The following is a 56,003-nucleotide window of genomic DNA, read 5'->3' as shown; positions in this document are numbered from 1 at the left end:
TTTTTAGCCTGGAGAGATGACGGCGGGCACGTGCCACCTCGTCCGTCCGCTGTTTGTGGGCCAACGTCATTTTCGTGCGCTGCCAGCTCGCCCCCAGGTCCGCCAGATAGCGCCGCACCTGCCGGGCTCCCAGCCGCACGCCATGCTCGCGCAAGGCGAGCGCCAGCTGACCCGACGTCCACGTGCGTGGCTGAGCCAAGAGGGCGGCGAGAGCGGCGTGGACATGTTGGCGTTGGGCCAGGTCAGGTGGCGGCCCTCTGACTTGCCGCTCCAGGGCCTCTACCCCTTTGGCCTCAAAAGCGCGCAGCACACGCCGCACGGTCTTGTCGCTACATCCCAGGTGCTGGGCGATGAGCGGCGCGCTCCAGCCCTTGGCGGCCAGCAGCACCATGTCGACCCGCTCACGCACCCACCAGCCTGCATCAGGTGCGCGGCTCAGCTTTCGCAGCTGAGCGCGCATCTTCTCGTCTACCCCTCGCGGTCTCATCCCGGGGGTGGACAATATCTATGTCCAGGGGCTTAGGCCCGCCATCGTCCGCGTGTGCGCCTCCGACAGCAGCCTCAGGCCAGGCCCTACCCTGGCCTCCTTGAATTCTCCCTCCAGCGCCTCCACCACCTTCCTCGCCTCTTCCACCCTCCACCGCGCCAGCTCCGGATTGGGCGCCAACCTCTTGAAGGTCAGCCGCAGCCCCTGTCCCGCCTCCCCTTGGTACCCACTCACTCCCACCGGCTCCAGTACCGGCGGCCCCGCTTCGGCTCCCGCCGGCCCCGCCTGGAGTACCAGCGCCACCAGCATCCACACGCAGAGGACGCGCGTGACTCTCGGCTTCATGTCCGGCTCCTCCAGCCCTTGCACATGGCGGCCAGTGTCCCGCACTTCGAAGACAGGCTGCCAGACCAGCCCGGGCCCGCTCCCGGATCTCACCGCCGCGACACCCGGGCTGCACTCACCGCGAAGCTCCGGCTTGGGAGCCTTCTCTCATGCTAGACACCCCGGCACTCCGGTCATCCATGACCGCACCTGTTGGGGAGCCCCATGGCGGGGCAGTGAGGCGCGGCATGTCCACCCATCGTGTTGGCCCTTACCCGGCAGACGTGCGGCCAGGCCTCAATGCGCCCCTGGTTGTCCTGACGCTGGCCATGTTGGCGTTGCTCGCTGGCTGCGGCACGGGCCACCCGCGAGGGAGTCTGACGGGCGGCTTCGGCCTCCACTCCCGCTCCGCTTCCCGGCGGCCCGCCACCACTCCGGTACTGGCCGAGGCCGCGGGTGGCGCGGGCGGCTTCCCCCGGCACAGCGGAGACGACGCTCCATGGGAGAAAACCTCCTGGGAAGACTTCGCACCGGCCCCGCTCTCTTGCGCGGGCGTGGCCTTTCCACCGGGCTGGCCCGACCTGTCCTCCAGCGACGAGGAGTTGCTGGCGCCCTTGTGGGGGTGCTCCCCCGCGGAATTCCTCCAGCTACAGCAACGGGTGGACATGCCCCGACTGGTGGAGGCGTTGGAGGATTGGGGCGCTGTCAGGCTCGGCGCCTTGGGGCCCGTGCGAGATGATGCCGTGCCCCTCCTGCAGCGCAAACGCGTCGCCTTCCTCCTCACCACCACCGAGCTGCACGGCCTCGCGTACGCCGAGGTGTTCGCCCTGTTCGTCCTGCATTCGGCCCACGACGACGAAGTGAGGGAGATGCTGCGGCTGTTGGCCGAGGACAAGCAGTTGGGACAGACGCTGGGCCTCATGCCCGCGGTGCGCGAGGAGTTGGAGGCCCGGGGCCTGCCGCTCCCCCACTTCCCGGACCGGGCCGAACAGGCCAGCGACATCCTACGGGGCCTCGGCCGCGCTGCCCGGGACGCACTCTCCAGTAGCCAGATCAGTGACGGCGCCAGGTACACAGCGCTGCACGCGATGAGGGGGCAGCTACCGCCGCCCTACCAGCGGGCCTTCGACGAAGTGAAGCAGGCCCTGGCACAGCGACACTTCGCCCCGGGCCACATGGTGGTGGGCATCTTCGACTCGCTGACCTTCGGCGTGCCGCTGGGCTTCTTCCACCTGGTGGCCGGCACGGGCCACGGCGCCTACACACTCTCCCAGGGCCAGTACGAGCAGGCCACACGGGAGCTGGCACCCGCGACGCTGCTGGTGGCCCTGTATGCGGGAGGCAAGGGCCTGAGTGCCCTGTCCCAGGCTCGCGGTGGCTCGGGACTTCCGCGAGGACTCCCGCCGCCCGAGCAGCGCATGCGCGCGCTCCAGGAGATGGCGCGGCAGTTGGAAGAGAAACTGGGCGTGGACGGCCTGCGGGAATTGGCCAGGGACATCCGCTCCAGCCGCGAGGCGGGTCAACTCGTGGCAGTGGGAGGCGTGGACGCCGCCCTGGCCCTGCGCGAGGCGCGGGGGAATGCCGCCAGGGCACAAGCCTGGTTGTCCCAACGCAGACCCGAGCGCGCGGCTCCCACCGCGGCGAGGGGTGGTGCGGGCAAGGGTCCCGGGGAAGTGACTTCCCTGGCGGACGACACAGTACGTTCCACCCCGAAGACAACCCCTGCCCCCAGGCACCAGACCAGCCTGTCCTCACTGGTGGACGAGCAGGCGGGTCTCACCCCAGAAGTGGTGGAAGCCAAGTGGCTGCGGGTGGAGCTCGAATCGTCGAGCCCACGCCTCCCCGGAAACGTCGGGTTGCTGGAGAAGCAGCGCCCTGTCCTCGATGCCCCGCCGCCCGGAGCACAGAGCAACCCGCGCTGGAGTGAGTACGTCACCTACTACGAGAAGCGTCTCGGGGAGATGAGACAAGGGACGGCAGCGAAACCGCCCCTGGCCTGGGCCAGCTATGAACGGATGCGGGGATGGTTCGCCCGGGGGCTGGCTTTCGAGCGCATCATGGTGGAAATGCTGCGCATCGACGCACAGCGGCCTCGGGCAGAGCGCCGCTTCCTGGGGAACTTCCTCCAACCCCGCATCGAAACCTATGTGGGTGTGAGGACAGCCGAGAGCGGCCTGCGCTTCGCCGATGTGCTCGTCATCGAAGAAGGTGCGCTCGCTGGCACCCCGCCGCGCGTGGAGACGTTCAGCTTCAAGAGCCGCGACTTCTCCCTGCTAGAGGAAGGAGCCATGAAGACACAGATGAAGGCGGACGCGAGCGAAGCCCTGCGGTACTACGGAGGGGCGCTGAACATCCGTCGGCCTTCCCTTCAACACCTTGTGCACGAGGGTAGCAACGTGTCGGTCCAAAAGGTCCGCCTCATCTACGAAGGCGGTGCACTCAAGCCCAAGGATGTAGCCGACTTGCAGGCAGCCGTGAGCGCCGCCAAGGACGCTGCTCCGGCAGTGGAGGTGCTGTTCCAATGAAGCGTCTGAAGTTCTCGGACTTGAAGGAGGAGGATCGCCTCCGGCTCGATTTCGAAGGCTCCCTCGACCAGCAGGCAGAACTCGAGCACGAGTTGGAGCCATTGCTACAAGCACTCGAGGAAAACGCAGGCGAGTGGATGCCGGATGTCGTTGAGGGCCAGCGGCAACGCAAATACTCCCGCGCCTCCATCTGGAAATCCCTTGAGGAGAAGCGCGACGAGAAGAACACCGACATCGTGTTCGGTCGTACGACGTGGCCCGCGTTGTACATGATGCTCGACCTCCGTTTCCCGCCACTCCCTCCTCAATTACGCCTCTCGCTCAAGGTACAGCCCCTCTCCTTCTTCGCGGAGGCGGAGCGCTGCCTCAAGCTCGTGGAAATGGTGCGTACCTGGGCCTCTCGCTACCCGGTCTCCCATGCCTCAGCCCACAGCCTGGCTGACAGGGGGCTGGCGGACTCGCCCCTCTTCGGCCGCGACATGGAGACCTCCATTCGAGACGGGTTCGACAAAATCTACGAGGTGTTCTGGCTCAACGTCTTCGGCCCCAGGCTGGTGGAATCCGTCGGCCGCGAGCGCATGCTGTCCACGCCAGCTCACCGGGTGGAGGAGTTACCCAACGGCTCCGTCCTCCTCGTTACCTGGCCCACCGCCGCCGACTTCGCCAGTGACGAGGCCCGCATCGCCCAGGCCCGCGCCCACGCCCACCTCCGGCCAGACCTCGACTTCTCCACCCTGCTGCGCACCCTGCGCGAACGCAGCGCCGCGCTCGCTCCCGTCGAGCCCCGCTTCCACCCGGACGTCGCCCCGCTCCTCTCACGCGTGGTGGATGACTGCGCCATCCACGAGCGCCAGCGCCGCATCGCAGAGCTCAACCACTACCAACCCCCCGAGCCCGACGAGTGGCTCCCCGCCTCCGACGCCCTGCCCTCCGACGTGACGGACCCCCAGCGGGCTCTCGGGCATTACGGCGACCTCGCCGAGCACCTCGTCGCGCTGCTTCACTCCCAGGTGCCCTCCGTCTTCGACGAGACTCCCCAGTCCCTCACCGAGGTCGACTACCAGTTCTGGCACCAGGACTTCCCCACCGTCTTCGAGCGCCACCACATCGACGAGCACGCAGTGCCCGCCATCGGCGCCTACCTGGGCCAGGTGCTCGTGCGCCACCTGGGCGGCCAGTGGATTCCTCGCCAGAAGCTCGAGGAGTCCCAGGTCCGCGTGGGCAGCCGCGTCTGGCTTCCCTTCGTCCGCGCCTGGCGCTACATGCGCTCGCGCCAGTCCCTCCTCGACTCCTCCCTCACCCAGCTCTACCGCGTCGCCGAGCGCCACCGCTCCTGACAGTCACTTCACGGCTGGTGGACCGTTCCCACCGTCTCTCCACGCAGGAAGCGCTCCACCGCGTGGAGCACCTCGCGGTCGGACATGAGCGCCACGTGCTCCGCCGGGCTGTCCACGCGCTGGTACACCAGGGGCAACACCGGCGCCGCCCGCGCCGACAACACCGAGCCATCTCCATCCGCTCGCGGCGGGTTCTTCACGTCCAGCTTCCCATCCACCATCCTCATCCCGCTCACCGTCGGCCTCCCCGTCCCCACCACCACCAGCGTCTCGAATGGAGCCGTCGGCAGCCCCGGCCTCGGCCCGAGTGCCTCGTGCAGCTCCCGGTGTGCCTCCAACATCCGCACCAGCTGCGCCCGGTACGCCTCGTCCTCCCGCAGCGTCGCGTCCGCGAACGGCCCCCAGCCCTGCTTCAACCAGACGGCTGCATCAAAGGCATCCAGCTCGACGGGCCTGCCCTCCGCATCCACGAAGAAGTCGCTGCGCGTGGACAGCAATTGAAAGGCGGACGCGAAGGTGAACAGCGCCTCGGGCGCCAGCAGGGCCCGGTTGCGCAGCGTCTCCGTGCCCACCTGCAGGTCATCGAATAGCCCCGGGCCTCCCGTGAATGGCGTGCCGATGATGACCACCCGCTTCACGTGCCCGGCCCCCACCCACGGCCGCTCACCCGCTCGCGCGCCACCGTGCAGCAGGCAGTGCATCGTCACCAGCCCCCCCATGCTGTGCGCCACGATGTTCACCTTCCGCTTCCCTCCCCCTTCCGCCACCAGTTGCTCGATGCGCTCGCACAGCGCCCCCGCGCTCTCCCGGATGTCCTTCCTCCAGTCGTACGAGAACGGCACGAAGCCCGGCAGGTGCTCCTTCCCGAACTCCATGAACGAGCGGTACGCATCCACCGACACGAAGAACGCCGATAGCCGCGTCATCGGACCGTCCGGCCGCAGCGGCCCATAACCCGGCACCAGCCGCTGACCGGGAAACGGCAGCGCGAGCGTGCGCTCTCCCCGCGAGAGCGCCTGCCCCACCGTGAGCCATGCCCGCTCGGGCTCGGGGCCCTCCGTCACGAGGAAGCTGCCCCGGTAGCCGGGGACCAGGATCGTCACCTCGTCCCCGGTGGGCGGAGGCACGTTGACCCGCGCGGCACCGCATCCCGCGAGCACCGCTCCCCACAGCAACAACACCACACACGCGCAGTGGACCGTCTTCATGGCGCGCAGCTTCCGGGGGAAGCGTCACCCTCGCAAGGCTCCTGTCTCCCCGCCCGGCGGCCGGACACACGAGGCCCATGTCTCCCGCCCTGGCCCGCTGAAACCGGCGAGCACCGTTCGCACCTTCGGGCAAAGGAGATTCCAATGGCGAACGATCCCTTGGACAAGATGCACCAGCGCGAGCGGGAGCAGGAGCGCAAGCGGTTGCGCGAGCTGGAGGCGAAGGACCTGGAGGTGGAGTCCAACCGCGGCCCGCGTCCGCTCGAGGGCTATGCCGGTGGCCACACCACCTGGGCGAGCAAGCAGGACGATGAAGCCGCCGCCGAGGTGCATGCCCACGACGCGGATGACTCCTGGTCCGAGAGCCAGCAACAGGTGGCGCGGCTCTCTCCCAGCGACGAGGCTCCCGCGCGCAAGGACGAAGAGCCCCGGGAATGAACCCGCCTCAGGGCACCGTCACCCAGGACTCGCGGGAGTCCTGGGACGAAACAGGTGTCACGGGCCCCTCGGACACCTCCATCGCCCGGGCGCTCCGGCGGGTGCGCTTCAGCCCCTCGCCCACCCACTCGTAGGCCCGGTGGAGGAAGTCGGAAACGGCCGTGAGGGCGAAGATGGACGCGACGAGCCGCGTCTCGCGCGGGCGCACCGCGTGCGCGCAGACGAGTGCCCCCGCTACCCACGGCCCCAGGCAGAAGGTACAGGACACCAGGTCTCCCACTGCCCGGCGCAGGCCGTGGCCCCGCGGAGACTCGCTCACCTCGGCGGCCGGACGCTTTCCCTCGTAACGGACGAAGGGCGCCCGCAGGGGACTCGTCACGAAGTCCCGCGCCAGGATGCGTGCGAGCTTGTGGGTGGCCACGCCCAGCAGCAACGCATCGCGCAGCGTCAGCCGCACCGGCAACGCCCTCCCATGGCGCCAGCCGAGAAATCCCCCCAGCGCGGTGCCATACGCCCCCATCAGGAGCGCATAGGAGCCAAGCGGCGTCTCCTCGTCCCGGTAGCCGGCGAAGAAGCCTCTGTCCTGCAAGGGCGTGAGCATGAAGGTCTCCTCGGGGTCCTCGGCCTGGCAACGTCCCCGGGGACAAGGCTGCGCATCCCTCCCCTCCGCCCCAAGCGAGAAACGGCCTTCCAGACAACGCGCCGCTCCCCCGCCCGGTGCGCCTCGGGACGCACCCAGCGAGGAATTCTGGAGATATCGAAACCTACCGCCTTGCTGGATTCTCAAGGAATGAGATAGCCACGGGGGCAAGCCCTTCGCGCCTGGAGGCGAGCCCATGCTCACCCGCCCGTGGTCCCTGCTGCGTCCCCTCTTGCTGCTCACCCTGCTGCCCACGCTCGCCTGGTCACAGGGCCTGCGCTTCACCACCCTGGATATCGGCCAGGGTGACGCGGCGGTGCTCATCGCACCCGGCGGGTGCGTGGCGCTGTTCGACGGAGGCCCCACCGGCTCGGGCACCACCATCAAGGCCTACCTCAAGTCGCTGGGGGTGACGAACGTCGACATGGCCTTCGTCTCGCACATGCACGCGGACCACATGGGCGGCATCGACGAGGTGGACGTGGGCACCAACGCCGTCTCCATCGACGCGGTGTATGACCACGGCGGCACGTACAACTCGAGCGCCTACGATGAATACGCCAGCCACTTCAGCGGCCGGCGCAACACCGTGTACCGCGGGCAGAGCTTCTCGCTGTGCGGCCAGGTGACGCTCACCGTGGTCGCCGCCAACGGCAACGGCGTCTCCAGCACGGACGAGAACACCAAATCCGTGACGGTGAAGATCTCCTACGGCGCGTTCGACGCGCTCGTGGGCGGAGACCTCACCAGCAGCCCGGACGTCGAGTCCACCATCCTCTCCAGCGTGGGCGAGCTCGAGCTGTACAAGGTGCACCACCACGGCTCGCGCAACTCGTCCGGCAACCCGCTCCTGGACGCGACGAACCCCACCGTGTCCTTCATCTCCGTGGGCCGCGACAACACCTATGGCCATCCCACGCCCGAGTGTCTGCAGCGGCTGACGGCGCACGGCTCGGACATCTGGCAGACGGAGGACCCCGCCACCAACAAGCTGCTGGGCCACATCCAGCTGAGCTCCTCCTCGGGTGACACCTTCATGGTGACGCAGGGCACGCGCAGCGTCTCCTATGCCTCCAAGGGCGTGGGTCCGGACACCCAGGCGCCCTCCGTGCCGGGCGCGCTGGTGGCCAGCGCCCTCTCCTCCACGGAGATCTCCCTGTCGTGGAATGCCTCCACCGACAACAGGGGCGTGATGGGTTACCGGGTGTACCGGAGCATCAACGGTGGCGCCTACACGCTGGCGGGCACGTCCTCCACCACCGGCTTCGCGGACCTGGGCCTGACGGCCGGCGTCACCTACGGCTACCAGGTGACGGCCGTGGACGCCGCGGGCAACGAGTCCTCGCCGGCCAGCGTCTCCAAGCGCACGCCCGCGCCGTTCATCACCATCACCAGCCCCAACGGCGGCGAGAGCCAGGCCGGCGGCGGCGCCATGGCCATCACCTGGACGTCCCAGGACATCTCCAACGTGAAGCTCGAGTACACGCTCAACAACGGCGGCACGTGGCAGGTCATCGCCAGCAGCGCGGCCGCGTCCACCGGCGGCTACACGTGGGTGGTGCCCAACTCGGCCAGCACGGCGGCGCGGGTGCGTGCCACGGATGCCTTCGGCTCCACCTCGGACACGAGCGATGGCACCTTCACCATCACCGCCTCCGCCACGCCCGCCAAGGTCATCCTCAACGAGATGCTCGCCAATGAGCCCGGCAGCGACACCGACGGTGAGTTCGTGGAGCTGGTGAACGTGGGCGGCGCGGCCATCGACATCAGCGGATGGACGATCTCGGATGCCACCTCGGTGCGGCATACCTTCGCCGCGGGGACGGTGCTCGCCGCGGGCAAGGCCATCGTGGTGTTCGGCGGGACCACCGGGATTCCCTCGGGAACGCCCAACGCGGTGGTGGCCTCCACCGGCACGCTCAGCCTCAACAACAGCAGCGACACGGTGCGGGTGAAAACATCCACCGCCCAGGGCGCGGCCACCATCGACTCGTTCAGCTACACGAGCAGCCTGGCCAGCCAGGACGGCGTGTCCATGAACCGCAGCCCCGATGCGAGCGCCACCGGCGGCTTCGTGCTCCACACGAGCCTCTCCACCCGGAGCGCCTCACCGGGCCTGCGCGTGAACGGCACCGCCTTCTGACCCCATCTCCAGCACCGCCGCGCCTCGCACGCGTCCTTCCCGGAGTGCCGCCAGCGCCTCGTTGGCGGCCTCCAGTGGGAACGGCTGCACCTCCGTGTGCACCGGCACCCTCGGGGCCAGCGCGAGGAAGTCCAACCCGTCCTGCCTCGTGAGGTTCGCCACCGAGCGCACGGTGCGCTCTCCCCACAGCAATGAGTAGGGGAACGCGGGGATGTCGCTCATGTGGATGCCCCCGCACACCACCGTGCCGCCCTTCACCACGGCGGCCAGCGCCGCGGGCACCAGGCTCCCCACCGGCGCGAAGAGAATGGCCGCGTCCAATGGCTCGGGCGGCAGCACGTCCGAGTCCCCCGCCCATTCGGCCCCCAGTCGCAACGCGAAGTCCTGCGCGGCCACGTCTCCCGGCCGCGTGAAGCCGAACACCCTCCGCCCCTGGTACCTCGCCACCTGGATGAGCACGTGCGCCGCCGCGCCAAAGCCATACAATCCCAACCGCCCGGCGTCCCCCGCCATGCGCAGGCAGCGGTAGCCGATGAGCCCCGCGCACAACAGCGGCGCCGCCTGCAACGGTGGGTAACCCAGTGGAATGGGGAAACAGAAGCGGTGGTCCGCCACGGTGTAGTCCGCGTAACCGCCGTCGAGCTGATAGCCGGTGAAGCGCGCGTTGTCGCAGAGGTTCTCCCGGCCCGTGAGGCAGTAGCGGCACGTGCCGTCACTCCACCCCAGCCACGGCACCCCCACCCGCGTCCCCGGCGCGATGATGTCCGCCCGCTCGCCCGCCTTCACCACCGTGCCGATGATTTCGTGCCCCAACACCAGCGGCAGCTTCGGCCTCGCCAGCTCCCCGTCCGTCACGTGCAGATCCGTGCGGCACACCGCGCACGCGTGCACCTTCAATAGCAGTTGCTCGGGACCCGGCTCCGGTATCGGCCGCTCCTCCAGTCGCAACGGCTCCCCCGGCGCATGCAGCACCATGGCTCGCATGGAACCTTCTCACCCTGGGCTCTTGGATTGGTCTCTCGAAGAGGAGCGCGTCCGGCACGGTTTCGCCTGCCCCACACCCACCATCCGGTACCCACCCCGTCCCGCACCGGACACCAACTGATCGTCCCGTGCCGGGCACGCATCTGGAACCTGGGCACGCTTCCCTCCGTGGGAACCCCCTTTCCCTGGCGCACGGCTGGGGGGTCGAGGTGCAACCCGGGGCTCGCTTCCTTTCTCACGGTGGGGAGCACCGGGACAGGCACCCTCACCCCGTCCCTCTCCCGGGGGGCGAGGGGATGTCGGCTCAGATCTGGATGCCCGCGATGAGGCCCGGCCACGTCTGGACTCGCACCCGCTCCGAATCGTAGACCGCGCCCAGCCCGAAGCGGTCCACCCCCTGCAACTCCTCATCCACGAAGGACACGAGCGTGTTCGCCGTCAGTCCTCCAAAAATCGCGAAGTGACGGAACGGCTGCCAGCCCGCCACCAGCCGCAGCTGCGCCAGCAGGTGCCCGGTGGGCTCGACGAAACCGCCCGTGTGCAGCGAGTGGGCCAGCGCGTCCACGTCCACGAAGAAGGGACCCACCGGAATGTGGCCTCCCAGCCCCAGGCCCGCCGACCACAGGCGGTGCCGGCCCTCGCGCTCCGGCCGCAGGCCCACCGTGAACAGCGTGTGCATGTGCCGCCCCCCCAGCTTCAACGCCACGTTCGCCATGGCCATCTCGCTGCCCCACGCCTGCACGTGCTGCTGGCCATTGCCCACGAAGCTCAGCAGGCCAATCGAGCTGTCCGCCTCGCCCGCCACGTTGATGAGGCCCAGTTGCAGGCCCTTCACCTTCTGGCCCACGTTGACGAGTCCCACCTGCGCGCCACTCACGTCACCGCCCACGTTCAACAGCGAGAACTGGGCACCGCGCAGGTTGCTCGCGATGTTGAGCCCCGAGGAGAACTGCACGCCCCGCAGCTCCTCGGCGATGTTGAGCCCCGTGGCCGCCTGCATGCCCCAGGACTTCCCCGCCGCCACGTTCACTCCCACGGCGAACTGCGCCCCCACCATCTCCCCCGCCGCCACGTTCACCCCCACCGCCGTCTGCCAGCCCTTCAGCGAGCCCCCCGCCACGTTCACGCCCAGCGCCATCTGCGTGCCCTGCACCTGCCCGGCGTAGTTGGCCCCCATCGCCCACGCCACACCGCGCAGCTCCCGGTCCACCCAGTTGCCCACCATCGCCATGGCGATGCCGTCCACCCGCCCCGCATGCGTCGCCAGCACCCCCACGGAAATGTTGTTCACCACCCGGCCACTCTCGAAACCGTTGGTGCTGATGCCCGGCAGCAGCGAGATGCTGAACGGAATGTGCACGTCCCGCGCGGACACCGGCTGGGAAACCTCCACCGCCGGCGCCTGTGCCACCTCGGCCGCCGGCTGCTCGGCCCCCACCGGGAACGACACCATCGCCGCCATGACTCCCGCGCACACCGAGACCTGGAGCTTCATCGCCTGACCTTTTCTGGAAAATGCAGCCATCGGCGACTGAAACACCGGCCCCCCGCACAACTGTCACCTGCTACCTTTCCCCCATGCTGACGCGCACCATTCCCAAGAGCGGTGAGAAGCTGCCCGTCATCGGGCTCGGCACCTGGCAGACGTTCGACGTGGGGCCCTCCCCCGGCGAGCGGAAGTCCCAGAAGCAGGTGCTCCAGAAGTTCCTCGCGGCCGGCGCCCGCGTCATCGACTCCTCCCCCATGTACGGCCGCGCCGAGCAGGTGGTGGGAGACCTGTTGCGCGAGCTCGGCCAGGAGAGCACCCCCTTCCTCGCCACCAAGGTGTGGACCACGGGCCGTGAGGCCGGCGTGGAGCAGATGCGCGACTCGCTGCGCAAGATGCGGCCCGGACAGATGGACCTGATGCAAGTGCACAACCTCGTGGACTGGCGCACGCACCTGCCCGTCCTGCGCGAGTGGAAGGCCGCCGGGCGCATCCGCTACCTCGGCGTCACCCACTACCAGCGCGGGGCCTTCGACGACCTGGAGAAGCTCATCCGCGAGGAGTCCCTGGACTTCGTGCAGCTGCCCTATTCCATCGCACGGCGCGACGCCGAGCAGCGGCTGCTCCCCGCCGCCGCCGAACACGGCACCGCCGTCCTGGTGATGCAGCCCTTCGAGAGCGGAGAGCTCTTCCGCAAGGTGAAGGGCAAGTCCCTGCCGCCCTGGGCCGCGGACTTCGACTGCAAGAGCTGGGCGGAGTTCTTCCTCAAATACCTGCTCGGGCACCCGGCCGTGACGTGCCCCATCCCCGCCACCAGCAACCCCCGCCACCTCGAGGACAACCTGCGCGCGGGCTCCGGGCGCCTGCCCGACGAGAAGACCCGGGCCCGCATGGTGGAGTACCTCGGCCTGTAGCCGCGCTCAGGCTTCTTCGATTTGCGGCTCGAACACGAGCTCGCCCTTCAGCGTGAAGACGAGGCCGGTGCCCAGCTCACCCTCCTCATCATCCCGGCCGTGCTCGAGCTGCTGCGTCTCCTCGTCCCACTGGCCCACGTAGTACTCGCCGCCGGCCGCCATCCACGCCCTGTCCTCCGCCACGAGCGTCTCCACCGTGTCCCCCTTGTCGCTGGTGGCCAGGTAGACGCTCCACTCCACGCCGTCCTCCTTCATCTGGGACACCACCTCGGCGAGCTCCTCGTCCTTGGGCGTGCCCCCCTCCTGCGCCGGCGTCACCTTCCACTTGCGCTCGTCCGGCTTGGGCTTCTGCGCCATCCAGCCGCGCACCAGCGCCAGCATGGCCTCCTCGGCCTTCTCCTGCAGCCCCTTCATGCTCGCGGGCAGGCCCACCTCGTCCAGCGCCATCAGCGCCGTCTCCAACTGGATGGCCTTCATCGCCCACTCGTTCATCGCCGTACGCAGCATCGCCGTCCATCTCCTCGGGCCAGGTGCGGCCCGCACTCCCACTGCCGGGGCACGTCCCGCGGGCAGGGCGCTGCCCCCTATCACGTTCCCTCCCCACGTGGGGCCCCTCCTCCGCCTCCGACTCCCGTCCAGGTGTCCCGTCCACCCGCCAACGCGAGCCTCCGTCCGCGGACCGCGTCCCAAAGGCGGTCGCCAAGATGGCGAGCACTGCGCACCTTTACGGACATCCGCCGCTGGCGGGCTGAAGGGGGAGAGGCGTATGGGGGCAGGCGAGCGACAGGAATGGAGCCTGGGTGCTCTGACCATGCCCCTGGGAGCGCGGGTGCTGGCGGTGCTGCACCCGGTGTGCGCGGTGTTGGGCGTGGCCCTCCTGGCGATGCTCGTCCAGCGCGCGGGCGCCGAGGAGTTGGGGCGGGAGCTGTCACGTGCGGCGCCGTGGCTGCCCCTGGTGCTGATGCTCGAGGTGACGCGGCTGTTCCTGGACGCGCTGGCCACCCGGGTGGCGTACGGCAGCCGGGCGCGGGAGGTGCCCTGGCGCCGCATGCTCCGGGCGCAGCTCATCGGCACGGCGGTGTCCAGTGTGTCCCCCACGGGACGCGCCTCGGGCGAGGCGGCGAAGGCGGCACTGCTGGGCCAATACACGGGAGGCGCCACGGCCCTGGCGGCGGCGGCCACCTCGCAGGCGGCCTCGCTGGTGTCCGGTGGCCTCATCTGCCTTCTCTGTGCCTTCGCGGCGTACCTGCGCACGGGGGCCTCGTGGCTGACGCTCGTGTTCGGCGTGCACGCGCTGGTGCTGCTGCTCATGGGCCTGGGCATGCACGCGGGGACGAAGGGCCGCGCACTGCCACCGGCCCGGACACTCCTGGCCGCCCTCCTCGGCCGGACGCTGCAGGTGGTGCAATACGGCATCCTGGCCATGGCGGTGGGCATCGACACCACGGTGGTGGAGGCGCTCATCGCCCAGGGGCTCCACCTGGTGTCCCTCGCGGTGGGCGCCCTGGTGCCCGGACAGTTCGGCGTGAGGGAGGGCGCCTTCGCGCTCTCGGCCGGAGCCTTCGGCACCACCCCGGCCCGGGCCATGTCCATCGCGCTGCTCGCCCACGGCACGCAGGGGCTGTTCGTCCTGCTCGGCTCGCTCACCCCGCTGGTGTGGAAGGTGCAACCCCCGGGACGGCCATGACCTCGACGGCCGGGCACGAGGGGGTACACTGCGCCCCCTCGTGACCAGAGCCCTGCTCCTCGGCCTCGTCCTCGTCTGTCTTCCCACCTTCGCGCAGGAGGCACCCGAGCCCCGGGGACTCGAGGCGGTGCGGGCCCGCGGCGAGCTGCTGTGGGGCGCGGACGCGCAAGGAGGCGCCCCCTACGTCTTCCAGGATCCCATGGACCCCAACCGCCTCATCGGCTTCGAGGTGGACCTGGCGGAGGCGCTCGCCGCGAAGCTGGGCGTGCGCGCGCGGCCGGTGCTCGGCCCGTGGGACTCGCTGCTGGAGCTGCTGGCCCGCGGCGACTTCGACGTGGCGCTCAACGGGATTGAAGTGGCCGAGGAGAAGAAGCGCGTCTGCGAGCTCTCGCGCGCCTACTACGCCGCCGCCGAGCGGCTCACGGTGCGCCGGGGAGACACCCAGGCCCCCCACTCGCTCGCCCAGGTGAAGGAGCGCCGGGTGGGGACACTGCCCGGCTCGCTCGCCGAGCGCATCCTCCGCCGCGAGGGCGCCCAGGTGAAGACATACGAGGGCGGCCAGGACGAAATCTACGCGGACCTGCGGCTGGGCCGGACGGACGCGGTGCTGCTGGACGAGCCCATCACCCGGTACTACGGCGCCATCGACCCGGAGTTGGAGGTGGTGCCGGGCGCCTTCGGCGAGGTGCGCTACGCGGTGGCGGTGCGCAAGGGAGAGGACTCGCTGCGCCAGGCCCTGGACACGGCGTTGGAGGAGCTGACGCGCGACGGCACGCTGCGGCGCATCTACGAGCGGTGGGGCCTGTGGAACGCCGAGACGGCGGAGCTGCTGGGAGACCCGGACCCGAACTCCCGGGGCGTGCCGGAGCAGTACGAGTCCTGGCGGGCCGCGGTGGGCCGGGTGCCCCCCTTCCTCGAGCGCGTGACGGAGCGCTACCCCGCCACGCTGTCGCTCTTCGCCCGTGGAGCGCTGATGACGCTGGGCGTGTCCCTGCTGTCCATGGCGCTGGCGGTGGCCGCGGGCGTGGTGCTCGCGCTGGCCCGCGTCTACGGCCCCCTGCCCCTGCGCTGGCTGGCCACCGCCTATATCGAGGTGGTGCGCGGCACGCCGCTGCTGGTGCAGCTCACCCTGGTGTACTTCGGGCTGCCGCAGCTCGGCCTGCGCCTGGAGCCGCTCACGGCGGGCGTGCTGACACTGGGGCTCAACTACGCGGCGGCCGAGGCGGAGAACTACCGGGCCGGGCTCTCCAGCGTGCCCGCGGGCCAGCACGAGGCGGCGCGGGTGCTCGGCCTGTCGCGATGGCAGACGTTGCGGCACGTCGTCATGCCCCAGGCCGTGCGCATCTCCCTGCCCCCCATGACGAATGACTTCATCGCGCTGCTCAAGGACAGCTCCCTCGTGTCCCTGGTGACGCTCACCGAGCTCACGCGCACCTATCTCAACCTCGCCAACGCCATGAGGGACCACCTGGGCCTGGGGCTCCTCGTGGCCGCGCTGTACCTGCTGCTCGGCCTGCCCTTCGCGCGGCTGGCGCGCACGGTGGAAGCGCGGCTCGGCCGTCACCTGAAGGAGGTGCCGCGATGATCCGCGTCGAGGACGTGCGCAAACGCTTTCCTGGCGCGGCCTCGGCCACGCTGGACGGCGTGTCCTTCACGTTGGAGAAGGGCGGACTGGCCGCCATCCTCGGGCCGAGCGGCTCGGGCAAGTCCACGCTGTTGCGCTGCATCATGGGCCTGGAGCGGCCGGACGCGGGCTCCATCCACCTGGGTGGACAAGCCGGGCTCGTGTTCCAGTCCTTCGAGCTCTTCCCCCACCTCACGGTGCTGGACAACTGCACGCTGGCGCAGCGGCTGGTGGCCGGACGCTCGCGAACCGAGGCGGAGGCGCGCGCACGCCAGCTATTGGAAGAGCTGGGATTGGGACACCGGCTGCAGGCGTGGCCGGAGATGCTCTCCGGCGGGCAGCGGCAGCGCGTGGCCATCGCGCGGGCCCTGGCCATGGATCCAGCCGTGCTGCTGTATGACGAGCCGACGAGCGCCCTGGACCCCTCGCTGCGCCGCGAGGTGGTGGAGACGCTGCGCCGCGTGCGCTCGCTGGGAATGACACAGCTCGTCGTGACGCATGACGTGCAGCTCGCGCGCGCCGCCGAGACCGTCCTCGTGCTGGACCACGGCCACCTCGTCGAGCAGGGCCCGCCCGCGCAGGTGCTGGACGCGCCGCGCCACGAAGCCACGCGCCGGCTGCTCGCCCAGGCCAATGACTGACAGCGTCAAACTAGTAACCGCCTAAGTCGAAAATTGCCCCAGAATTGCACTACGAGTAAAACTGGAATTCTCGTGGAGTTCGGGGCACCCTCCCGCCGCCTTTCACGAAGGCACTGACTCGCGGAGGTGCTCGCCCGGGCCTCCCCTCCTCCAGGCCTCGCGTGTTGAGCCCGCCTGGAGGCTCCACCCCCTTCCCAGAATGGGAGCAACCTCATGAACTCGCCGACGCTGTTCCGCGCCGTGGCCGCCGCTGGTCTGTCGCTCGCCGTTGTCGCTTGTGGTCCCCAAGAGGAGCTGTCTTCCACCGAGATGAGCGGGATTGCCGCCGTCGAATCGCCACTCGCCGAGAAGCGGCTGAGCCCGGACGAGGCGCGCGCCGCGGCGGCCGCCGCCATCTCCGGAGTCATCACCACGGACCAGGTGCTCGGCATCACCTACGTCCGTCCCCACGCCGTCCGCCCCGCCCTCGTCGCCGACGAGGTGCCCGCCTACGAGGTGCTCGTGACGTGGACCGACAGCGACGGCGTGCTCATGCGGGAGCTCGTCTACGTGGACATGTACGACGGCTCGGTGCTGCTGCGGATGCCGCTCGACTGAGGGGGCTCCTCCCCCCGACCCTCTTCCAGGGGGAGAGGGAGGGCATGGCGCTCGCTTCCCCGCCTGGAGCCCGGGCACACCGGGACCGGTCGCGCTCCGGTCTCGGTTGCAACGGCTCCCCTCCGTACTCAATGACGAGGGAGGCCGCTCATCCTGGAGCGGCTCCCGGGAGACGGAATGCGGCAGCGGATCGACGACTACGCGTTGTTGGGAGACTGCCATTCCGCTGCCCTGGTGGGCCGGGATGGCTCCATCGACTGGGCATGCTTTCCCCGGTTCGACTCGCCCGCGGCCTTCTGCCGCATCCTGGACGTGGGCCGGGGTGGCTCCTTCCGGGTGTGCCCCGAGGGCCCCTCCCAGTCCACCCGCCGCTACCTCGACGACACCAACGTGCTCGTCACCACCTTCACCACGCCGGGTGGCGTGCTGGAGGTGACGGACTGCATGCCCGTGCGCACCGGCATGTCCCACAGCCCCCGCACGGGGACCCGGCACGCGCTGCTGCGGCGGCTGCGCTGCGTGGGCGGCACGGTGCGGGCGCGCGTGGTGGTGGCCCCGCGCTTCGAGTACGGAGCCTTCGTGCCGCGCATCCGCCTCACCTCGCCCCAGACGGCGGAGCTGGTGGGCGGCGCCGACGCGCTCTGGGTGACGGCCACGCGTCCACTGGTGGCGCACGACAATGCCCTGCGCGCACACTGGTCCATGCGGGCCGGAGACGAGGCCTGGGTGGAGGCGGCCTGGACGCCCTCGCTCGTCGAGCGCGGCCCGGCGGAGATGCCGGACCTGGCGGCGATGCGGCGCCGGCTGGAGCAGACGGTGGCCTTCTGGCGCGAGTGGATTTCCCACTGCGCCTACGAGGGCGAGTACTCCCACGTGGTGCGGCGCTCGGCGCTGGTGCTCAAGGCGCTCACGTACGCGCCCTCGGGCGCCATCGTCGCCGCCCCCACCACGTCCCTGCCCGAGGAGCCGGGCGGCGTGCGCAACTGGGACTACCGCTACACCTGGCTGCGCGACACCACGCTCACGCTCATCTCGCTGATGCTGCTGGGCTACCAGGAGGAGACGATCGCCTTCCAACGCTGGCTGGCGCGCACCAGCGCGGGCCGGGCCGAGGACGTTCAAATCATGTACAGCATCCGCGGCCACCGGCTGCTGCCCGAGGTGGAGCTGGCACACCTGGAGGGACACCGGGGCTCGCGGCCGGTGCGCGCCGGCAACGGGGCGGTGAAGCAGCTCCAGCTCGACGTCTTCGGGGAGATACTGGAGGGAGAGTGGCTCTTCTCGAAGATGGGCCGGCGCATGTCGCAGAGGAACTGGGAGTTCCTGCGCGGGCTGGTGGACAACGTGTGCGAGCGCTGGCGTCAGCCGGACCAGGGCCTCTGGGAGGTGCGCGACGCGCCCCGGCACTTCATCCACTCGAAGCTGCTGTGCTGGGTGGCGCTGGACCGGGCCATCCGCATCGCCCGCTCCCGGAAGCTTCCGGCCCCGGTGGGGCGCTGGGTGCGCGAGCGCGCGGCGGTGCGCGAGTACCTGCTGAAGGAGGGCGCGCGCCACGGGTGGTTCCCCCAGTCGGTGGGCTCCGGCGTACCGGATGCCTCGGTGCTGCAGTTGCCGGCGCTGGGCTTCCTCCCGTCGGCCCACCCGCTGGTGAGCCGCACGGTGGACGTGGTGCGCCAGCGGCTGGAGAAGGGCGGGCTTCTATACCGCTACCACGCGTCGGACGGACTGAGCGGCGGCGAGGGCACCTTCCTGCTGTGCTCCTTCTGGCTTCATGACGTGCTGGTGCACTCGGGCCGGACGCGGGAGGCGGAGGAGCTGCTGCGCTACCTGCTGAGCCTGGCCAACGACGTGGGCCTCTACGCCGAGGAGGCGGTGCCGGGCACGGGCGAGGCCATGGGCAACTTCCCGCAGGCCTTCACGCACATGGCCCTGGTGGCCTCGTGCGCGCAGCTCTCCGCGGGCCGGAGCTTCCAACTGCCCAGGGCGGGCGCGTACGACTACGCGGACTTCGCGCTCACGTACCACCTCGGCCGGCGCTCCATGTTCATGTCCCACTTCTCGTGGGAGGCCGTGCAGTGAGCGCCGTCCGCTAGTACCCGAGGCTCGGGTCGTACCGGGGCGCCAGCAGCGAGGCCACCACCAGCTCCGTCACGTCCTTGCCGCCGTGCAGGTTGGTGGAGAGACACAGCGGCGTGTAGATGAAGCCCCAGGGAATGCCCCACCACCCGAGGAACAACGACAGCAGCGTGTAGCCGAGACTCAGGCCGAATGTCCCCTGCCCGGCCCTGACGAAGTAGACGTCCGAGGAGCGCCGCATCGTCGTGACGAAGAAGGAGACGCAGTACTCGAATACGACGAACCGTCCACCGCGTCGCAGCTCATCCTGCACCTGCGCTGTGGACAGGCCTTCCATTCCCTGGATGCCAGCCATACAGCCCCCCTGTCCGGAATTGCGGCCACGGCCGCGAAGAACAGAAAGACAGCCTACATGCTGCCTACCCGGCTGCACAGCGACACAGAGAGAGGGAGAAGCGCGACCATACGAGAAGAAACAGGCATTCAACAAGCTACGAATCCCAGCCACTGGGAAACACTCTCTCGCGTGAAGCCCATTACTCTCGCAGTCCGATAATCCCCTCCGCGCGGCCGTGGCTGTCTTCATGGCTGTTGTCTGGCAGACAACACGCGGGGGTGTTGCCTGGGGAGCAACACGCGGTGCGGCGCATACGCATGGTGCGCGTGGGAGGCAACCCGTCCCCCGGGCTCCCCTGGTGTGAGGACGGGAGAGCGGAACCGGTGTGCCTGTCACGCCCGCCGGCCCTGCTTACCGTCAGCACACGGGAGGCAGGAATGACCACGAAGAAGACGGACAAGAAGGATCCTGTCGTGCACCTGGGCGAGCTCATCCACGGCATCAAGGTCGCGATGATGACGACGGTGGAGGAGGACGGGACGCTGCGCAGCCGGCCCATGTGGACGCACGACCGGGACTTCGACGGGGAGCTGTGGTTCTTCACGCGGGAGCACTCGCCCAAGGTGGACGAGGTGGAGCGGGACAACCACGTGAGCCTGTCCTACGCGGACACGGCGAAGGACCGGTACGTGTCGGTGAGCGGCGTGGCCCGGCTGGTGCTCGACAAGGAGAAGGCGCGCGAGCTGTGGAACCCCACGCTGAAGGCCTGGTTCCCGCAGGGCGTGGATGACCCCGAGCTCGCGCTGCTGTGTGTCACGGTGAACAAGGCCGAGTTCTGGGACACGCCCAACAAGCGCATGGTGCAACTGGTGGGCTTCGTGAAGGGCGTGCTCACCGGCGAGCCGTACCGCCCCGGCGAGAACGAGAAGGTGAACCTCGACGAGTCCGGCGCGGCGATTCACTGAGCGCCGCACTCCATGACGAGTTTCCCCTGCACGCGGCCCTCCTCCAGCAGGCGGTGGGCCTCGCGTGCAGTGGCCGCCGACAACGGGCCCACGCTCCGGACCGCCGGCGGCTTCAGCGCGCCCTCCTCGATGAGCCGGCAAATCGCCTCCAGCTGCTCGCGGTAGACCGTCCACGTCTCGCGCGGCGCGTACAGGGCCCGGGCCCCGAGCTGGATGAAATGGAACTCCAGCGAGCGGAGAATCAGCGGGCTGCGCGTCTCGTCCCAGAGGTTGAAGGACGAGTCCGACGGCTCCTCGACGATGGACACCACCCGCCCATCCACCGCCGCCACGGCGAAGCACAGCTCCTTCATGGTGCCCCCGACGAAGTCCAGGGCCACCGGCACCCGCTGCCCTCCGTTCATCGCCAGCACGTCCGCGAGCCACTGCTCCGGCGTCCGCCCCCGGTAACGCAGGAGGTGGCCCGGCTCCACCCCGAGGTGCTCCACCAGGTACCCGGCACTCGTGTCACTCCCGGCCGTGGTGAGCACGGGGCGGGCTCCCAGGTGGTGCAACAATTGGAGCGCCATGGACCCCACACCCCCCGAGCCGCCCGCGACGAAGACGGCCTCGCCCCGCCGCACCCGGGCCCGCGTGACGCACTGCCAGGCCGTGAGCGCCACCACGGGCAGCGCGGCCGCCTCGGCGAATCCCAGACGCCTGGGCTTGGGCACCACCAGCACCGCCGGCACGCACGTGTACTCCGCGTGTGAGCCATTGCTGCCCTGTCCCGCCCGGTAGCAGAGCACCTCCTCCCCCACCCCAAGTCCCGTCACGCCCTCGCCCAGCGCATCCACCACGCCCGACAGGTCCCTCCCCAACACCTGAGGCAGCCGGCCTCCGAAGCCGCCCTGCCGGAAGAGGACGTCCACCGGGTTGAAGGAGGCCGCCCGGATGCGCACCCGGACCTCGCCCGGGCCCGGCACCGGCAAGGGCCAGTCCTCATCCACCAACTGCTCGACTCCGCCAAAGGCTCGCTGGGTGACGACGTGCATGCGGCACGGGAACGTACCGGTGCGTCATGAGCGCTTCCAGTGCCATGAAGAGCAGCCCGAATCGCGGGCGGCTATGCTGCGCGCCCCATGACTTCCCCCTTCGCCGAGCACTTCCCCGCCTTGCGGTCGGGTTTCAGCTACCTCGACAACGCAGCCGGGGCCCAGGTGCCCTCGCACACCATCGACGCCATGACCCAGTTCCTCACCCAGGGGAGCTGCAACGTGGGCCAGCCCTACCCGGCCTCCGTGCGCGCCACCGAGGTGAAGGCCCAGGCCCGCGCCGCCACCGCCGAGTTCCTCGGCTGCCGGCCCGAGGAGGTCATGCTCGGCACCAGCGCCACCGCGCTCACCTTCCAGCTCTCGCGCGCCTTCTCCCGCCTGCTCCAACCCGGGGATGAAATCATCATCTCGGAGCTCGAGCACGAGTCCAACGCCAGCCCCTGGCGCTGGCTGGAGGCCCAGGGCGCGGTGGTGAAGATGTGGCGCGCCCGCTGGCCCGAGGGGCGGCTGGAGCCGTCCGACCTCCGCTCCCTGCTCACCGCGCGCACCCGGCTCGTCGCGGTGACGGCCGCCGCCAACTCGGTGGGCACTGCGCCTGACGTGACCACCGCCGCCACGCTCGCCCATTCCGTGGGCGCCTGGCTCATCGTCGACGCGGTGCACTCCAGCCCGCACCAGCTCCCGGACGTGCGGGGCTGGGGCGCGGACTTCGCCGTCTTCTCGCCCTACAAGGTCTTCGGCCCGCATATGGGCTGCCTGTACGTGCGCCAGGAGCTGCTGCCCCGGTTGCCCGCGGACAAGCTGTGGTTCGTCCCCGAGGACAGCCCGCAGAAGTTCGAGCCCGGCACCGCCAACCACGAGGGCCTCGCGGGCTGGCTGGGAACGCTGCGCTACGTGCGCGAGGTGCTCGGCGGCGGGCAGCCCGGGCGCGCGGGGCTGGAGCAGGCTTTCCGCCGCATCGAGTCCCTGGAGCGTCCACTGCTGGAGTCCACGCTGGAGCGGTTGCGCGCCCACAAACGCGTGCGCCTGTACGGCATCCCCGAGCCGAAGGGCCGCGTGGCCACCTTCTGCTTCAACGTGCAGGGCGTCCCACCGCGCGCCGTGGCCGAGCACCTCGCCCGGAACGGAGTGGGCGTCGCCGCGGGCCACTACTACGCCACCCTGGCCATGCAGGCGCTGGGCCTCATGCCCGAGGGCGCGGTGCGCGTCTCGCTGCTGCACTACAACACACTCGCCGAGGTGGACCGGCTCCTGGCCGGCCTGGACACGCTACCCTGAGCGCCATTCCCCAAGGCGGAGGACACGGATGCAACCGGAGGAAATGCGGTACCTGAAACAGTCCATCGATCTGGCCCGCAAGGCCCGCGAGCGGGGGAACCACCCCTTCGGCGCGGTGCTGGTGGACCGGAGCGGGCGTGTCTTGCTGGAGGGAGAGAACACCGTGGTGACGGAGCGGGACTGCACCGGCCACGCGGAGTCCAACCTCATGCGCGAGGCCACCCAGCACTACGCCCCCGAGCAGCTCGCCGGCAGCACCCTCTACGCCAGCACCGAGCCCTGTGCCATGTGCGCGGGCGCCATCTTCTGGGGCGGAGTGCGGCGGGTCGTCTTCGCGCTCTCCTCCGAGCAACTGGGCCAGTTCACCCGCCCGGACGAGCCCGCCCTGCGCATGTCCTGCCGCGACGTCTTCGCCCGCGGCTCCGAGCCTACCGAGGTGGTGGGCCCGGTGGAGCTGCCGGAGGCCCGTGCGGTGCACGAGGGTTTCTGGACGTAGACTCTCGCCCGGGGAGCGGGGCGAACGCGAACCGGAAGGCCCAGGCCGGAAAGGCCGTCGCCACCAGGCCCGCGCCCGCTCCGTACAGCAACTCATCCCACGGCACCCCGAGGAAACGGCCGGGCAGCAACAGGCTCGGCCGCCACGTGCGCTCGAAGACACCGGGCACCAGCCGCGCGAAGAGCAGGCACAAGCCCAGGTAGATGACGCACGAGACCCCCGCTCCCAGCAAGCTCGGGAGCACCAGGTCCGGGCGTCCCACCAGCACCACCAGGGTGCACACCCCCATCGCCGCCACCGCCGCGTAGAGGATGGGCACGCCCACCGCGAGCAACAGCCCCGTCAGGGCCAGCATCGCGGCAATGCCTCCCACCGCCCGCTCCCAGGGCCGCGTCCCCTGGCCCCGGGGCACCACCGTCCGGCGGAACGCCACCGCGTAGGCACACGAGGAGAAGGCCCCGAGCCCGGCGACGAAGAGCACGTCCTCCACGCCGAAGCCAATGCGGTCCGCCAGGTTGAACAGGAAGCGCGGCGTCCAGTACTCCGGATAGAACAACCACTCGGTGGCCGCGAACGGGAGCGAGGCCAGCACCGTCCTCCGCATCAACCCGCGCAGGTCCGCGCGCACGAGCCAGAAGACGGCGCCCGGCACCAGGAACAGCAGCGCCATCACCAGGAACTCATACGTCATGGCGCGCTCAGGGACTCGCCAGGGACATGAGGGGAATGGCGACCGTGGCCAGCGTGGCGGTGATGGCGGCGGCGACGCGGACCTGGACGCGGAGGGAGCCGGGCGGCGCGGGACGCACCAGGGGCACCACCAGCGTAGCCACCACCGGCACCAGCAGCCCCAGGCCCGCGCTCAAACCCAGGACACCGAGGCCCCACGGCGCCAGTGCCACGGTGAGGCCATTGAGCGCCACGATGACCCAGGCGGCCCGCTCACCGCCCACGCGCGCCGGCAACGTGAGCTTGCCGCTCTCCCGGTCCGAGGGCTCGTCGGGGAGCGCGGTGGCGATGGCACAGGCGAGGTGCGTGGGGAGCAGCAGCGCGACGAGCGCCCACGGAAAGCGCCCCGGCTCCCCTCCCTGCGCGACATACCCATAGAGCGGCAGCACCCCGGCGACGCCCACCATCTGCAGCAGCTCGCCACCACCCCGGTAGGAGAGCCGGAACGGCGGATAGCTGTAGGCCCACAGCAGCCCTAGCGCCGCCACCGCCAGCGGCACCAGCAGCGGCGCATCCCGGCGCAGCGCCAGCCCCACGGACAGCACCAGCATCGCGCCCGCGCACACGACGGCGGCGAGCCCGAGCGCACGCGGCGAGAGCCTGCCCTCCACGAGCACGCGGGAGCCGCCGGAGAAGAGGGTGGCCGTCTGGTTGCGGCGATCCGTCTCCTGGTCCGCCCAGTCATTGGCGTAGACGATGAAGAGCTGATCGAACACCCCGAAGAGCTGCACCGCCACCAGCGTCCCCACGTCGAGCCCCCCGCCGCGCGAGTGCACCGCGACGAACTGCCCGAGCAGCAGGGGGAGCGCGAGGTACGACTGCGAGGGCAACCGCGAGGCCTGGAGCCAGGCCCGGAGCGTGCCCCCTCCGGCCTTCACGAGGTGGCCTCACGCGCCAGCCCCAGACGCCGGGCGGCCTCGGTGCGCAGGTCGGTGAAGGGGAGATCCCAGCGGCAGTCCCCATCGAAGCGCCAGGCCTTCACGGGGATGAAGTCCGCCTGGGCGAGCACCTGGTGCAGGTGCGCCTCCTCGCGAGGCTCCCGGCAGAAACCGAAGGGGTTGCGGAACTCCTGGCCCTGGAGCTTGCCGTACTTGTCGTCGTTCTCGGCGATGAGCTCCACGAGCGTCTGGAGCCGGCCCTCGAGGTAGTCGAAGAACGCCAGGTCGAAGGGGCCAATGGTGGCGCGCTTCTCCGGCTGGCGCACCACCCAGCGGGCCCAGTCGTAGCCGTACAGGAAGTCATGGGCGTAACGGAAGCGCAGCTCGGACTTGTTGCCGAAACCCCGGCACAACGTCACCACCCGGCGCGCGAAACCGAGCACCTCCTCGGGCCCGCCGGCGTTCCACATGCGGCAGGACAGGAAGTCCAGGTCCCAGAAGATGTTCTCCGGGAAGTCCTCCGCGAGCGCCCGCACCACGTTGCCCAGCCCCTGGGTGAAGGCCCGTGCCTTGTCCCCACTGGCCTCGCCGTCCATCAACCGCGCCGCCAGCTCCACGGGCAGCAGCGCACGCGGCCGGCGCGTGTCGAGCGAGGCCGCCTCTCCCACCAGGGGTGACAAGGGCTCCAGCCCGGCGAGGATGTCTTCTGGAAGTCCTTTCACTTCCACCCTCCCAGCCCCACGGCGAGCACCCCTACCGACAGCGCGAATGTTCCCCACCAGATGGCACGGTGGAGCTCCGCCTTGTAGGCCGATTGCGCACCAAAGGCATTCGTCACCGCGGACGGGCTCCTCCTCACCAGACGCACGCCGAAAGGTAATGCGAGCCCCACCGCCGGCACCACCACGGCGAGGGGCGGTGCGTCCTCGGCCAGACAGGACGCCGCCAGCCAGAGGAGCAACCCCACCCCCAGCAACACCTCCGTGCCCCGGCGGACCACCGCGTTGCCCCACCACGTGGTGAAGGTGCGCTTGCCCCCGGCGCGATCGCTCTCCTCGTCGGACAGCCCGCTGGCCAGGGCGCTCGACAGGGACAGTGCCAGCAGGCCCGGCGCCAGCGCCACCCACTCCGCGGGAGCCCACTGGCCGCACTGGGCATACGCATGCAACGTGGGAAGCACTCCGCCCACGCCCACCATCTCCAGCAGCTCGCCCCCGCCCCGGTAGTTGAGCCGCAGGGGTGGCAGCGTATAGGCGGCGAACACGAGCAGACCCAGCGCGGCGAGCGGCAGCAACAACGGCCGCCCCAGCGCGAGGCCCGCGCCCCACGCCAGCACCAGCGCCACCGCACCGGCTCCGAGGCCCGCGCCGAGCACCGCCCTGGCGGGGAGGATGCCGTCCGGAATCGTCTTCGGCGAGCAGCCCTGGGGGAACATGCGGCGCTTGAGGGTGTCCACCTCGCGATCTCCCCAGTCGTTGAGCAACACGATGAAGGAGACGTCGGCCACCATCCACAGCACGCCGAACACGAGTGCCCCCAGGGACAGGTGGCCCACGGCGGCGGCCCCCACGGCCTGACCGAACAGCGCGGGCACGAGCACCTTCGGCCAGCTCGCCGGCTTGAGGGCGTACCACCACCGCCGCGCCTCCAACATGGCCAACCTCTCCAATCAGGTCGGTCGAGCCGTCCCGACCTGGAGCTCAGCGCGTGAGCGCGGTGGCGATGACGTTGAGCACCTTGAGTTGGGCCGGGGACAGGTTGCGCAACGAGCGCGAGAGCCGCCGCAAATCCGGGGAGCGCTCCTCCTTGGCGGGCAGCGAGTCCACCCACGCCGTCACCTCCGAGTGACTCAGGCTCAACAGTGTGTCGGAGGGAATCTTCAGGACGATGCTCAGCCGCCGGAGGGTGGGGACGCTGGGCATCATCCCCCCGCGCTCGATGCGGCCGTAGACACCCGGGGCCAGACCCACCTTTTCGGCCGCCTCCGCCTGAGTGAGCCCCGCTCGCACCCGGGCGGCGCGCGCCGCGGCCCCCAGGGCGAGGGCCAACTTGTCATCCATGCGCTGCTGCGACGGGGGCGGAGGGGTGCGTTTCGAGACCATGGTGCGTGACGTCCAAAGAGACGTTGGAGGACATTACCCGAGAGGCCAACCCAAGCCTAGGGACTTGCTTCATGGGTCGTGCAAGCCCCCCCAACCAGGGGCGTCCCCTCTCCTCCGCGCGGACGGGGAGCGCCCGGGAGGGCAGGCGCCTCCTGCGGGCCACCCACTCACGTGCCCACGTTCCGGTTTCAAGCAGCCCATCCCTGAAAGGAGCTGGAACGATGGCCGGAAAGACGACGACGCGACTCATGCTGGCGGGACTGCTCGCCGGCTCCGTGGCCCTGGGCGCTGGTTGCACGCGCGCGGAGGCCGGGCCCCGCCCGCAGGATCTCCTCCAACAGCCGCAGCAGCAGCAGGGCGGGGGCACCACCACCCAGGACCAGACCGGTACCGGTGGCGCGGGTGACACGAACACGCAACAGCAGGACGAGGGCACCACGCAGGACGACGTCCTGAACGAGCCCGGCACCGGTGGCCAGGTGGGCCCGGGCGGCATCGACCCGGGAAGCACGGACGAGGACGTCCTGGATGAGCCCGGCACCGGCGGCGCGGGCAGCACCGGACAAGACGATGTGCGCGACGAGGACGAGGGTGTCCTCCAGCCGGGCATGAACGACGAGGGGCTCGACCACAACGAAGGTCAGGTGGACGAGGACACCCTTTCCCCGCCGGGCGCTCGCCCGCAGCCCCAGGAGTAGCTAACCCGCGGGACGCCTCCCGGGCTCCGCCGGGCCCATGTCGGAGCCGGGAGGCCGGGTGATGCGAAGGATGAGCTCGCGCCGGTACCGGGCCATGTCCAACCGGCGCTCGAGCGCGGTGCGCTCCTGGCGGACCTCGCGTGGCTGGGTGAGGGCGCGGGCCGAGAGCGCCAGGAGCCGCTCGTTGATGGCCCGCAGCTCCTCGTCGAGCAACACGGGCTGGATGTGGCGCGGCACCCGGTTGCGGCCGAGCGCGACGTAGTGGTTGTTCTCGATCCACACCGGCAGCACGGACACACCCTCGAGCGACACGGGCGCGCCCGGCTGCGGACGGGTGAGCGAGAAGCGCAGCAGCACGGAGTCGCGCTTGCTGCCATCCGCCTCCCCCGCCCGGCGATGGACGTAGTGCCGGTCCTGGTTGGCGATGAGGTTGCCCAGCGAGAAGGCCACGAGCGTGTCCCGCCCGGAGGAGGTGCGGTACGACTCGACGGGCTGCAGCACGTGGGGATGGTGGCCGATGATGGCGAGCGCGCCGGCCTCCAACAGGGCGCGGGCCAGCTTGCGGTCCTCCGGGTGGGGCGTGTGCGAGTACTCGGTGCCCCAGTGGACGGCGACGATGAGCGCGTCACAGCGCCGGGCCGCGGCCCGCACCAGCTCCACGGCCGCCTCGGGAGAGTGCCAGCTCCCGTTCACCTTGCCGCGGTAGGGCACGTAGGCGACGTGGGGCGAGGTCTCCGGTCCCTCGGGATTGCGGGCACCGTTGAGCCACCGGGTGAAGGACAGGAAGCCGATGCGCATTCCGCGCTTCTCGACGATGAGGGGCTCCCACGCGGCGGCCTCCGAGGGGCCCGTACCGACGCTCTTCAGGCCGGCCTCGGCCAGGTGCTTCCACGTGGCCTCGGCCCCCGCGCGGCGCTGGTCGAAGACATGGTTGTTGGCGGTGGACACGATGTCCACCCCGGCGGCGGCCAGAGCGTGCAGCATGGCGGGCGGCGCGTCGAAGAGCAGGGGCGCGGTGCGGGCGAGCGGATTGCCGGTGCTGGGCGTCTCCAGGTTCACCATGGCGACATCCGCCGAGCGCATCACGTCGGCGATGGGCCCGAAGACATGATCCCACCCCTCGTGGTTGATGGAGCGGGCGGGGCCGGCATCCCCGGAGTCGGAGCGGGCGTGGTCCGCCGCGGCCTCCTTCACCTCACCATGGGGAATGACATCTCCCCCGAAGACGAGCTCCACCCGCTCGGGAGGAGCGGTATGAAGCAGGGACACGAGCAGGAACGCCTGGACGAGCACGCTCGCATGCTACCCAGGCAATTGGCCCGAAGGACAGACCCCCCCCGCCTCCACGCCTTGACGGGCCGGGCCCACCGTTACGGGGTGTCACCGCATCTGTTGAAAGGGTGGAACGCCCTCCAGGTGAGCCTCTGGTTCCGGCCCGTGCTGTTCTTGACGCTGGGAATCGCGCTGGGCCTGTCCTTGCCGTCGTTGGACCGGCACTGGCCCGGCCCAGGCCAGGCGTTCCGCGCCAGCTGGCTGTCCGTGTACATCCCCACCACGCCGGACAGCAGCCGCGAGGTACTGCTCGGCATGGTGGCCGCGCTCGTCACCGTCATGACCGTGGCGACCTCCATGACAATGGTCACGGTGCAGCTGGCCTCCACCCAGTACACCCCCCGGTTGCTGGCGCGCTTCATGGCGGACCGTATCACGCAGCGGGTGCTCGGCAGCTACCTGCTCACCGTGGTGTACCTGCTGCTGCTGCTCGGCGTGCTGGGCACTCCGGACAAGGAGGACGGACGGGTGCCGCTGCCCGTGCTGTCGCTCGGAGTGGCGCTGACCCTCACCCTGCTGTGTCTGCTGCTGCTGCCCTACTTCCTCCATCACGCCGCCCGCTCCATCGAGGCGAGCAACGTCATCGCGTCCATCGGGCGCGAGGTCATCCAGGAGCTGGGGCGTCTGAACGTGACGGAGGTGCGGGAGCTGGGCGACCCGCTGCCCGGCCCCCCGGAGGAGGCCACGGTCCTCGCCGCACGGGAGACGGGCTACGTGCAGCTCGTGGACCATGAGCGGTTGCTCTCGGCCCTGCCCCGGGGCGTGCACACGGTGCGGCTCGATGTGCGGACGGGAGACTTCCTCATTCCGGGGCTGCCGCTGCTGACGCTCTGGCCCAGGGTGTCCCTGAATGCGTGGCAGCAGCGGCGGCTCCACGCCGCCTTCGCGGTGGGCCATACCCGCACCACGCAGCAGGACGTGCTGTATGGCGTGCGGCAGATGGTGGACATGGCGCTCAAGGCGCTCTCGCCCGCCATCAACGACGTCACCACCGCGGTGATGGTGATCAACGAGTTGGGCGCGGTGGGCCGGGCGGTGGCGAGCCGGGGGAGGCTCGGCCAGGGCTGGTGGATGCAACGGTGCGGGAAGGTGACGATGCTGCGGCCCGCCTTCGGGCTCGTGCCCTTCCTGCAAGACGCGTTCGGGGAGATTCCACTCGCCGCCACCACCCAGCCACGGGTCATCCTCCGCATCCTCGAGGTGCTCACGGAGATCGCCAGCGTGGAGGTGAACCCGGCGATGCGCGGAGCGCTCGTGCAGACAGGGCGGGCGGTGTACGAGGCGGCCCGGCTCGCCGAGCAGCGCGAGCGCGACGCGCGGTTCATCGAGCAGCGCTGGAGCCAGTTGCAGCAGAAGGCCCACGAGCCGAGCCCCCTGCCGTGTGACACCGTGCACTGAGGGGAGCCGGGCCCGAGTGCCTTGACCCGGCTCACGCTTCCGCCAGACTCGCGCGGTTCAGGACACCCGGCGGCGTGAGTTGATCAGCCCGGAGAAAGAGGAGGCGCTGCTGGAGGAGGGTTGCTACAGCGAGCTGCGCGGCACCATCAAGCCAGACATCGTCATCCACGCGGGCAATCCGCTCTTGCCCCTGGCCGTCTATGACTTCAAGTTTCCGTGTACGAGCAGTGCGAGCAGCAAAAGCGATGGGTGGTGCCAATACACCCAGGGACCCTATACGGGCCGCTCCCAAGACGAAGTGTACAAGGAAATCCTGGGCCCATTCGTACGCGCGATCAAACCCTGGTTAGGAGTCACACCATGAGCGCTCATTACCCCCGTATCCGCATCTGCGCACCGAACGGGCACCTCCTGGTCCGTGAAGGCTTGAGCCTCTGCTTCTACATCCATCGCGCCCATCAGGAGATAGCACGAGCCGTCCTCGCCGCCTTGGACACCTATCTGCACGCGATAGAACCAGAAACTCTTGGCTGGTATGTGGATGCCGATGGAGAGGCTCAAGCTCTTGATGACACCGGGTGGAAGCACATCCGGCGAGAGCTCATCGAGGGGACATGGCCGAACATCCGGCTGGTACAAGCATCAGGAGATCCACAACGTTACGATTTCGACTACTTCGGCAAACCGCTGGGAGATCCACGCCTGGAGGACGATCCGGATGCATCCTCCGCGCTGAGCATCTCGCTTCCCACCGAGTACCTGGAAGAACACGGCCCGGGCCACGTGCGTGAGCTGGCACTGAAGCTGGCCGCCCCTCTACCCTTCTACTTCGGACAGGTGGGGCTCTCCTTCAACGGTCAGCTAAACCTGATCGGCGTCCCTTCGGAAATCCGCGCGCGGTGCTTCCGCTACCCGGGCCTGGACATCCCGGATCCGAGCTGGCACTCGTGGAAGCTCGGCTTCCGGATTCGCGGACCCTCCTGGCTCACCTTCCTGGGCCAACCCATCCTGGGCGAGCTGGGCGGCGCGTCGAGTCTGCGCTCACGACTGTCCTCACCAGGAACCACCGTCCAGGAGCTGGATGGAGAGCGCGCCGTCGTCACCCTCGGCACCTGGCCAGAAGCGGGAGACACCGAGCAGGGCCTGACGCTCCCCGCCTACCGGGAGCTGGCGCGCGTCCTGGAGCCATGGCTCTACCATGAGCCGTTCCCGGAGCCGTGGCCCTATCCTGAGCAGAGCAATTGGGAGCACGACTTCTCGCCAGAGGACAAGCGCCGCTGGGAGCGCCGCTTCCTCGATTAGCGGGCCGCGCAACGCACCACCGCTTCAGGCATCCTGGGGGGCATGTCCAACCGACTGATTTCCCTCACCGCGGCCGTGCTCCTGCTGGGCACCGCCGCCGTCTCCGCGGAGCGTGCGATGTCCTTCCATGATCTGCAGTCCAAGCAGCTCAACGGCCAGCCCATCAACCTCTCCGAGTACAAGGGCAAGGTGGTGCTCGTGGTGAACACCGCCTCCGAGTGCGGCTACACCCCCCAGTACGCGGGCCTCGAGAAGCTCTGGGGCGAGTACAAGGCCAAGGGCGTGGTGGTGCTCGGCATCCCCTCCAACGACTTCGGCGGCCAGGAGCCCGGCACCTCCGAGCAGATCGCCAAGTTCTGCGAGCTCCGCTACAAGGTCACCTTCCCCATGCTCGAGAAGGTGAAGACCAAGGGCGAGGGCCAGTCCCCCATCTACGAGTTCCTCGCGCGCAAGCACGGCGAGCCCAAGTGGAACTTCCACAAGTACCTGGTGGGCAAGGACGGCCAGGTGCGCGCCGCCTACCCCAGCTCGGTCACGCCGGAGAGCAAGGAGCTCAAGGGCGCCCTCGACAAGGCCATCGCCGAGTAGTCCGGGCACCAGCCCATTCCACTCGTCACCGGTGACCAGTGAAACGGGGCGGGTCCATTCCACTCGTCACCGGTGACCAGTGAAACGGAGTGGGTCCATTCCACTCGTCACCGGTGACCAGTGAAACGGAGTGGGTCCATTCCACTCGTCACCGGTGACCAGTGAAACAGGGCGGGGTCTCAGGTGGGTGTGGCCGGGCAGCCACAGCCCCCTGGAGCCCCGCCCTCAGTGTTTTCAGGCACTTGGCGCGTCCCAGACGCTGGCCCGCGGACTGCAATCCCCCGGCACGTACCCATCCCGTCCGAGGAATTCCATGCGAGCCGCACTCGTCGCGCTCTTCGTCTGCCTTCTGTCCGTCCCCGCTTCCGCCCAGGAACGGGACGCCGAGACGCCCTGCCCCGCTTCCGCCTCGCCCCTGAGCTCTGGAGCCATCACCCAGGGCACGCTGATGGCGAAGCTCCGCCGCCATGCCTCCGCCCAGGGCTGCCCAGGGGCCCAGCCCCAGCACTTCAGCCTCAAGCACACCGAGGTCGACGCCGAGGTGAGTGGCTTCCTCGCCAGCGTCACCGTGACCCAGGTCTTCGAGAACCCCTACTCCGAGCCGCTCGAGGCCCTCTACGTCTTCCCGCTGCCGGAGAAGGCGGCGGTGGACGCCATGGAGCTGGTCATCGGCCAGCGCGTCATCCGCAGCGTCATCCAGACGCGCGAGCAGGCGCGTGACACCTACGAGCGGGCCCGCGCCGAGGGCAAGACGGCCGCACTGCTCGACCAGGAGCGCCCCAACCTCTTCACCCAATCGGTGGCCAACATCCTCCCGGGAGAGGAAATCCGCGTGCGCATCCACTACGTGGAGCGGCTCGTCTACGAGGACGGCAAGTACAGCTTCAACTTCCCCATGACGGTGGGCCCGCGCTACATCGGCGGCGAGCCCCTGGCCTTCCGCCAGGGCGAGGGCACCGCGCCGGACACCACCACCGTCCCCGACGCGAGCCGCATCACCCCGCCGGTGCTGCCTCCCGAGGTGCGCAGTGGCCATGACATCCGCCTCCACGTGCGCCTGGACGCGGGCGTGCCCGTGCACGAGCTGCGCTCCACGTCGCACCGCGTGACGGCGGCGCGCGAGGGCTCCAACCGCGCCCGCGTGGAGCTGGCCCCGGACGACCGCATCCCCAACAAGACCTTCACCCTGGAGTACCGCGTGGCCGACGCGCTCATCCGCCCGGCCGTGCTGGTGCACCGCGAACCCGGCGCCGACGAGGGCTACTTCCTCGTGCTCCTCAACCCGCAGCTGGCGCCGAAGCAGGAGGAGGTGGTGCCGCGCGAGCTGTACCTGGTGCTCGATACCTCGTGCTCGCAGTCCGGCCCGCCCATCGAGAAATCCAAGGCCATCACCGCCGAGGTGCTGCGTCACCTCCACCCCGAGGACACCTTCCAGGTGCTCAACTTCGACACGCAGGTGACGAAGTTCGCCCCCGCCGCGGTGCCGGCCTCGCCGGAGAACGTGGCGCGCGCCCTGCCCTACGTGGCCAACTTCTGGGGCGGTGGCGGCACGGACGTGCGCGTGGCGGCCCAGGAGGCCATGGTGCCCGCCAACGACCCGGCCCGCCTGCGCATGGTGCTGCTCATGACGGACGGCTTCATCGGCAATGACGGCCAGGTGCTCGGCACGCTCCAGCAGCACCTGCGCGAGGAGACGCGCGTCTTCAGCGTGGGCGTGGGCAACGACGTCAACCGCTACCTCGTCGCGAAGATGGGCGAGGTGGGGCGAGGCGCCTCCACCTTCGTCAACCTGAAGCGGCCCGAGGACGAGGTGGCCCGTGAGTTCGAGTCGCGCATCCGCGGCCCGGTGCTGACGTCGGTGCGCGTGGCCACGGATGGACTGCCCGTGTCGGACGTCTACCCGCGCACCCTGCCGGACCTCTTCAGTGGCCAGCCGCTGTTCCTCATCGGCAAGTTCCACGGCACGGGCCAGGGCCTGCTGCGCATCACCGGCCGCGTGCGTGGACAGGAGCGTCACTTCGAGGTGCCCCTCACCCTCCCCGAGTCCGCGCCGGAGCACGCGTCCCTGCGCAGCCTCTGGGCCCGCCAGCGGATTGAAGAGCTGACGGTGGAGAACTACCGCGGAGAGAAGCCCGAGGTCGTCCAGGCCATCACCGCCACGGCGCTCCAGTATGGGCTGATGAGCAGGTACACCTCCTTCGTCGCGGTGGAGGAGGTGGCGCGCACGAAGCCCGGCGGTGACACGGTGCGCGAGCTGGTGCCGGTGGAGCTGCCCGAGGGCACCTCGTACGCGGCCGTCACCGGTGAGCTGAGCCGCGAGGAGATTCCGCCGGGAGACCCCATCATCTCCGTGGTGGCGCCGAGGAACGCGCGCCGGGTGACGGCCTACTTCCCCTTCGGCCTGGTGAAGCCGCTCACCTTCGACACGGTGTCGGGCTACTGGCGGGGCCGCTTCCTGGTGCCGCTCTGGGTGGAGGACGGGTACTACGACGTGTTGGTGGCGGTGGAGATGCCGGACGGCACGGTGCGCCGGCGCGAGGTGCGCTACCGGCTGGACTCCAAGGGCAACGACTTCGAGGTGACGCTGTCCTCGCGGCTGCTGGCGCCCGGCCAGACGCTGCGGCTGGAGGTGGACGCGGTGGAGGCCACGAAGGAGGTGAGCGTCTACGGCGAGCTCTTCGGTGACACGCAGCACCTGCTGGAGACGCGCGACGGCCTGCGCTTCTCCCGCGAGCTGAGGGTGCCCGCCGGCATGGAGCCCGGGGAATACGAGCTGGTGCTCGTGGCCCGGGATGCGGCGGGCAACCGGTTCGAGCGCCGCGAGAAGGTCCGCGTCGCCCTGACCGTCGAGGAGTAGCGCCTCCTGTCCCCGGCCGGGTGCTGACGCCCGGCCACACTCCGAGGCCAGCGGAAGACGCCGCCGAGCGATTCCGAGCGGTTACGCGCTGGCCCGGGCTTCGCAATGACACCCGGAGGGAAGGCGCACACCGCCTTCGTCCCGAGGAACCGCCATGCTGCTCTCCACCCTGACCGCCGCCCTGCTTTCCGCCACCGTCACCAACACGGAGACGGTGCATGACCTCGCCACGTACAACGGCCACGTGGTGGCCTGCACCGAGGGCGGCCTGGAGCTCTTCACCCACGCGGGCCGTGCGGTGCGCACGCTGACGGTGGACGATGGCCTGCCGAGCCACTTCTGCCGCGCGCTGGAGGTGGCGGGGGACCAACTCTTCGCCGCCACGGACGAGGGCGTGGTGGTGGTGGACAAGCGCTGGCGCGTACAGCCGGTGGTGGGGGCGAAGTGGCACGCGCTGCCGGCGGAGGGGGGAATGAACGCGGAGCTCTACCGCGCGGCGCTCGGTTGGCTCGCGGAGCAGCTGCCCGCGGGCCCCACGTACACGGCCTTCACCGAGGGCTACCTGGGCACGGCGGACGGGCGGGTGATGGCGCCGGGCTCGGGGCGCATGTGGACGATGCCGGGACCGGTGCGGATGCTGGAGGAGACGGACGGCACGCTGCGCGTGGGCACCACCGAGGGCGCCTTCACGCTGGGAGCCGAGGGGCTCGTCTCGCTCCCCGTGCCCACGGGCCCGCTCGCGTACGCGAAGGACGCGAAGGGCGGGACGCGGGTGCTCGGTGCCGAGGGCGAGGCGCGGCGGTGGGGGGAGCGCTCCGGCGAGGCCCGGGCACTGCCCCCGGCCACCACGAGCACCGTCGAGCTGAATGGCGTGGCCTGGGCGGGCACGCGGGGCCAGGGCGTCTTCCGGCGACAGGGCACGGAGTGGAAGCGGGTGACGCCCACGGGCCAGCTGTGTGGCAACCACATCACCGCGCTGACGCGGCACCAGGGGCGGCGGGTGGTGGGCACCTTCGACAAGGGCGTGTGCTGGGAGCAGCCCGACGGGAAGTGGCGGACGTTCCGCGCGCCCCACCTCCCGAGCAACCACGTGCTGGGCCTGGCCAGCGACGGACGCAACCTCTACGTGGCCACGATGTACGGGCTGGGCCTGTACGACGGGAAGACGTGGACGCCCATGGCGTACGGTGGCCGCAACCCGGTGGCGCTCGGCAAGCTGTCGGTGCTGGCGGCGGTGGCGGACACCGAGGACGGCGTCGCGCTGGTGGATGGGCGGGGCACCTCCTTCGTGAAGCGGGCGAGCCAGCCGCTCGAGCTGGCGAAGCGGCTGCCCCTGCCCGAGGGGTGGAGCACCCATGTCTCGGGAGCGCACGGCGCCGGGCGCTACCTCTGGGTGGCGAGCGAGGACCGGGGCCTGCTGCGCTGGGACGGCATGCAGTGGACGCGCTACCACGATGGGAAGCACCTCACGGACAACTGGGTGACGGCGCTCTCGGCGGACGAGGAGGGGCGCGCGGTGGTGGGCACGTGCCAGGACGGCTTCAGCTACTTCGACGGCGAGCACTGGACGCGGGTGCGCGACGCGGAAGGCCTGCCGAGCCGCTATGTAGTGTCGGCGGCGCTGGTGCCGGGTGGAGCGCTGCTGGGTACACTGCTGGGCGCAGCGCACTACGACGCATTGAGTGGCACGGTGCGCCCGCTGCCGAGACTCGCGGACCCGCGCGTGTACGCACTGCTGGTGGAGGAGGGCACGGTCCTCTTCGGCACGGAGGGCGGCCTCTCGCAGCTGGACTGGAGGGCCCCGGCCGCCGTCACCCGGCGCTGAAGCATGATACGGATGTATCCCCAATCAACGCGGGGGAAGACATCCATGTATGGGTACCGGACGGCACTGGCCATCCTGGGGTTGTGGCTGGCGGCGTGCAGCAGTGGTGTGAAGCAGGAGGACTTCGACGCGGAGCTCGCCGAGGCCGTGTGCGAGAAATACGTGCAGTGCGGAGTGTCCCATGACGAGGACTCCTGCAAACGCAACCAGTTGCAGGGGCTCATCGGCCAGCGCGGGCTGACGCAGTACCGCGAGGACTTCCGTGCCGGCCGGATACGCTATGACGCGACCGCGGCCAGCGCGTGTCTGGAGAAGATCCGGACCAGCACCTGTGACGTGTATCCGCTGCACGCGCGGCTATTCACGCCAGGCGTGGGAATGTCCGTGGACTGCCGGTTCCTCTTCGGGGAGGTGGAGGACGGCGAGCCCTGCCATGGAAGCGGTGAGTGTGGCGCCCGGTCCGCCTGCACCTCGGAGAACCTGTTCTCCTGCGGCACGTGCCAGCCCCGGCGCGCGGAGGGAATGACGAGCGCATCCCCCTCTCTGTGCGAGGAGGGCCTCGTCTACTCCCAGTCCATCTGCCGGAAGCCCCTGGCGGAGGGTGAGTCCTGCGCGGATTCGGGTGCCTCCGGCCACGTGCCATGCGAGCAGGGCCTCATCTGCGATCTGGATACCCAGCGCTGCCGGCGTCCCACCGCCCAGGGCGAAGCCTGCGAGTCGTGGTGGAGTGGATGTCACTGGACCCTCACCTGCATCGACGGCACCTGCCAGCCGCCGCGAGGCGAGGGGGCCGGCTGCACCTCCGAGCCCAGGAACACGTCCCCCGTGCTCGACTTGAGCCAGTGTCAGCAGGAGCTCTTCTGTGATGCGGAGCCCGGCGCGCCCGGCAAGTGCCGCGAGCTGCTCGACGAGGGCGCCTCGTGCCGGGATTTCCAGGAGTGTGACCGGAGCCTCTACTGCGACGGATACGACCCCTCCAGCGCTCAGCGCGGCACCTGCCGGCGGCTCGCGGGACAGGACGAGGATTGCACCGAGCGTCTCTGCGGGAACCTCCTCCATTGCTCCGAGACGTCCCACACCTGCCAGCCCCGCCGGCAATTCGGCGAGCCGTGCGCGGACGAGCCCAAGGCCTGTGTCCTGGGCACCACGTGCGCCCAGGGCACGTGTGGCGGCTCGGACTCGAGCTGCCACCCGTAGCGGCCGCGGCTCAGCCGGCCTTGAGGACCCCGGCCGGCTGGGACGCGCCCTGCGACTCACCGGCGGAGCCGGCCGAGAGCACGAGCACGGCCGACTGGCTCAACGCCGCCTGTCCCAGGGTGTTGAGCTGCTGCTGGTTGGCCACCGCGTTCTGGAACGCCAGGCCGAGCGCCTGGGCCGCCGCCTCGTAGACGGAGGCCAGGGCCCGAGCCCGCGCCTCGTCGGGGTGGGAGGAAGGCGCGCCGGACTCCGGGGCCCGCTCCGCCGGGGGCGCGGACTGCGCGGGCTCGATGGGGGGAAGGGAGGCGGACTTCGACTCGGGCGCGGGGCCGCGCACGGACTCACTGGCCACGCGCGCCTCCACCACGAGTTGCAGGATGCTCCGCTGCTGCTGCGAGGAGACCTCGTTCAGCTTCGCCAGCACGTCGGCCACCGCCGTCCCGAGCCGCACCAACTCCGTCTCCGCGCCGAGCGTCGCCAGATTCACCTTGTCGCCATCCGCCATCATGTTCCTCCTGGGAGTACAGGGCACCGCGGTGCCACATCCCCTGGAGTAAAGCCCTCCGGCCGCGCGCCGTCGAGCGGCCTTTCATGGCACACTGCGCCTTGCCCCCATGCGATTGAGCCATGTGCAGGCGCTGCTGGACTCCTCCTTCCAGGGTGTGGAGGAGGGCGCCGCCCGGATGTACGAGCCCGAGGACTCGCGCTTCGACGAGCGCCTGAGCGCCGTGTGGCTGGAGTACCGCTGGTACGTGCACGAGCGGGGGCTCGCCGAGGTCTTCGTGAAGTGGAAGCGGGTGGAGAAGGAGGCCTGCGCTCAGGAAGAAGTGTCCGTGCTGCGCCTGCACCTGCTCGGGCACTCGGCGGCGCTCACCACGCGGGCCCGGCGGGTGCTGGAGGCGGGGACTCCCTCCGCGGGGCGGCTGCTGGAGCTGCTCGGCGAGGACGGGGTGAAGCGCGAGTGCAGCGCGGCGGGGCCCACCGGCATCACGCTCGAGCACTGGCCCCACCCGGCGCCCCAGCCGCTGCTGCCGGAGGAGACCTTCCAGGGGCTCGCCTCTGTGCTGCTGCACCCCGAGTCCTCCTTCGAGGAGCGGCACGAGGCGGTGGACCGGCTGTGCCGCGAGCGCAGCCCGCGCGTGGTGCACACGCTGCTGGCCGCGTTGGAGGTGGGCCCCTCGCTGTCCGCCCTGCGCCGGCTCTCCGAGTGGTGCGAGCCCGGTGCCCTGCCCCACCTGGAGCGGGCGCTCGCGGCCGTGGCCCCGGACAACCCGGCGGACCTCTGGACACTCACCGCGCTGCAGCGGCGGTTGCTGGCCTGGAGCCGCACGTTCCAGGGTATGTAACGCGCATGCGAATCCTCCACACCATGCTGCGCGTGGGCGACCTGGACAAGTCGCTCGACTTCTACACCCGCGTCCTCGGAATGCAGTTGCTGCGCCGCAAGGACTACCCGGATGGGAAATTCACCCTGGCCTTCGTGGGCTATGGCCCCGAGGACACCCACCCGGCCCTCGAGCTCACGCACAACTGGGACACCTCCAAGTACGAGCTGGGCAATGCCTACGGCCACATCGCGCTGGGAGTGAAGGACATCCACGCCACCTGTGACTCCATCCGCCAGGCCGGCGGCAAGGTGGTGCGCGAGCCGGGCCCCATGAAGCACGGCACCACCGTCATCGCCTTCGTCGAGGACCCGGATGGCTACCGGGTGGAGCTCATCCAGCAGGGCTCGTGAGCCCTACGGCAGCCGCCGCTCCAGCAGATTCCACCGCTCGTCCACCCACCGGAGGAGGTACTCCACCTCCTCCTCGTGGGTGGTGAAGTCGGTGCGGTCGCTCCATCGCTCGAAGGTGCGGTATTGCTGCATCCAGCGCGCCTCGTCCCGCAGGGCCACGGGGTGGATTTCCCGCACGTAGCCGTCGATGAGCTTCAGTACCTCTTCCTTGGCCAGCGGGCCGCGCAGCAGCGAGCGGTAGCGCTCGCGCATGGGCCCGGAGATGGAAGGCTCCTCCAGCATGCGCGCGAAGAGCCGGTTGCCTCCGGAGAAGTCAGGGAGGAGCGTGGGCCCGAGCCGGCGCGTATCCCAGTCCTGGCCGAAGCTCGCGTCGAGGTCCCATGGGATGAAGCGCCAGGGGGCCTGCGTCACGGGGTCGTAGTAGTGGTAGGCGTTCTTCGCGCCCGAGTCATTGCCGAGAATGGCCGTATTGAAGATCCACCAGTCCTCGTAGTCGCGCGTGTTCAGCCGAGAGCCCCACTGCGTGCGGAAGGTCTCCCGGTCCGAGTCCGCGATGAAGGCGGTGAGCGCGTTGAGCGTGTCATAGGCGCCCACCCACCCATCCTTGGGCGTGCCCTCCTTCTTCTCGAAGCCAAGCTCCAGGGGCTGCTTGGGCGCGCCCTTCTTGTCGAGCCGCGAGAAGTTCGCGTCCGCCTCCACCGCCTTGAAGAGGTCCCCATCATCGGAGAGGCCGTGGCGCTCCATCAGGTGCTCGTTCACATGGTCCGCCACGGTGAAGAGGCCCCAGAAGCGCCCGTTCACGTAGAGCACCGCGCTGTACGTCTTCACCTGGATGTGGTCCGGAGACATCCGGTTCCACAGCTCGAAGGCGAGCCTCGGCCGCAGGTACGAGTTGTCATTGAAGCTGGTGATGAGCACCAGGTTGCGCCGGCCGGTGAATCCACCCGCGAGCTCCGGCTCGTTGAACGGGTCTTCCTTGTCGAATTTGAAGGTGTAGTTGCGCTTGGGGAAGATGCTGGAGGTGGCGCCGCGGTACTTGGCCTCGGCGGTGTAGCGGTGCCCGCGGTAGACGAGCTGCACCGGACGGTAGCCACCCGCCGTAAGCTGGCCCTCGAAGGACAGGTGCAACACCGGCAGCCCGTACTCCTCGGTGTACGTGACGGGGTTGAGCTCCCGCACGTTGCCCGGGGCCAGCCAGTTGTCGGCCACGCCCACCTTCACCACGCCCGTCTCGCCCGTGCCGTGCTCGGTGACGGTGAGCAGCCACACGTCCGCCTGGGCCTTGCCCGGTGTCCACCGCAAGGTGCCACTCGCCTCGTCCAGGCTCGCCCCGGCCGGCAGGGGCGACACGCTGAAGCGCAGCCCCGCCGCCGTGTAGCCGGTGCCGCAGCGGAACGTCACCGTCAGGAGCTCGCCTTCCTGGAGCCAGTGCGGACCGTCTCCCGTGGGCGCGCAGACGGTGGGCTTCGGAGGCGGTGTGCCCGGCCCCGGCTCCGGCGTGCCCGCGTCCGGTGAGGCCGGAGGGCTCGGGTCATCCAGAGGTGGAGTGGGCGGCGTTCCGTCCGAGGGCACCGGAGATGCCGGCTCCCCGGGCGTGACCGTGTCCGATCCCGTCCCGAGCGAGCCGTTCCTGTCCCGCGAGGACTCGCAGCCCACGCCACCGAGACACGCCACCAGCACCAGCGCGCACCGGCCCCACCACGTTCCGCCCCTCATGTCCCCCTCCCCGCCGTGGCGGGAGGAGTAACCATTCCGTCACGGAAGAGGTATCCGTGCGGGAGGTGGAGCAGCGGCCGCTCGGCTGCCTCCCTGCTCTCCTCCAGGCCGGGTCCGTCAGCTCTTCGCCCGCAGGACATCCACCGAGACTTCCAGCGAATCCATGTGGAAGTACGGGCGGCCCTGGTGCTCGAACGTCTCCACGCGATCCACGGTGACGATGTATTCGAGCGCCCCCACGCGCTGGCGCTTGGAGGCGCCTGCCTTCAGCTCCGCGGCCGTGAAGGCAATCTGTCCCTTCTCCTCATCACCATTTCCGGAGTCCAGCGCCGACCGGCCGCTCAGCAGGAGGTAGACATCCGGGGCACCCGAGCTGTCCCCAAAGATGTACGCCTGACCCTCCCAGCCATAGAAGTAGGAGTAGCCGAGCACACCTTCCCCATTGGCCTCACGGACGATGAGCGTATGCCCCGTGCAGCAGAAGGGCCCCACGGGAGCGTTGTCGTTGGGCTTGCCGTCCTGCGGCAACCGATAGGAGCCCACCAGGCGCTCCTGCTCCTCTGGGGTGAGCCCTCCTCCGCCGCAGCCAGCACCCAGGACCGCCACGACAGCCAACGCCATCCAGCACAGCTTGTTCAATCCACGCATGGGTTCCCCCTCCGCGCTCTCGCGCAAGTGGATGGAGCCCTGTGCAACGCACGCGCCACGCTTGCCTGCCCGGGTGCCCGAGAGGAGCGTGGCGCGCGACAACGACAGACTGACCGGGAGACGTCCCGGAACGCGGGACAGACTGTCAGGACAGCCCGGCCCGCCCGGTCACCGTGTCCACGGTGGGGCTACAGGCCCATCTGGAAGGAGCCCTCGGCCACCAGCAGCACCTCCACCGCGGGCGTCGCCTTCGCACCGAACAGGGGGGACAGCGCGGTGGCCTGCGCCCGCACCGCCGTGGCGTAGGACTGATAGGCCTCGGCCGTCTTCGTGGCCAGCAGCGAGACATCCACCGTGCTCGCCGACACCGTCGAGGAGACGGCCGCGTCCAGCGTCGCATCCAGCGTCGCCGCCGCCGTCACGGTGGCCTGCACCGCCGCGCCCACCACGAGCTGGTTCGACGCATTCACCCCGAGGTAGCGGCCCAGCACCGAGGCCTGCAGATCGGCGCTCCCGGACACACCCGCCTCGAAGCTCGCAAAGGCATTGGCCGCCATGGCGACGCTGGTGGACGCGCGCACCTGGGTGCGCAGCGTGGTGCTCACCGTCACCGCTTGCTGCTTCACGTCATCCACCGCTCCGCCCGCCGTGAGGAGGGCCGACAGCGCCGCGCCCGAGGCCCGCGCCTCCACGCCCGCCGAGGCCCGCAGCGCCGCGTCCACCAGCGGCCGCGCGTCCTCGGCCGACAGGCGCGCCTTCACCGTGGCCCGGAAGGAGGCGCTCGCCGCGCGCTCGGCCTGCGCCTGCTGCTCCACCTTCACGCCCAGCTGCTCGGCCGCCGCGCGCAGATTCGCGTGGAACGTGTCGTAGAGCTCGTTCACCGGGCCACCGCCCTCCAACCCCGCGCTCAGCACCGCCGCCGCCATGAGCTCCTTCTGGAAGAGCGCCGTCTGGCTCGTCTGCACCCCCGCCCTGGCATACATCTCCAGCTCGGCCTGCTGCGCCGCGCGCACCGCGTCCGCCAGCGCCTCCACCCGGGAGCGGAAGGCCTCGGTGGTGGAGGCGCCCTGCCGCGCCGCCGCCGCCACCTGGGCGGTGATGCGGGCACGCACGTCCACCATGTCCACCGTCTCCGCCTGCGACTTGTCCGCCATCATCTGCAGGAAGACCTCGGCCTCCAGCGAGGTCTCCGAGTCCATGGGCGCGGCGACCACGTCCTTGCCCTCGGCGGCCGCCTCGAGCAGCGCCGAGGCCACCACCTGGCCCGAGGCGTCCACCGCCTCCAACACCAGACGCTCCTCACCCCCGGGCACCTGCAGCGTGTAGTACCCCCGGTCCTCCAGCTTGCCCTCGGCCACCACCGTCAGCTTGCCATCCAGCCCCACCGTGCTGGCGCGCACTCGCGCCGTCGCCGCCACCGTGCCCGAGCCTCCGAGTGAAGCCGCTCCCGCCAGGATCGCCTGCGGCTGCGTTCCCTCGCCGTCCGTCACCCGGCCCTTCACCTGCACCGTGTTTCCACACCCCGTGCCCAGTCCCAGCACTACCAGCGCGGCAAAGAGGTTGCGAAGCGTCGTCGTCTTCAAGGTCGTCTCCTCACGCACAAGGCGCCACCTCCGGCCATCCGGCCAGGTACCGGAAGGGGCGCTCTGCTCTGTTTGACGGAAGGAGCTCGGAGTGGATCAACCGCCGGGGAGCGGTACGACTACACCCGGACGGTAACGGGCTCCCAGCCGAGCAGGACGAACTGGAGGAGCTCGACACCCAGCAACTCCGGATAGCGCTGCAACCAGGAGGTCCGCTCCGGAGTGACGGGCTCTCCGTTCCAGATCAACCGCCCCCCGGAGCGCGCCCGCATCCGCACGGCCACATCGAAGAGGGAGTGCGCCGTTCGCGAGAAGGGAGCCTCTCCCCATTGCGGCCAGATGAGCACCTCCTGGGGGTTGTTGAGGAGGAACCACGTCACCGGTGCCTGGGTGGCGCGATCGAACCAGACCGCTTGGGGCCCACGGATCTCCACCTCCTGGCCTTCCGGCGGCTCCGCCAGCAACTCCGCCAGGGGTGGCGGCTTCGGGTGCTCGAGCCGCAGCATCAACATGTTGGGGGCGTCGTCCTGCTGGCCGGCGGGGAACTCGAGCGGCATCCGGAGGTTGGGATGGAGCTGCTCGCGGTTCTGCTGCCACGAGCGCGCCAGCTCGCGCGAGTACGTGCCCTCCACATCCAGCAGCTCGCGATGGGACTCCACCGTCACCTCACGGCCGCTCACGCCCTCGAAAGCATGCAGTCCCAGTTCCTCGTTCACGAGGGCCGCCAGGGAGAGCAGCTCGAACACGTTGGCCATGAAGAAGGGGTGGGTGGCGCTCACCGAGAGCTGGATGGTCCCCGATTGAGGGCCATTGTTGGGCCGCAGGCCCGCCCACAACAGGGGAGCCAGCGCGAGCTCCTCTCCCGCGCGAAACACCCAGGTGGAACCATCGGGCCGGAGCGCCGCTCGCGTGGGGCGTGAGCGCGCGAGCAGCTCCAGGCAGGCACGCAGATCCTCGAGGGTGAGCCGGTCCGGCGCACCGGCCCGGACGTCCTCGATGCGGCGGTGCGACGTCAACCAGACGGAGAAGGGCATGGGTCGTTTCCTCGATGGAGGAAACTACCGCCCCAGGGCCAGGAGTCCAGGAGGACTAGCCGGCTCCGGCCCAGACGGCAGTGTGGCGCAGGACACTCGTGGCCTGCGCGTGCTATCGCGGCAACTTCCGGTACTCCTCCGCGAGCGCCTCCGGAGTGTCCGCGAGCCTCACCGCCACCCGGGTGGCCTCGGCCGGGGGGAGCCTGCCCAGCACGCTCCGCTCCAGGTGCTGCGCGATGAAACCCTGGTCGTGCCGCACCTTCACGTCCACCACCTGCCCCTTGCCGTCCACCACCGGCACCAGCCACGGTGAAATCAGCACCACATCCGCCGGCACCTCCACCGCACGCACCCGCGCCACCACCTCGTCGCGCAGCTTCGGGTCGAACCGGATTCCCTTCTCCTGCACCAGCTTCCGGATTCCCTCGTAGTCCCCCGTCGCCTTGATGACCATCAGCTTCGAGAGCAGCTCACCCACCGCCACGCGCATCTTCCCGTAGTCCTCCACCACCCAGGACGTGCGCCCCGGCTTCCCCTCCCCGCCCCCGTCCACCACCTGCTTCACCGCCCCCTTCTCCATCAGGAAGTTCACCGTCATGTGGTGGCCTCGCTGGTGGTCCTCCTCGAAGGCGTCTCCCTCCGGCACCTGATTGAAGTTGGTGAGCCCCTCCACCAGGTAGTCCCGGTACATCTGCTCCGCGATGCGCTCGTGCTCCGGCGACAGCGTGGCCAGCGACGGATCGAACGCGTGCCAGAGCGCCACCAGGTCCGCGCGCGCCTCCTCCAGGGTGTTGTCGTACTCCTTCAGGTAGCGCGAGGTGTTCCCCTCCAGCTTCGGATCCACCTGCCCCGAGGCGTGTCCGAGCACCTCGTGGAACGCCACCAGCCACTTGCGCGCCGTGACGGTGTACTGGCGGGACTTCGCGGCGTCCTCGGGCGTCCGGGAGAACTCGATGGCCAGCGGCAGCCGCTTCATCGCCGCCGCGGCCTCCATCACGTTGCTCACCAGCACGCTCTTGCTGCCGTACTTCTCACGGATGTGCTGCTCGTTGGGCAGGTTGATGCCGGCCGGCGGCGACGGAGTGCTCGTCACCAGGTTGATGGCCTTGGCCACCGGCGTGGCCACCTTCTTGCGCTTGTACGCGTCCGGCCAGGGCATCCGGTTCTCGAAATCCTGTGCCCGCTGGGCGATGACCTCCATCACCCGGTTCTCCCGCGCATCGCGGTAGTTGATGAGCCCCTGCCACCGGCCCTTCTGGCCCCGCGCGTCCACGTACGTCTCGATGAAGCCGACGTTGGCGTCCACCGTGGGGTTCGCCTTCAGCCAGGCGATGTTGTACGCGTCCCAGTCCTTCGGGTTCCCCGTCTCGAAGTAGCGCACCAGCTTCACGAGCGCCGCCTTCTGCTCCTTCGGCGCGGACTTCGCCGCCTCGCTCAGGTGGGCCCTGACGCGCGAGAGCTCCGCCGCGTACAGGCCCCGCGGCACCTTCCCGTCGGGCGTCCCGGTGCGGAACACCTGCTCCACCAGCTTGCCGTCCACCTTCACCACGCGCGAGTTGAGCGGGTTCTTCTCCTGGAAGCCCTCCAGGTCCTTCAGCGTCACCCCCCGGCCATACGCCGTGTTCGCCGACGCGGTGAGGATGTCCTGCCCCGGCGGCGGCGCCTTCGAGGTGAGTTGCGGCTCGACGCCCGCGTCGAAGAGCGAGGGCCTCAGTCCACCCAGCCACGTCTTCAGCGCCGCCTCGTCCTTCACGCCCAGGGGCGCTCCGGCCTTCAGCGCCCGCAGCGCCGCGGCCTCCAGCTCGGCGGGGGTGAAGGCGGGGACGAACTTCTGGCCCGTCGTTTGATCATGATTGCCCGTCTGGGCGTAGAAGCGCGCCAGGTAGTCCGAGAGCTTCGCGTCGAACGAGCCCGGCTCCGCGTGGCCCTCGCGGCCGAAGAGGTACACGGACTCCATCAGCCGTTTGATGGCCACCGTGTCCCAGCCGAGCTGGTCATAGGCGATCTCCTCGCCCGCGTGCGCCGCGAGCGACAGATGCCAGGCCACGCGCTTCTCGTCCCGGGAGAGAGTGGACACGCCCGGCGCGTAGATGCGGGCGATGGCGTCATGGCCGAGCCGCTCCACCAGGAAGGGCTGGGCGGCCTCGGCGGGAGGCGTGCTCGGGGCGGGAGTCCGTGCGGGCTGCGGATTGGCGGCCAGTGCCGCCGCGAGGAAGAGGGCTTTCATGGAGGCTCCGGGAAACGTTCAGCGGGCGGCATGGGTTGGCACCCGGGGACATCCGCCACCAGCGAGGGCCAGTGCATACCATCTGCCGGGCATGACCACTCCACCTCCGCCCGTCCGGGATTTCGCTCCAGTGAACGGGGCACGCCTGCACTACGAGCTCCAGGGAGATGGCTTCCCGGTCGTGTTGCTCCACGGCGGACTGCTCGACCTGCGCTTGTGGGACGGACAGGTGAAGCCCCTCGCCCAGCACTTCACCACCCTGCGTTATGACCAGCGGGGCTTCGGCAAGACAGTGGCTCCCGAGGGACCCTACGCGCCCCACGAGGATCTGCGCGCCCTGCTCGACCACTTCTCCATGGACCGGGCCCACGTCGTCGGCCTGTCGTTCGGCGGACGCGTCGCGCTCGACTTCGCCCTGACCTGGCCGGAGCGCGTCTCCTGCCTCGTCCTCGCCGCGCCCGAGTGGACGCTCGACGACATGCGAGGCCTGGCGGAAGTCCACCACCCCCGCTTCCTGGAGCCTCCGGCCTTCACCCGGCTGGAGCAGATCCTCATGCCCACGCTCGTCGTGGTGGGGGACAGGGACAACCCCGCCCTGCTGAGGAACGCGGAGCTGCTCGCGCGGCGCGTCCCCACCCTCACCCGCGTCACCCTCCCTGCCGCGGGACACCCGCCCAACCTGGAGCGCCCCGAGGACTTCAACCGCGTCCTCCTCGACTTCCTCCTGGCGCAGGCCTCCGCGAGCGTCGGCGACACGCCCCTCGGGTAGCTCTGTCCGCCGTGTGACGCGGCGGGTCAAAATGCCCCGGGGCCCTCTTGACGCAATGCATCATCCCCTCGGATGCTGGGAGTCTCAGGGGGTGGTACGGGATGAAGCCAGCACGTCAATTCGACACCCACTGGAGGGAACGGCTCGCGCTCGCCGACGGGACGGAGGTGGAGCTGCGGCTGGTGCGGCCCGAGGACGCGGAGCTGCTGCGCCAGGGCTTCGAGCAGCTCTCTCCGCGCTCACGGCTCGGCCGCTTCCACGCGCCCAAGTCGCGGCTCACGGACGCCGAGGTGCACTACTTCACCTCCGTGGATGGGGAGCAGCACCTGGCCCTGGGCGCGGTGAGCCGGAGTCCCGAGGGACAGGAGGAAGGCCTGGCCATCGCCCGCTTCATCCGGATGGCCCGGGACTCCGACGTGGCCGAGGCCGCCGTCACCGTGGTGGATGCGGCCCAGGGCAAGGGGCTCGGCCGGCTCCTGCTGGAGCGTCTGGTGGAAGCGGCGCGCGAGCGCGGGGTGGAGCGCTTCGAGTTCCTCGTGCTCCCCGGTAACGCGGCGATGTTCCGCCTCCTCGGCGAGCTCAACCCGGACGGCACGCCCGTGCGAGGAGACGAGGACGCGCTCTGCGTCACCCTTCCGCTGGCCACCACGCCCCACCGCAAATGGCGCCTGTTGCTGCTGCTGCTGGGGCTCGCCGCCCGGGGAGCGCTGAGCGTGCTCGGGCCCGCGCCGGAACGGACGCCCGAGGCCGGCGAAGCGCCTCCACCGGGCGACGCCTGACGGCCGGGAGCACCACTCCGCCCTCCACTCAACTAACAATCCCAGCCCACCTCACGGGGCTCCAGGGACTCCTCTATCATCCACCCGCTGCGGGTCCGGATGCTTCATGGCCCGATCTCCGCCGCGGCCATCCAGTACAGGAGCCACCCCATGCCATCCTTCGCCAGAAGCCTCGCGGGTTTCCGACTCTCCACGCTCGCCCTGGCCGGAGGCCTCGCCAGTGGTGTCCTCGCCTGCGTGGGCCCCCAGGGTCCCGAGGGCGACGCCGGTCCCCAGGGCACTCCGGGCAGGGACGGCGTTCCCCTCCCGGTGCGCCTGCTGGACGACAAGGTCGGCCGCTGGCTCCCGGAGAACCGCACGCGCATCAACACGATGATCTCCACCCTGGGCATCGCCAGCCCCACGTTCGATCCGAAGAACCGTCCCGTGGCCGTGTTCGACTGGGACAACACCGTCGTGAAGAACGACCTGGGCGACGCCACGTTCTTCTGGATGCTGAAGCACGACAAGGTGCTCCAGCCCGCGGACAAGGACTGGAGCACCACCAGCCGCCATCTCACTCCCGAGGCCCGTGAGGCCCTCAACGGTGCGTGTGACGCCGCCGCCAGTCCGGGCGAGCCCCTCCCGACGAGCACCACTCCGGGCTGCGCGGACGAGCTCGTCAGCATCTACAACCGCGGCCAGACGCGCGCGGGCCAGGCCGCGTGGAACAACGCCATCACCCTGACGCTCAACACCTCGTATGCCTGGGTGGCTCAGCTCCAGGCGGGCTACACGCCCGAGGAGCTCCGCGGCTTCGCCCGCTCGTCCTACGCGGAGAACGCCTTCAACCCGCCGGGCACCACGCAGACGGTGGGCACCACCTCGGGGCTCGCCTACCACGTGCAGGTGTACGAGGAGATGGTGGACCTCATCGAGACGCTCCAGGCCAACGGCTTCGATGTCTGGGTGGCCACCGCCTCGCCGCAGTTCGTCATCGACGCCGTCTCCGAGGAGCTCACCGGCATCAAACCCAACCGGGTGATTGGCATCCGGACCCTGACGGACGCCCGGGGCCGCGTGACGGCCCATTTCCAGGGCTGCGGCACCGTGGCCGATGGCGAGGACACGCTCATCACCTACGACCAGGGCAAGCGCTGCTGGATCAACAAGCTCATCTTCCGTCAGCCCACGGCGCGGCAGCTGACGCGCCAGGAGGACACACGCGTGCGCCAGGTGTTCGCGGCGGGGGACTCGGACACGGACCTGGCCTTCGTGCAGGACGCGACGCACCTCAAGCTGGCCATCAACCGCAACAAGGTGCAGCTCATGTGCAACGCGTACGCGAACCACCAGGGCTCGTGGCTGGTGCAGCCCATGTTCGTCCAGCCTCGCGCCCAGCAGACAGCCAGCTACCCGTGCACTACCGCCCTGGACGCGGCCGGACAGCCCATCACCGATGAGCAGGGCAACCGCTTCACCCAGGATCATGGGGACAGCGTCTACGCGCTGCCTTGAGGTACACCCTCACCCCGACCCTCTCCCAGGGGGAGAGGGCGTTCAGGCGACGAGATCGCCCCGGTCCTCGGGCAGTGACAGGAGCCGGCGCACCACGGCCGACAGCGCCGAGCTGGAGACGGGCTTGCGCACGAACTCGGAGGCTCCGGCCTGGAGCGCCCGCTGCTCGAGGTCCGGTGCCTTGCCGCCGGTGAGCAACAGGAGGGGAACGCGGCTCACCTCGTGCCGCGTGTCGGCGCGCACATGGCGCACGAACTCCAGGCCGCTCATCCCCGGCATGTTGAAGTCCGCGATGACCAGGTCCACGGGGTTCGCCCCCAGCAGCCACAGCCCCCGGTCCGCCCGGTCCGCGTCGAGGAAGTCCAGCTTCAGCTTCATCAAGTAGACCTTGAGGATGTGCCGGATGGTGTCGCTGTCATCGACGATGAGCACTGTGCGCTTCATGGAACCCCCCGATCAGGATTCCGGAAGGCCCCGCGTGTGTCGAACCGCGGTCCCGGGGCGGTGTTCAGCAAGCGACGGCCCCGGAGTACCTCAGGCGACAAGGTGCTCCACGCGCTCGGCCGCCGGGAGGTGACGGCGCACCACGTTGGCGAGCGCGTCGATGGAGACGGGCTTGCGCACGAACTCGGAGGCTCCGGCGCGCAGGCCCCGGGCCTCGAGGTCCGGCGCCTTCCCGCCGGTGAGCAACACGATGGGCACCCGGCGCACCGGTTCCCGCTCGCTCGCTCGCGCCTGCCGCACGAACTCCAGGCCATCCATTCCGCCGGGCATGTTGACGTCCGCGATGACCAGGTCCACGCGGTGCGTCTCCAGCAACTTCAACCCCTGCTCGGCTCCACTCGCGTCGAGGAAGTCCAGATCCAGCTTGAGCAGATAGATTTTGAGGATGTGCCGGATGGTGTGGCTGTCTTCCACCAGCAGAACGGTGTGTTTCACAAGGACCCCCTCGACTTGCCTGGATTCAATTCATTTCGTGTTTCCCTCCTCTTCGCCACTCGCGGTGTCCGGGAACCGGTGTGACGACGAGGAGTGAACAGTGCGAGGGGCCCGCTGTGCGACAACCGATAGCCTGGACGTCCTCTCCCGCACGGGTGGGTGATGGACCTTCATCCCGTGCCGGGAGAGGCGGCTCAATCCCGCCGATTGAGCTCGGCGTAGCGTTTGGCCTTGCCGAGAGCGGCCTCGAGCTCCTCGGCGTTGTGGCGGTGGTAGTAGGCGGGCAGGTCGGGCTGGAAGCGCCAGCCCTCGGAGAGCGGGCCCACGTCGACCACGTCGAAACCGAAGGTGTCGATCAACGCGGCCACGGTCTTCTTCGCCTGGGCGTCGTCTCCGGAGATGGGCAGCGCGCGGCGCTCCTTGGAGCCGGCGGGCTGCGCGTGCTCCTCGAGGTGCTTGAAGTAGATGACGTTGAAGGCCTTGACCACCTTGGACCTGGGCAGGTGGGCCTGGAGCAGCTCGCTGCTGGTGGTGGTCTCCGCGTCGAGCTCGGGGATGCGGCCGTCGCGGCCGGGGTAGTAGTTGTTGGTGTCGATGACGAGCTTGCCCGCGAGCGGCTCGACGGGGACGGACTTGTAGGCCTTCATGGGAACGGTCACCACGACGATGTCCCCGGCGGCCGCGGCCTCCTGGGTCGTGGCGGCACGGGCCTTGGGGCCGAGCTCGGCGATGAGGCTGGCGAGGCTCTCCGGGCCGCGTGAGTTGCTCAGCACCACGTTGTACCCGGCGGCGATCGCGAGCTTCGCCAGGGTGCTCCCGATGTGTCCCGCGCCAATGAATCCAAGCGTTGCCATGTAAGGGTCCTCTCCTGCGCCAGTTCGCCGCGTTTGTAGGAACAAGCGAGGCGCCGCGCCAGGAAGTGTTCCCCCGCGAGCCACGGGAAGAACATCTCCCATGCTCGCGGATGAACGGCCCTCACTTGATTTTCCTGGAAAACTCTACTTCATGAAATCGCGATGGAAAGGACTCCCGGACCCTCGCGCCGCGCTCAGCCCGCGCGGAAGCGCGTGTCGAAACGCTGGGCGCCCGGCTCGCGCTTCACGCCCTGGTCCGCGTTGGCCGCCAGGTGCTCCAGCACCTTGAACACCGTCTCCACCTCGTCCGGCGAGCCCACCGCCGTGGCCAGTTCCTCCGCGGTGTGGCCCTTGGCCTTGTCCCCGCGCAGCTTCGCCAGCAGCTTGCGCTGCAGCTCCAACACCGCGCCCGCCGCCTTCTTGCCCGCCTCCACGCCCGGCTGGTGGTAGGCATTGATGTTCACCAGTGAGGCGTACAGGCCCACCGCCCGCTCGTAGAGCGCGATGAGGGCGCCCAGCGTCCGCGCGCTCACGTCCTGCACGGTGAGCGTCATCGACTCGCGGCCCTTCTCGAAGAGCGCCCGCCGCGTGCCCAGGAGGAAGCCCAGCAGGTAGTCGCCGCTGGTGAATTCCTCCTCCACGCGCATGGACGTCCCCTCGCGGTCCTTCAGCACCTCCACGAAGGTGGCGAAGAAGTTGCTCACGCCCTCGCGCAGCTGCTGCACGTACGCGTGCTGGTCCGTGGAGCCCTTGTTGCCGTAGACGGCGAGGCCCTGGTTCACCACCTTGCCATCCAGGTCCTTCTCCTTGCCCAGCGACTCCATCACCAGCTGCTGGAGGTAGCGGGAGAGCAGCAACAACCGGTCCTTGTACGGGAGGATGACCAGGTCCTTCTGGCCGCGCCCGTTGCCCGCGTGGAACCACATGAGCGCCATGAGCGCGGCGGGGTTGCGCAGCACGTCGCGCTCGCGCGTGGCCACGTCCATGTCCCGGGCGCCCGCGAGCATGCCGTCGATGTCCAGCCCCTGCAGCCGCGCCGGCAGCAGGCCCACCGCCGACAGCACCGAGGTGCGCCCGCCAACCCAGTCCCACATGGGGAACGTCCGCAGCCAGTTGCCCTTCTTCGCGGAGCGGTCCAGCTCACTGCCCTCGCCCGTCACCGCCACCGCGTGCCGGCCGAAGTCGAGGCCCTTCTGCTGGTACGCGCGCTCGGCCTCCACCATGCCGTTGCGCGTCTCCTTCGTACCGCCCGACTTGCTGATGACCACCGTGAGCGTCTCGGCGAGCTTGTCACCGAGCTGCGCCAGCACGCGGTCCATCCCATCCGGGTCGGTGTTGTCGAAGAAGAACACCTGCATCCGGTCCGCCGCCGTGCCGAGCGCGTCCGCCACGAGCTGCGGCCCCAGCGCCGAGCCGCCGATGCCCACCAGCAACACGCGGGTGAAACGGTCCGCCTTCGGGGGCTTCACGCGGCCGGCGTGCACGTCGTCCGAGAAGGCGCGGACGGCGGCCACCGTGTCGCGAATCTCCTTCGTGAGGCCGGGCTCGGGAGCGAGCTCGGGGGCGCGCAACCAGTAGTGGCCCACCATGCGCTTCTCGTCCGGATTGGCGATGGCGCCCTTCTCCAGCGCCGCCATGGCGTCGAAGGCCTTCTCCATGGGACCGCGCATCCGCTCGAGGAAGTCCTCGGGGAAGTTCATCCGTGACACGTCGAGCGTCAGCCCCACCGGCTCCACCCCACACAGATACTTCTTGTAGCGCTCCCACAATTGACGCTCGGTCATCGCATCTCCCCTCGGCATCGAATCCCTGGTTTCGTTGGCCCGTTCCTACCGCCATGGCGGATGCGGGGGAATGGATTTGATGCGCGCCACGCCTGGGGCCTGACACTGAACACCGGGGAACCCTCCGAGCGTTGAGCGCCGCGCAACCGGCACTCCCGGCCGAGGCCCCGGCCCTTCCGGGTGCGCTCCCTCGTGCCCTGGCGCTCGCCGAGCCCACCCCAGGAGCACCCATGTCCACCCGGTCGCACCCCTCCGTGGCCCTCACGTCCCTGCTCGTCTGCGCCGCGCTCGCCGCTGGCTGTCAGACGTACGACTTCGAGCCCGTGGCCCCCTCCGCCATCTCCGTGCCCTCGGTGGAGAAGACGATCGCCGCCCGGGGCAGCACGCCCAACCTGATGCTGCTCGTGGACACGTCCGGCTCGATGCTGGAGCCGATGAACCCCGCCAGCTCCGCCTGCCGCTCGCCCACCACGGGGGTGCTCTGCCGGGGGGAGGGGTGTCCCGCCAGCTGCCCCACGCGCTGGAGCGCGCTCCAGGGAGCCATGGACTCCTTCCTGGGCGCCAGTGGCGCGTTCGCGCGCATGGGCCTCGCGCTCTATCCGGGGAAGCAGCTCGTCCAGGGCGAGCAGTGCGGCGGCTCGGACTCGCTCACCCTGGACCTGCCGGCCGACGACGATCCGGATGCCCTGCGGGCCCATGCGCTCGCCATCAACGCGAAGCTGAGAGGGATTCCCAACAGCACCCGGGGCGGCCCCACGGGAGGAACGCCCACCGGCTCGAGCCTCCAGTACGTGGGCACCCTGCCCCAGTTGCGGACGGACGAGCGCGGCGACTTCGTGCTGCTGCTCACGGACGGCCTGCCCAACTGCAACGAGAACCATGAGGCGTCCGGCGCGTCGCTGGAGTGCCGCTGCACGCTGATCGAATGCAGGGGCACCTTCGAGCGGATGGGCTGCCTGGACCAGAATGGCTCGGTGAGCGCGGTGAAGGCACTGCGGGGGCGGGACATCCAGACCATCGTCATCGGCTTCGGCGCGGAGACGGCCACGGGCCAAGGGCCGGCGGTGCTCAACGCCATGGCCGAGGCCGGAGGCTTCGCGCGCAAGTGCCAGACGGATGCCGGCTGCGGCACGGGGGACGCCTGCGACCTGGCGGCCGGGCTCTGCCAGCGCCGCTACTACCAGGCGGCCAACCAGGACGAGCTCGCCCACGCACTGCGTCAGATCAGCGAGCGCTTCGAGGGAGACCCGTGCCTCATCGAGCTGGCGCCGGACCAGTTCCCGCCCTCGCCGAAGCTGGCCCGGGTGCTGGTGAACGGGGAGGGCTTCAGCGCCGGTGACGACACCTGGCGGTTGAAGGACAAAGTAGGCGTGGAGCTGCTGGGCTCGCTGTGCACGCGAGTGCAGGGCTCCTCGCCCGCCCACCCCGTGCGAGTCGAGGTCCGGATCGTCATTCCCCGGTGAGGCCGCCTGCTTGATGGACGCACCACCCCTGTCCCATCATCGACTCCCATGAGCCAGCCCTGGATGCTCGAGACGCCCGCGCCGCAGGCCGACACGCGGATTCCCTATGGAGAGCTCACCCACCAGTTCGGAGATCTGCGCCTGCCTCGGGGCGAGGGTCCGCACCCGGTGGTGGTGATGGTGCATGGCGGCTTCTGGCGGGCGCGGTACGACCTGGAGCACGTGGGCCACCTGTGCGAGGACCTCACGCGGCGGGGCTACGCCACCTGGAGCCTCGAGTACCGTCGGGTGGGCCATCCGGACGGCGGCTGGACGGGCACCTTCGAGGACGTGGCACAAGGGACGGACTACCTGCGCACGCTGGCGACGCGCTACCCGTTGAACCTGGAGCGCGTGGTCCTCATGGGGCACTCGGCCGGGGGACACCTGGCGCTGTGGCTCGCGGGGCGCGGGCGGCTGAAGCCGGGACAACCGCTGTACACGCAGAAGCCCTTCGAGCCGAGGGGCGCGGTGTCTCTGGCGGGCGTGGTGGACCTGGAGCGGGCCTTCGAGCTGCGCCTGGGGGACGGCATCGTCGAGTCGTTGCTGGGAGGCACGCCCGCGCGGGTACCGGAGCGCTACAAGATTGCGTCTCCGGCGGCACTGCTGCCGCTGGGGGTGAAGCAGGTGCTGGTGCACGGAGCGGAGGACACCATCGTCCCGCTGCTGGTGAGCACCGAGTACCATGCGCGCGCCACGAAGCTCGGGGACACCGTGAAACTGGTGAGCCTGCCGGGCGCGGCGCACTTCGAGGTCATCGATCCGCGAGCGAAGGAGTGGCCCCGGGTGGTGGAGGCGATCGCCTC

At 69.9% G+C, this 56,003-nt stretch carries 53 protein-coding genes (2 of these 53 cut by a window edge); 28 read left to right on the top strand and 25 right to left on the bottom strand.

Annotated features, from left to right (window positions below; genetic code table 11):
- Together BO221_RS53535 and BO221_RS08990 are read right to left on the bottom strand one after the other, a co-directional pair.
- Positions 1-460, bottom strand: partial view of a helix-turn-helix domain-containing protein gene (locus BO221_RS53535; protein ID WP_158079782.1) — the 5' portion only. It extends 41 nt beyond the left edge of the window; only the first 460 of its 501 coding nucleotides appear in the window; it begins with the start codon at positions 458-460; its stop codon lies beyond the left edge, outside the window.
- 45 nt (positions 461-505) lie between these two features.
- The gene (locus BO221_RS08990) at positions 506-832 is read right to left on the bottom strand and encodes a hypothetical protein (RefSeq protein WP_143195342.1); all 327 of its coding nucleotides are present in this window, start codon (positions 830-832) and stop codon (positions 506-508) included.
- Between the two features lie 227 nt (positions 833-1,059).
- Between BO221_RS08990 and BO221_RS08985 the strand changes: the two genes are divergently transcribed.
- Both BO221_RS08985 and BO221_RS08980 read left to right on the top strand, forming a co-directional pair.
- Entirely contained in the window at positions 1,060-3,336 is a 2,277-nt protein-coding gene (locus tag BO221_RS08985) for a hypothetical protein (RefSeq protein WP_233165822.1), read from the top strand.
- Entirely contained in the window at positions 3,333-4,673 is a 1,341-nt protein-coding gene (locus tag BO221_RS08980) for a hypothetical protein (RefSeq protein WP_073559967.1), read from the top strand. The genes BO221_RS08985 and BO221_RS08980 overlap by 4 nt, the downstream gene beginning before the upstream one ends.
- 8 nt (positions 4,674-4,681) lie before the next feature.
- On the opposite strand, the gene BO221_RS08975 is transcribed toward BO221_RS08980, so the two are convergent.
- Positions 4,682-5,881: a hypothetical protein gene (locus BO221_RS08975; protein ID WP_073559966.1), complete on the bottom strand. Its 1,200-nt coding sequence runs from the start codon at positions 5,879-5,881 to the stop codon at positions 4,682-4,684.
- Positions 5,882-6,025: 144 nt separating this feature from the next.
- On the opposite strand from BO221_RS08975, the gene BO221_RS08970 reads away from it, so the two are divergent.
- The gene (locus BO221_RS08970; RefSeq protein ID WP_073559965.1) at positions 6,026-6,319 is read left to right on the top strand and encodes a hypothetical protein; all 294 of its coding nucleotides are present in this window, start codon (positions 6,026-6,028) and stop codon (positions 6,317-6,319) included.
- A gap of 7 nt (positions 6,320-6,326) precedes the next feature.
- Here the strand turns inward: BO221_RS08970 and BO221_RS08965 are convergent, their stop codons facing one another.
- Positions 6,327-6,920, bottom strand: a complete 594-nt coding sequence (locus tag BO221_RS08965) for a DUF1360 domain-containing protein (protein WP_073559964.1) — start codon at positions 6,918-6,920, stop codon at positions 6,327-6,329.
- A gap of 235 nt (positions 6,921-7,155) precedes the next feature.
- Here BO221_RS08965 and BO221_RS08960 point away from each other — a divergent pair, with 235 nt between their 5' ends.
- Positions 7,156-9,102, top strand: coding sequence for a lamin tail domain-containing protein (locus tag BO221_RS08960; RefSeq protein WP_073559963.1), 1,947 nt, complete (start codon positions 7,156-7,158; stop codon positions 9,100-9,102).
- Here the strand turns inward: BO221_RS08960 and BO221_RS08955 are convergent.
- A complete protein-coding gene (locus tag BO221_RS08955; protein WP_073559962.1) occupies positions 9,067-10,086 on the bottom strand; it encodes a zinc-dependent alcohol dehydrogenase family protein in 1,020 nt (339 codons plus the stop codon). The genes BO221_RS08960 and BO221_RS08955 overlap by 36 nt on opposite strands.
- 304 nt (positions 10,087-10,390) lie before the next feature.
- Positions 10,391-11,581, bottom strand: coding sequence for a hypothetical protein (locus BO221_RS57040; RefSeq protein WP_073559961.1), 1,191 nt, complete (start codon positions 11,579-11,581; stop codon positions 10,391-10,393).
- A gap of 83 nt (positions 11,582-11,664) precedes the next feature.
- Between BO221_RS57040 and BO221_RS08945 the strand changes: the two genes are divergently transcribed.
- On the top strand, positions 11,665-12,486 hold the full coding sequence (locus BO221_RS08945; RefSeq protein ID WP_073559960.1) for an aldo/keto reductase: 822 nt from the start codon (positions 11,665-11,667) through the stop codon (positions 12,484-12,486).
- A 6-nt stretch (positions 12,487-12,492) separates the two neighbouring features.
- Here the strand turns inward: BO221_RS08945 and BO221_RS08940 are convergent, their stop codons facing one another.
- Positions 12,493-12,993 (bottom strand): hypothetical protein, encoded by a 501-nt coding sequence (locus tag BO221_RS08940; RefSeq protein ID WP_073559959.1) that lies wholly within the window; start codon positions 12,991-12,993, stop codon positions 12,493-12,495.
- A 304-nt stretch (positions 12,994-13,297) separates the two neighbouring features.
- Between BO221_RS08940 and BO221_RS08935 the strand changes: the two genes are divergently transcribed.
- From BO221_RS08935 to BO221_RS08915, 5 genes are all read left to right on the top strand, one after another.
- Positions 13,298-14,173 carry a lysylphosphatidylglycerol synthase transmembrane domain-containing protein gene (locus BO221_RS08935; protein ID WP_233165820.1) on the top strand — a complete coding sequence of 292 codons (876 nt, stop codon included), beginning with the start codon at positions 13,298-13,300 and terminating at the stop codon, positions 14,171-14,173.
- 40 nt (positions 14,174-14,213) lie between these two features.
- On the top strand, positions 14,214-15,758 hold the full coding sequence (locus BO221_RS08930; protein ID WP_083680871.1) for an ABC transporter substrate-binding protein/permease: 1,545 nt from the start codon (positions 14,214-14,216) through the stop codon (positions 15,756-15,758).
- Positions 15,755-16,438 (top strand): amino acid ABC transporter ATP-binding protein, encoded by a 684-nt coding sequence (locus tag BO221_RS08925; RefSeq protein ID WP_073559957.1) that lies wholly within the window; start codon positions 15,755-15,757, stop codon positions 16,436-16,438. The genes BO221_RS08930 and BO221_RS08925 overlap by 4 nt, the downstream gene beginning before the upstream one ends.
- Positions 16,439-16,651: 213 nt before the next feature.
- Positions 16,652-17,035 (top strand): PepSY domain-containing protein, encoded by a 384-nt coding sequence (locus BO221_RS08920; RefSeq protein WP_073559956.1) that lies wholly within the window; start codon positions 16,652-16,654, stop codon positions 17,033-17,035.
- Between the two features lie 177 nt (positions 17,036-17,212).
- Positions 17,213-19,114 (top strand): glycoside hydrolase family 15 protein, encoded by a 1,902-nt coding sequence (locus BO221_RS08915; RefSeq protein ID WP_073559955.1) that lies wholly within the window; start codon positions 17,213-17,215, stop codon positions 19,112-19,114.
- A 10-nt stretch (positions 19,115-19,124) separates the two neighbouring features.
- On the opposite strand, the gene BO221_RS08910 is transcribed toward BO221_RS08915, so the two are convergent.
- Entirely contained in the window at positions 19,125-19,466 is a 342-nt protein-coding gene (locus tag BO221_RS08910; protein WP_073559954.1) for a hypothetical protein, read from the bottom strand.
- Positions 19,467-19,885: 419 nt separating this feature from the next.
- Here BO221_RS08910 and BO221_RS08905 point away from each other — a divergent pair, with 419 nt between their 5' ends.
- Positions 19,886-20,413, top strand: a complete 528-nt coding sequence (locus BO221_RS08905; RefSeq protein WP_073559953.1) for a pyridoxamine 5'-phosphate oxidase family protein — start codon at positions 19,886-19,888, stop codon at positions 20,411-20,413.
- Here the strand turns inward: BO221_RS08905 and BO221_RS08900 are convergent.
- Complete coding sequence (locus BO221_RS08900) at positions 20,407-21,447, bottom strand: NADP-dependent oxidoreductase (RefSeq protein ID WP_073559952.1); 1,041 nt, start codon at positions 21,445-21,447, stop codon at positions 20,407-20,409. The two genes, BO221_RS08905 and BO221_RS08900, sit on opposite strands and share 7 nt — an antisense overlap.
- 87 nt (positions 21,448-21,534) lie before the next feature.
- On the opposite strand from BO221_RS08900, the gene BO221_RS08895 reads away from it, so the two are divergent.
- Together BO221_RS08895 and BO221_RS08890 are read left to right on the top strand one after the other, a co-directional pair.
- Positions 21,535-22,725 (top strand): cysteine desulfurase-like protein, encoded by a 1,191-nt coding sequence (locus tag BO221_RS08895; RefSeq protein WP_073559951.1) that lies wholly within the window; start codon positions 21,535-21,537, stop codon positions 22,723-22,725.
- Positions 22,726-22,753: 28 nt separating this feature from the next.
- Positions 22,754-23,221 (top strand): nucleoside deaminase, encoded by a 468-nt coding sequence (locus BO221_RS08890; protein WP_073559950.1) that lies wholly within the window; start codon positions 22,754-22,756, stop codon positions 23,219-23,221.
- On the opposite strand, the gene BO221_RS08885 is transcribed toward BO221_RS08890, so the two are convergent.
- From BO221_RS08885 to BO221_RS08865, 5 genes are read right to left on the bottom strand one after another with little or no spacing between them, the layout of a single operon-like run.
- Complete coding sequence (locus tag BO221_RS08885) at positions 23,154-23,912, bottom strand: lycopene cyclase domain-containing protein (RefSeq protein ID WP_233165818.1); 759 nt, start codon at positions 23,910-23,912, stop codon at positions 23,154-23,156. The genes BO221_RS08890 and BO221_RS08885 overlap by 68 nt on opposite strands.
- Positions 23,913-23,919: 7 nt before the next feature.
- Entirely contained in the window at positions 23,920-24,828 is a 909-nt protein-coding gene (locus BO221_RS08880) for a prenyltransferase (protein WP_073559949.1), read from the bottom strand.
- Entirely contained in the window at positions 24,825-25,550 is a 726-nt protein-coding gene (locus tag BO221_RS08875) for a ferrochelatase (RefSeq protein ID WP_073559948.1), read from the bottom strand. The genes BO221_RS08880 and BO221_RS08875 overlap by 4 nt, the downstream gene beginning before the upstream one ends.
- Positions 25,547-26,482, bottom strand: a complete 936-nt coding sequence (locus BO221_RS08870) for a prenyltransferase (RefSeq protein ID WP_073559947.1) — start codon at positions 26,480-26,482, stop codon at positions 25,547-25,549. Before BO221_RS08870 ends, BO221_RS08875 begins: the two co-directional genes overlap by 4 nt.
- Before the next feature lie 46 nt (positions 26,483-26,528).
- Positions 26,529-26,888 carry a helix-turn-helix transcriptional regulator gene (locus tag BO221_RS08865; RefSeq protein WP_073559946.1) on the bottom strand — a complete coding sequence of 120 codons (360 nt, stop codon included), beginning with the start codon at positions 26,886-26,888 and terminating at the stop codon, positions 26,529-26,531.
- 263 nt (positions 26,889-27,151) lie between these two features.
- Between BO221_RS08865 and BO221_RS08860 the strand changes: the two genes are divergently transcribed.
- The gene (locus BO221_RS08860; RefSeq protein ID WP_073559945.1) at positions 27,152-27,628 is read left to right on the top strand and encodes a hypothetical protein; all 477 of its coding nucleotides are present in this window, start codon (positions 27,152-27,154) and stop codon (positions 27,626-27,628) included.
- Here BO221_RS08860 and BO221_RS08855 read toward each other — a convergent pair whose 3' ends face one another.
- Entirely contained in the window at positions 27,629-28,921 is a 1,293-nt protein-coding gene (locus BO221_RS08855) for a CapA family protein (protein WP_073559944.1), read from the bottom strand. It lies immediately after the preceding gene.
- A 123-nt stretch (positions 28,922-29,044) separates the two neighbouring features.
- Here BO221_RS08855 and BO221_RS08850 point away from each other — a divergent pair, with 123 nt between their 5' ends.
- The 7 genes from BO221_RS08850 to BO221_RS08820 all read left to right on the top strand — a co-directional run bounded on the left by BO221_RS08850 (position 29,045) and on the right by BO221_RS08820 (position 38,127).
- Complete coding sequence (locus tag BO221_RS08850) at positions 29,045-30,358, top strand: DUF2254 domain-containing protein (protein ID WP_073559943.1); 1,314 nt, start codon at positions 29,045-29,047, stop codon at positions 30,356-30,358.
- A 79-nt stretch (positions 30,359-30,437) separates the two neighbouring features.
- The gene (locus BO221_RS08845; RefSeq protein WP_073559942.1) at positions 30,438-30,722 is read left to right on the top strand and encodes a hypothetical protein; all 285 of its coding nucleotides are present in this window, start codon (positions 30,438-30,440) and stop codon (positions 30,720-30,722) included.
- A complete protein-coding gene (locus tag BO221_RS08840) occupies positions 30,719-31,660 on the top strand; it encodes a DUF3396 domain-containing protein (protein ID WP_083680868.1) in 942 nt (313 codons plus the stop codon). The genes BO221_RS08845 and BO221_RS08840 overlap by 4 nt, the downstream gene beginning before the upstream one ends.
- Positions 31,661-31,702: 42 nt before the next feature.
- The gene (locus BO221_RS08835) at positions 31,703-32,248 is read left to right on the top strand and encodes a glutathione peroxidase (protein WP_233165817.1); all 546 of its coding nucleotides are present in this window, start codon (positions 31,703-31,705) and stop codon (positions 32,246-32,248) included.
- A 313-nt stretch (positions 32,249-32,561) separates the two neighbouring features.
- A complete protein-coding gene (locus tag BO221_RS08830; RefSeq protein ID WP_073559941.1) occupies positions 32,562-35,105 on the top strand; it encodes a VIT domain-containing protein in 2,544 nt (847 codons plus the stop codon).
- A gap of 154 nt (positions 35,106-35,259) precedes the next feature.
- The gene (locus BO221_RS57265; protein WP_073559940.1) at positions 35,260-36,930 is read left to right on the top strand and encodes a hypothetical protein; all 1,671 of its coding nucleotides are present in this window, start codon (positions 35,260-35,262) and stop codon (positions 36,928-36,930) included.
- Positions 36,931-36,975: 45 nt separating this feature from the next.
- Positions 36,976-38,127: a hypothetical protein gene (locus tag BO221_RS08820; RefSeq protein WP_073559939.1), complete on the top strand. Its 1,152-nt coding sequence runs from the start codon at positions 36,976-36,978 to the stop codon at positions 38,125-38,127.
- A 10-nt stretch (positions 38,128-38,137) separates the two neighbouring features.
- Here the strand turns inward: BO221_RS08820 and BO221_RS08815 are convergent, their stop codons facing one another.
- A complete protein-coding gene (locus tag BO221_RS08815) occupies positions 38,138-38,635 on the bottom strand; it encodes a RebB family R body protein (protein ID WP_073559938.1) in 498 nt (165 codons plus the stop codon).
- A gap of 106 nt (positions 38,636-38,741) precedes the next feature.
- Between BO221_RS08815 and BO221_RS08810 the strand changes: the two genes are divergently transcribed.
- Positions 38,742-39,473: a hypothetical protein gene (locus BO221_RS08810; protein ID WP_073559937.1), complete on the top strand. Its 732-nt coding sequence runs from the start codon at positions 38,742-38,744 to the stop codon at positions 39,471-39,473.
- A gap of 5 nt (positions 39,474-39,478) precedes the next feature.
- Positions 39,479-39,865: a lactoylglutathione lyase gene (gene gloA, locus BO221_RS08805; RefSeq protein WP_073559936.1), complete on the top strand. Its 387-nt coding sequence runs from the start codon at positions 39,479-39,481 to the stop codon at positions 39,863-39,865.
- Between the two features lie 3 nt (positions 39,866-39,868).
- On the opposite strand, the gene BO221_RS08800 is transcribed toward gloA, so the two are convergent.
- The 5 genes from BO221_RS08800 to BO221_RS08780 form a co-directional block, all read right to left on the bottom strand.
- The gene (locus BO221_RS08800) at positions 39,869-41,581 is read right to left on the bottom strand and encodes a CotH kinase family protein (RefSeq protein ID WP_073559935.1); all 1,713 of its coding nucleotides are present in this window, start codon (positions 41,579-41,581) and stop codon (positions 39,869-39,871) included.
- A 117-nt stretch (positions 41,582-41,698) separates the two neighbouring features.
- On the bottom strand, positions 41,699-42,229 hold the full coding sequence (locus BO221_RS08795) for a hypothetical protein (RefSeq protein ID WP_073559934.1): 531 nt from the start codon (positions 42,227-42,229) through the stop codon (positions 41,699-41,701).
- Between the two features lie 188 nt (positions 42,230-42,417).
- Complete coding sequence (locus BO221_RS08790) at positions 42,418-43,812, bottom strand: hypothetical protein (RefSeq protein ID WP_143195340.1); 1,395 nt, start codon at positions 43,810-43,812, stop codon at positions 42,418-42,420.
- Between the two features lie 119 nt (positions 43,813-43,931).
- Positions 43,932-44,846 (bottom strand): hypothetical protein, encoded by a 915-nt coding sequence (locus BO221_RS08785; protein ID WP_073559932.1) that lies wholly within the window; start codon positions 44,844-44,846, stop codon positions 43,932-43,934.
- A gap of 112 nt (positions 44,847-44,958) precedes the next feature.
- On the bottom strand, positions 44,959-47,073 hold the full coding sequence (locus tag BO221_RS08780; RefSeq protein WP_073559931.1) for a peptidase: 2,115 nt from the start codon (positions 47,071-47,073) through the stop codon (positions 44,959-44,961).
- 130 nt (positions 47,074-47,203) lie between these two features.
- Between BO221_RS08780 and BO221_RS08775 the strand changes: the two genes are divergently transcribed.
- The 3 genes from BO221_RS08775 to BO221_RS08765 all read left to right on the top strand — a co-directional run bounded on the left by BO221_RS08775 (position 47,204) and on the right by BO221_RS08765 (position 50,118).
- The gene (locus tag BO221_RS08775) at positions 47,204-47,842 is read left to right on the top strand and encodes an alpha/beta fold hydrolase (RefSeq protein ID WP_073559930.1); all 639 of its coding nucleotides are present in this window, start codon (positions 47,204-47,206) and stop codon (positions 47,840-47,842) included.
- 101 nt (positions 47,843-47,943) lie between these two features.
- Positions 47,944-48,621, top strand: coding sequence for a GNAT family N-acetyltransferase (locus tag BO221_RS08770; protein ID WP_073559929.1), 678 nt, complete (start codon positions 47,944-47,946; stop codon positions 48,619-48,621).
- Positions 48,622-48,771: 150 nt separating this feature from the next.
- A complete protein-coding gene (locus tag BO221_RS08765) occupies positions 48,772-50,118 on the top strand; it encodes an HAD family phosphatase (protein ID WP_073559928.1) in 1,347 nt (448 codons plus the stop codon).
- Between the two features lie 42 nt (positions 50,119-50,160).
- Here the strand turns inward: BO221_RS08765 and BO221_RS08760 are convergent, their stop codons facing one another.
- The 4 genes from BO221_RS08760 to BO221_RS08745 form a co-directional block, all read right to left on the bottom strand.
- A complete protein-coding gene (locus BO221_RS08760; protein WP_073559927.1) occupies positions 50,161-50,562 on the bottom strand; it encodes a response regulator in 402 nt (133 codons plus the stop codon).
- A gap of 90 nt (positions 50,563-50,652) precedes the next feature.
- Positions 50,653-51,057 (bottom strand): response regulator, encoded by a 405-nt coding sequence (locus BO221_RS08755; protein WP_073559926.1) that lies wholly within the window; start codon positions 51,055-51,057, stop codon positions 50,653-50,655.
- A gap of 194 nt (positions 51,058-51,251) precedes the next feature.
- Positions 51,252-52,013 carry an NADPH-dependent F420 reductase gene (locus BO221_RS08750; RefSeq protein WP_083680866.1) on the bottom strand — a complete coding sequence of 254 codons (762 nt, stop codon included), beginning with the start codon at positions 52,011-52,013 and terminating at the stop codon, positions 51,252-51,254.
- A gap of 92 nt (positions 52,014-52,105) precedes the next feature.
- Positions 52,106-53,695, bottom strand: coding sequence for a glucose-6-phosphate isomerase (locus BO221_RS08745; RefSeq protein ID WP_073559924.1), 1,590 nt, complete (start codon positions 53,693-53,695; stop codon positions 52,106-52,108).
- A gap of 230 nt (positions 53,696-53,925) precedes the next feature.
- Here BO221_RS08745 and cglB point away from each other — a divergent pair, with 230 nt between their 5' ends.
- Complete coding sequence (cglB, locus tag BO221_RS08740) at positions 53,926-55,158, top strand: adventurous gliding motility lipoprotein CglB (RefSeq protein ID WP_073559923.1); 1,233 nt, start codon at positions 53,926-53,928, stop codon at positions 55,156-55,158.
- Between the two features lie 48 nt (positions 55,159-55,206).
- Positions 55,207-56,003 carry the 5' portion of an alpha/beta hydrolase gene (locus BO221_RS08735; protein ID WP_073559922.1) on the top strand. Its footprint extends 10 nt past the window's final position, so only the first 797 of its 807 coding nucleotides appear in the window; it begins with the start codon at positions 55,207-55,209; its stop codon lies beyond the right edge, outside the window.

It is taken from the genome of Archangium sp. Cb G35, assembly GCF_001896145.1.
Lineage (GTDB): Bacteria > Myxococcota > Myxococcia > Myxococcales > Myxococcaceae > Archangium > Archangium violaceum.
This window is presented reverse-complemented; position numbering and strand designations above follow the sequence as displayed.

Coding starts and splice junctions, on each gene's coding strand:
- BO221_RS08990 (WP_143195342.1), bottom strand. CDS start 832: ATGAAGCCGAGAGTCACGCGCGTCCTCTGCGTGTGGATGCTGGTGGCG.
- BO221_RS08985 (WP_233165822.1), top strand. CDS start 1,060: ATGTCCACCCATCGTGTTGGCCCTTACCCGGCAGACGTGCGGCCAGGC.
- BO221_RS08980 (WP_073559967.1), top strand. CDS start 3,333: ATGAAGCGTCTGAAGTTCTCGGACTTGAAGGAGGAGGATCGCCTCCGG.
- BO221_RS08975 (WP_073559966.1), bottom strand. CDS start 5,881: ATGAAGACGGTCCACTGCGCGTGTGTGGTGTTGTTGCTGTGGGGAGCG.
- BO221_RS08970 (WP_073559965.1), top strand. CDS start 6,026: ATGGCGAACGATCCCTTGGACAAGATGCACCAGCGCGAGCGGGAGCAG.
- BO221_RS08965 (WP_073559964.1), bottom strand. CDS start 6,920: ATGCTCACGCCCTTGCAGGACAGAGGCTTCTTCGCCGGCTACCGGGAC.
- BO221_RS08960 (WP_073559963.1), top strand. CDS start 7,156: ATGCTCACCCGCCCGTGGTCCCTGCTGCGTCCCCTCTTGCTGCTCACC.
- BO221_RS08955 (WP_073559962.1), bottom strand. CDS start 10,086: ATGCGAGCCATGGTGCTGCATGCGCCGGGGGAGCCGTTGCGACTGGAG.
- BO221_RS57040 (WP_073559961.1), bottom strand. CDS start 11,581: ATGAAGCTCCAGGTCTCGGTGTGCGCGGGAGTCATGGCGGCGATGGTG.
- BO221_RS08945 (WP_073559960.1), top strand. CDS start 11,665: ATGCTGACGCGCACCATTCCCAAGAGCGGTGAGAAGCTGCCCGTCATC.
- BO221_RS08940 (WP_073559959.1), bottom strand. CDS start 12,993: ATGCTGCGTACGGCGATGAACGAGTGGGCGATGAAGGCCATCCAGTTG.
- BO221_RS08935 (WP_233165820.1), top strand. CDS start 13,298: ATGCCCCTGGGAGCGCGGGTGCTGGCGGTGCTGCACCCGGTGTGCGCG.
- BO221_RS08925 (WP_073559957.1), top strand. CDS start 15,755: ATGATCCGCGTCGAGGACGTGCGCAAACGCTTTCCTGGCGCGGCCTCG.
- BO221_RS08920 (WP_073559956.1), top strand. CDS start 16,652: ATGAACTCGCCGACGCTGTTCCGCGCCGTGGCCGCCGCTGGTCTGTCG.
- BO221_RS08915 (WP_073559955.1), top strand. CDS start 17,213: ATGCGGCAGCGGATCGACGACTACGCGTTGTTGGGAGACTGCCATTCC.
- BO221_RS08910 (WP_073559954.1), bottom strand. CDS start 19,466: ATGGCTGGCATCCAGGGAATGGAAGGCCTGTCCACAGCGCAGGTGCAG.
- BO221_RS08905 (WP_073559953.1), top strand. CDS start 19,886: ATGACCACGAAGAAGACGGACAAGAAGGATCCTGTCGTGCACCTGGGC.
- BO221_RS08900 (WP_073559952.1), bottom strand. CDS start 21,447: ATGCACGTCGTCACCCAGCGAGCCTTTGGCGGAGTCGAGCAGTTGGTG.
- BO221_RS08895 (WP_073559951.1), top strand. CDS start 21,535: ATGACTTCCCCCTTCGCCGAGCACTTCCCCGCCTTGCGGTCGGGTTTC.
- BO221_RS08890 (WP_073559950.1), top strand. CDS start 22,754: ATGCAACCGGAGGAAATGCGGTACCTGAAACAGTCCATCGATCTGGCC.
- BO221_RS08885 (WP_233165818.1), bottom strand. CDS start 23,912: ATGACGTATGAGTTCCTGGTGATGGCGCTGCTGTTCCTGGTGCCGGGC.
- BO221_RS08870 (WP_073559947.1), bottom strand. CDS start 26,482: ATGTTGGAGGCGCGGCGGTGGTGGTACGCCCTCAAGCCGGCGAGCTGG.
- BO221_RS08865 (WP_073559946.1), bottom strand. CDS start 26,888: ATGGATGACAAGTTGGCCCTCGCCCTGGGGGCCGCGGCGCGCGCCGCC.
- BO221_RS08860 (WP_073559945.1), top strand. CDS start 27,152: ATGGCCGGAAAGACGACGACGCGACTCATGCTGGCGGGACTGCTCGCC.
- BO221_RS08840 (WP_083680868.1), top strand. CDS start 30,719: ATGAGCGCTCATTACCCCCGTATCCGCATCTGCGCACCGAACGGGCAC.
- BO221_RS08835 (WP_233165817.1), top strand. CDS start 31,703: ATGTCCAACCGACTGATTTCCCTCACCGCGGCCGTGCTCCTGCTGGGC.
- BO221_RS08830 (WP_073559941.1), top strand. CDS start 32,562: ATGCGAGCCGCACTCGTCGCGCTCTTCGTCTGCCTTCTGTCCGTCCCC.
- BO221_RS57265 (WP_073559940.1), top strand. CDS start 35,260: ATGCTGCTCTCCACCCTGACCGCCGCCCTGCTTTCCGCCACCGTCACC.
- BO221_RS08820 (WP_073559939.1), top strand. CDS start 36,976: ATGTATGGGTACCGGACGGCACTGGCCATCCTGGGGTTGTGGCTGGCG.
- BO221_RS08815 (WP_073559938.1), bottom strand. CDS start 38,635: ATGATGGCGGATGGCGACAAGGTGAATCTGGCGACGCTCGGCGCGGAG.
- BO221_RS08810 (WP_073559937.1), top strand. CDS start 38,742: ATGCGATTGAGCCATGTGCAGGCGCTGCTGGACTCCTCCTTCCAGGGT.
- gloA (WP_073559936.1), top strand. CDS start 39,479: ATGCGAATCCTCCACACCATGCTGCGCGTGGGCGACCTGGACAAGTCG.
- BO221_RS08800 (WP_073559935.1), bottom strand. CDS start 41,581: ATGAGGGGCGGAACGTGGTGGGGCCGGTGCGCGCTGGTGCTGGTGGCG.
- BO221_RS08795 (WP_073559934.1), bottom strand. CDS start 42,229: ATGCGTGGATTGAACAAGCTGTGCTGGATGGCGTTGGCTGTCGTGGCG.
- BO221_RS08785 (WP_073559932.1), bottom strand. CDS start 44,846: ATGCCCTTCTCCGTCTGGTTGACGTCGCACCGCCGCATCGAGGACGTC.
- BO221_RS08780 (WP_073559931.1), bottom strand. CDS start 47,073: ATGAAAGCCCTCTTCCTCGCGGCGGCACTGGCCGCCAATCCGCAGCCC.
- BO221_RS08770 (WP_073559929.1), top strand. CDS start 47,944: ATGAAGCCAGCACGTCAATTCGACACCCACTGGAGGGAACGGCTCGCG.
- BO221_RS08765 (WP_073559928.1), top strand. CDS start 48,772: ATGCCATCCTTCGCCAGAAGCCTCGCGGGTTTCCGACTCTCCACGCTC.
- BO221_RS08760 (WP_073559927.1), bottom strand. CDS start 50,562: ATGAAGCGCACAGTGCTCATCGTCGATGACAGCGACACCATCCGGCAC.
- BO221_RS08750 (WP_083680866.1), bottom strand. CDS start 52,013: ATGGGAGATGTTCTTCCCGTGGCTCGCGGGGGAACACTTCCTGGCGCG.
- BO221_RS08745 (WP_073559924.1), bottom strand. CDS start 53,695: ATGACCGAGCGTCAATTGTGGGAGCGCTACAAGAAGTATCTGTGTGGG.
- cglB (WP_073559923.1), top strand. CDS start 53,926: ATGTCCACCCGGTCGCACCCCTCCGTGGCCCTCACGTCCCTGCTCGTC.